This is a genomic window from Streptomyces sp. NPDC037288 (genome assembly GCF_055603265.1).
Genome location: NZ_JBVJVY010000038.1, coordinates 1 through 56839 on the forward strand (window position 1 = coordinate 1; position 56839 = coordinate 56839).

The 56839-nt window shown below is 70.8% G+C and carries 52 protein-coding genes and 1 pseudogene (1 of these 53 cut by a window edge); 16 read left to right on the forward strand and 37 right to left on the reverse strand.

Annotated features, from left to right (window positions below):
- Window positions 1-128 precede the first annotated feature (128 nt).
- Window positions 129-1391, forward strand: a complete 1263-nt coding sequence (locus tag ACZ7GZ_RS32480; protein ID WP_471029684.1) for a DUF7737 domain-containing protein — start codon at window positions 129-131, stop codon at window positions 1389-1391.
- A complete protein-coding gene (locus tag ACZ7GZ_RS32485; RefSeq protein WP_471029685.1) occupies window positions 1391-1783 on the forward strand; it encodes a hypothetical protein in 393 nt (130 codons plus the stop codon). The genes ACZ7GZ_RS32480 and ACZ7GZ_RS32485 overlap by 1 nt, the downstream gene beginning before the upstream one ends.
- Before the next feature lie 238 nt (window positions 1784-2021).
- Here the strand turns inward: ACZ7GZ_RS32485 and ACZ7GZ_RS32490 are convergent, their stop codons facing one another.
- Genes ACZ7GZ_RS32490 through ACZ7GZ_RS32500 form a run of 3 tightly spaced genes read right to left on the reverse strand, consistent with a single transcriptional unit; the run spans window position 2022 to window position 3190 of the window.
- Window positions 2022-2477 carry a hypothetical protein gene (locus ACZ7GZ_RS32490; RefSeq protein WP_471029686.1) on the reverse strand — a complete coding sequence of 152 codons (456 nt, stop codon included), beginning with the start codon at window positions 2475-2477 and terminating at the stop codon, window positions 2022-2024.
- On the reverse strand, window positions 2377-3000 hold the full coding sequence (locus ACZ7GZ_RS32495; protein WP_471029688.1) for an SbtR family transcriptional regulator: 624 nt from the start codon (window positions 2998-3000) through the stop codon (window positions 2377-2379). The genes ACZ7GZ_RS32490 and ACZ7GZ_RS32495 overlap by 101 nt, the downstream gene beginning before the upstream one ends.
- Window positions 2942-3190, reverse strand: a complete 249-nt coding sequence (locus ACZ7GZ_RS32500; protein ID WP_471029690.1) for a helix-turn-helix domain-containing protein — start codon at window positions 3188-3190, stop codon at window positions 2942-2944. The genes ACZ7GZ_RS32495 and ACZ7GZ_RS32500 overlap by 59 nt, the downstream gene beginning before the upstream one ends.
- Window positions 3191-3255: 65 nt before the next feature.
- On the opposite strand from ACZ7GZ_RS32500, the gene ACZ7GZ_RS32505 reads away from it, so the two are divergent.
- Window positions 3256-3426 (forward strand): hypothetical protein, encoded by a 171-nt coding sequence (locus ACZ7GZ_RS32505; RefSeq protein ID WP_471029692.1) that lies wholly within the window; start codon window positions 3256-3258, stop codon window positions 3424-3426.
- 221 nt (window positions 3427-3647) lie between these two features.
- Here the strand turns inward: ACZ7GZ_RS32505 and ACZ7GZ_RS32510 are convergent, their stop codons facing one another.
- The 3 genes from ACZ7GZ_RS32510 to ACZ7GZ_RS32520 form a co-directional block, all read right to left on the reverse strand.
- Window positions 3648-4466 carry a hypothetical protein gene (locus ACZ7GZ_RS32510; protein WP_471029694.1) on the reverse strand — a complete coding sequence of 273 codons (819 nt, stop codon included), beginning with the start codon at window positions 4464-4466 and terminating at the stop codon, window positions 3648-3650.
- 578 nt (window positions 4467-5044) lie between these two features.
- Complete coding sequence (locus ACZ7GZ_RS32515; RefSeq protein WP_471029696.1) at window positions 5045-5473, reverse strand: hypothetical protein; 429 nt, start codon at window positions 5471-5473, stop codon at window positions 5045-5047.
- A gap of 95 nt (window positions 5474-5568) precedes the next feature.
- Complete coding sequence (locus ACZ7GZ_RS32520) at window positions 5569-5997, reverse strand: VOC family protein (protein ID WP_471029697.1); 429 nt, start codon at window positions 5995-5997, stop codon at window positions 5569-5571.
- A gap of 367 nt (window positions 5998-6364) precedes the next feature.
- Between ACZ7GZ_RS32520 and ACZ7GZ_RS32525 the strand changes: the two genes are divergently transcribed.
- Window positions 6365-8749 carry a phosphoketolase family protein gene (locus ACZ7GZ_RS32525; RefSeq protein ID WP_471029698.1) on the forward strand — a complete coding sequence of 795 codons (2385 nt, stop codon included), beginning with the start codon at window positions 6365-6367 and terminating at the stop codon, window positions 8747-8749.
- Window positions 8750-9334: 585 nt separating this feature from the next.
- On the opposite strand, the gene ACZ7GZ_RS32530 is transcribed toward ACZ7GZ_RS32525, so the two are convergent.
- Window positions 9335-9955 (reverse strand): histidine phosphatase family protein, encoded by a 621-nt coding sequence (locus ACZ7GZ_RS32530; protein ID WP_471029777.1) that lies wholly within the window; start codon window positions 9953-9955, stop codon window positions 9335-9337.
- Between the two features lie 383 nt (window positions 9956-10338).
- On the opposite strand from ACZ7GZ_RS32530, the gene ACZ7GZ_RS32535 reads away from it, so the two are divergent.
- The 4 genes from ACZ7GZ_RS32535 (at window position 10339) to ACZ7GZ_RS32550 (ending at window position 14009) form a co-directional block, all read left to right on the forward strand.
- A complete protein-coding gene (locus ACZ7GZ_RS32535; protein ID WP_471029700.1) occupies window positions 10339-11571 on the forward strand; it encodes an ATP-grasp domain-containing protein in 1233 nt (410 codons plus the stop codon).
- Window positions 11572-11574: 3 nt separating this feature from the next.
- Window positions 11575-11865: a DUF1330 domain-containing protein gene (locus tag ACZ7GZ_RS32540; protein ID WP_471029702.1), complete on the forward strand. Its 291-nt coding sequence runs from the start codon at window positions 11575-11577 to the stop codon at window positions 11863-11865.
- A 418-nt stretch (window positions 11866-12283) separates the two neighbouring features.
- Window positions 12284-13084, forward strand: coding sequence for a thioesterase family protein (locus ACZ7GZ_RS32545; protein ID WP_471029704.1), 801 nt, complete (start codon window positions 12284-12286; stop codon window positions 13082-13084).
- A 388-nt stretch (window positions 13085-13472) separates the two neighbouring features.
- Window positions 13473-14009, forward strand: a complete 537-nt coding sequence (locus tag ACZ7GZ_RS32550) for a transglycosylase SLT domain-containing protein (protein WP_471029706.1) — start codon at window positions 13473-13475, stop codon at window positions 14007-14009.
- 217 nt (window positions 14010-14226) lie between these two features.
- Here ACZ7GZ_RS32550 and ACZ7GZ_RS32555 read toward each other — a convergent pair whose 3' ends face one another.
- Window positions 14227-14517, reverse strand: coding sequence for a hypothetical protein (locus ACZ7GZ_RS32555; RefSeq protein WP_471029707.1), 291 nt, complete (start codon window positions 14515-14517; stop codon window positions 14227-14229).
- A gap of 505 nt (window positions 14518-15022) precedes the next feature.
- On the opposite strand from ACZ7GZ_RS32555, the gene ACZ7GZ_RS32560 reads away from it, so the two are divergent.
- A complete protein-coding gene (locus ACZ7GZ_RS32560; RefSeq protein ID WP_471029709.1) occupies window positions 15023-15532 on the forward strand; it encodes a DinB family protein in 510 nt (169 codons plus the stop codon).
- 98 nt (window positions 15533-15630) lie between these two features.
- Here the strand turns inward: ACZ7GZ_RS32560 and ACZ7GZ_RS32565 are convergent, their stop codons facing one another.
- On the reverse strand, window positions 15631-16074 hold the full coding sequence (locus tag ACZ7GZ_RS32565; RefSeq protein ID WP_471029711.1) for a hypothetical protein: 444 nt from the start codon (window positions 16072-16074) through the stop codon (window positions 15631-15633).
- A gap of 126 nt (window positions 16075-16200) precedes the next feature.
- Window positions 16201-16878 (reverse strand): glycosyl hydrolase family 28-related protein, encoded by a 678-nt coding sequence (locus ACZ7GZ_RS32570; RefSeq protein WP_471029712.1) that lies wholly within the window; start codon window positions 16876-16878, stop codon window positions 16201-16203.
- A 192-nt stretch (window positions 16879-17070) separates the two neighbouring features.
- Between ACZ7GZ_RS32570 and ACZ7GZ_RS32575 the strand changes: the two genes are divergently transcribed.
- Window positions 17071-17838, forward strand: a complete 768-nt coding sequence (locus tag ACZ7GZ_RS32575; RefSeq protein WP_471029714.1) for an SGNH/GDSL hydrolase family protein — start codon at window positions 17071-17073, stop codon at window positions 17836-17838.
- Between the two features lie 313 nt (window positions 17839-18151).
- Window positions 18152-18715 (forward strand): helix-turn-helix domain-containing protein, encoded by a 564-nt coding sequence (locus ACZ7GZ_RS32580; protein WP_471029715.1) that lies wholly within the window; start codon window positions 18152-18154, stop codon window positions 18713-18715.
- 188 nt (window positions 18716-18903) lie between these two features.
- Here ACZ7GZ_RS32580 and ACZ7GZ_RS32585 read toward each other — a convergent pair whose 3' ends face one another.
- Window positions 18904-19842, reverse strand: a complete 939-nt coding sequence (locus tag ACZ7GZ_RS32585) for an oxidoreductase (RefSeq protein WP_471029716.1) — start codon at window positions 19840-19842, stop codon at window positions 18904-18906.
- A gap of 186 nt (window positions 19843-20028) precedes the next feature.
- Window positions 20029-21612, reverse strand: a complete 1584-nt coding sequence (locus ACZ7GZ_RS32590) for an oxidoreductase (RefSeq protein WP_471029717.1) — start codon at window positions 21610-21612, stop codon at window positions 20029-20031.
- A 389-nt stretch (window positions 21613-22001) separates the two neighbouring features.
- On the opposite strand from ACZ7GZ_RS32590, the gene ACZ7GZ_RS32595 reads away from it, so the two are divergent.
- Both ACZ7GZ_RS32595 and ACZ7GZ_RS32600 read left to right on the forward strand, forming a co-directional pair.
- Window positions 22002-22625, forward strand: coding sequence for a lasso peptide biosynthesis B2 protein (locus ACZ7GZ_RS32595; protein WP_471029718.1), 624 nt, complete (start codon window positions 22002-22004; stop codon window positions 22623-22625).
- A gap of 1 nt (window position 22626) precedes the next feature.
- A complete protein-coding gene (locus ACZ7GZ_RS32600) occupies window positions 22627-24444 on the forward strand; it encodes an asparagine synthase-related protein (RefSeq protein ID WP_471029719.1) in 1818 nt (605 codons plus the stop codon).
- Here ACZ7GZ_RS32600 and ACZ7GZ_RS32605 read toward each other — a convergent pair.
- From ACZ7GZ_RS32605 to ACZ7GZ_RS32625, 5 genes are all read right to left on the reverse strand, one after another.
- Window positions 24428-25648 carry a hypothetical protein gene (locus ACZ7GZ_RS32605; protein WP_471029720.1) on the reverse strand — a complete coding sequence of 407 codons (1221 nt, stop codon included), beginning with the start codon at window positions 25646-25648 and terminating at the stop codon, window positions 24428-24430. The two genes, ACZ7GZ_RS32600 and ACZ7GZ_RS32605, sit on opposite strands and share 17 nt — an antisense overlap.
- Window positions 25649-25967: 319 nt before the next feature.
- On the reverse strand, window positions 25968-26681 hold the full coding sequence (locus ACZ7GZ_RS32610; RefSeq protein WP_471029721.1) for a peptidoglycan-binding protein: 714 nt from the start codon (window positions 26679-26681) through the stop codon (window positions 25968-25970).
- A gap of 24 nt (window positions 26682-26705) precedes the next feature.
- Window positions 26706-28217, reverse strand: coding sequence for an esterase/lipase family protein (locus tag ACZ7GZ_RS32615; RefSeq protein WP_471029722.1), 1512 nt, complete (start codon window positions 28215-28217; stop codon window positions 26706-26708).
- A gap of 173 nt (window positions 28218-28390) precedes the next feature.
- Window positions 28391-29146: an AfsR/SARP family transcriptional regulator gene (locus ACZ7GZ_RS32620; protein WP_471029724.1), complete on the reverse strand. Its 756-nt coding sequence runs from the start codon at window positions 29144-29146 to the stop codon at window positions 28391-28393.
- 42 nt (window positions 29147-29188) lie between these two features.
- Window positions 29189-30274, reverse strand: a complete 1086-nt coding sequence (locus ACZ7GZ_RS32625; protein ID WP_471029780.1) for a DUF6424 family protein — start codon at window positions 30272-30274, stop codon at window positions 29189-29191.
- 929 nt (window positions 30275-31203) lie between these two features.
- Between ACZ7GZ_RS32625 and ACZ7GZ_RS32630 the strand changes: the two genes are divergently transcribed.
- The gene (locus tag ACZ7GZ_RS32630; RefSeq protein WP_471029725.1) at window positions 31204-33924 is read left to right on the forward strand and encodes an eCIS core domain-containing protein; all 2721 of its coding nucleotides are present in this window, start codon (window positions 31204-31206) and stop codon (window positions 33922-33924) included.
- A gap of 72 nt (window positions 33925-33996) precedes the next feature.
- Window positions 33997-34566: a YncE family protein gene (locus tag ACZ7GZ_RS32635; RefSeq protein WP_471029726.1), complete on the forward strand. Its 570-nt coding sequence runs from the start codon at window positions 33997-33999 to the stop codon at window positions 34564-34566.
- A gap of 18 nt (window positions 34567-34584) precedes the next feature.
- On the opposite strand, the gene ACZ7GZ_RS32640 is transcribed toward ACZ7GZ_RS32635, so the two are convergent.
- The 19 genes from ACZ7GZ_RS32640 to ACZ7GZ_RS32730 all read right to left on the reverse strand — a co-directional run bounded on the left by ACZ7GZ_RS32640 (window position 34585) and on the right by ACZ7GZ_RS32730 (window position 55784).
- Entirely contained in the window at window positions 34585-35688 is a 1104-nt protein-coding gene (locus ACZ7GZ_RS32640) for a hypothetical protein (RefSeq protein WP_471029727.1), read from the reverse strand.
- A 51-nt stretch (window positions 35689-35739) separates the two neighbouring features.
- Window positions 35740-37338 carry a phage tail protein gene (locus tag ACZ7GZ_RS32645; RefSeq protein ID WP_471029729.1) on the reverse strand — a complete coding sequence of 533 codons (1599 nt, stop codon included), beginning with the start codon at window positions 37336-37338 and terminating at the stop codon, window positions 35740-35742.
- Window positions 37339-37341: 3 nt separating this feature from the next.
- On the reverse strand, window positions 37342-39147 hold the full coding sequence (locus tag ACZ7GZ_RS32650) for a hypothetical protein (RefSeq protein WP_471029731.1): 1806 nt from the start codon (window positions 39145-39147) through the stop codon (window positions 37342-37344).
- Complete coding sequence (locus ACZ7GZ_RS32655; protein WP_471029733.1) at window positions 39144-41465, reverse strand: baseplate J/gp47 family protein; 2322 nt, start codon at window positions 41463-41465, stop codon at window positions 39144-39146. Before ACZ7GZ_RS32655 ends, ACZ7GZ_RS32650 begins: the two co-directional genes overlap by 4 nt.
- Before the next feature lies 1 nt (window position 41466).
- A complete protein-coding gene (locus ACZ7GZ_RS32660) occupies window positions 41467-44700 on the reverse strand; it encodes a hypothetical protein (protein ID WP_471029735.1) in 3234 nt (1077 codons plus the stop codon).
- Window positions 44697-45149, reverse strand: a complete 453-nt coding sequence (locus ACZ7GZ_RS32665) for a GPW/gp25 family protein (protein WP_471029737.1) — start codon at window positions 45147-45149, stop codon at window positions 44697-44699. The genes ACZ7GZ_RS32660 and ACZ7GZ_RS32665 overlap by 4 nt, the downstream gene beginning before the upstream one ends.
- A 1-nt stretch (window position 45150) precedes the next feature.
- The gene (locus ACZ7GZ_RS32670; RefSeq protein WP_471029738.1) at window positions 45151-45429 is read right to left on the reverse strand and encodes a PAAR domain-containing protein; all 279 of its coding nucleotides are present in this window, start codon (window positions 45427-45429) and stop codon (window positions 45151-45153) included.
- A gap of 45 nt (window positions 45430-45474) precedes the next feature.
- Window positions 45475-46128, reverse strand: a complete 654-nt coding sequence (locus ACZ7GZ_RS32675; protein ID WP_471029739.1) for a phage baseplate assembly protein V — start codon at window positions 46126-46128, stop codon at window positions 45475-45477.
- A gap of 29 nt (window positions 46129-46157) precedes the next feature.
- A complete protein-coding gene (locus ACZ7GZ_RS32680; protein ID WP_471029741.1) occupies window positions 46158-47387 on the reverse strand; it encodes a phage late control D family protein in 1230 nt (409 codons plus the stop codon).
- Entirely contained in the window at window positions 47384-48139 is a 756-nt protein-coding gene (locus ACZ7GZ_RS32685) for a CIS tube protein (protein WP_471029743.1), read from the reverse strand. The genes ACZ7GZ_RS32680 and ACZ7GZ_RS32685 overlap by 4 nt, the downstream gene beginning before the upstream one ends.
- Window positions 48139-49059 carry a hypothetical protein gene (locus ACZ7GZ_RS32690; protein WP_471029746.1) on the reverse strand — a complete coding sequence of 307 codons (921 nt, stop codon included), beginning with the start codon at window positions 49057-49059 and terminating at the stop codon, window positions 48139-48141. The genes ACZ7GZ_RS32685 and ACZ7GZ_RS32690 overlap by 1 nt, the downstream gene beginning before the upstream one ends.
- Before the next feature lies 1 nt (window position 49060).
- A complete protein-coding gene (locus ACZ7GZ_RS32695) occupies window positions 49061-49192 on the reverse strand; it encodes a DUF6760 family protein (protein WP_471029749.1) in 132 nt (43 codons plus the stop codon).
- Window positions 49189-49584 (reverse strand): hypothetical protein, encoded by a 396-nt coding sequence (locus ACZ7GZ_RS32700; protein ID WP_471029750.1) that lies wholly within the window; start codon window positions 49582-49584, stop codon window positions 49189-49191. Before ACZ7GZ_RS32700 ends, ACZ7GZ_RS32695 begins: the two co-directional genes overlap by 4 nt.
- 2 nt (window positions 49585-49586) lie before the next feature.
- On the reverse strand, window positions 49587-50024 hold the full coding sequence (locus tag ACZ7GZ_RS32705) for a phage tail protein (protein WP_471029751.1): 438 nt from the start codon (window positions 50022-50024) through the stop codon (window positions 49587-49589).
- A gap of 38 nt (window positions 50025-50062) precedes the next feature.
- Window positions 50063-52018, reverse strand: coding sequence for a phage tail sheath subtilisin-like domain-containing protein (locus ACZ7GZ_RS32710; RefSeq protein WP_471029753.1), 1956 nt, complete (start codon window positions 52016-52018; stop codon window positions 50063-50065).
- 61 nt (window positions 52019-52079) lie between these two features.
- Window positions 52080-52718 carry a Pvc16 family protein gene (locus ACZ7GZ_RS32715; protein ID WP_471029754.1) on the reverse strand — a complete coding sequence of 213 codons (639 nt, stop codon included), beginning with the start codon at window positions 52716-52718 and terminating at the stop codon, window positions 52080-52082.
- Window positions 52715-52957: a hypothetical protein gene (locus ACZ7GZ_RS32720; RefSeq protein ID WP_471029756.1), complete on the reverse strand. Its 243-nt coding sequence runs from the start codon at window positions 52955-52957 to the stop codon at window positions 52715-52717. The genes ACZ7GZ_RS32715 and ACZ7GZ_RS32720 overlap by 4 nt, the downstream gene beginning before the upstream one ends.
- Window positions 52957-55008: an ATP-binding protein gene (locus tag ACZ7GZ_RS32725; protein ID WP_471029757.1), complete on the reverse strand. Its 2052-nt coding sequence runs from the start codon at window positions 55006-55008 to the stop codon at window positions 52957-52959. Before ACZ7GZ_RS32725 ends, ACZ7GZ_RS32720 begins: the two co-directional genes overlap by 1 nt.
- Before the next feature lie 113 nt (window positions 55009-55121).
- Entirely contained in the window at window positions 55122-55784 is a 663-nt protein-coding gene (locus tag ACZ7GZ_RS32730) for a LuxR C-terminal-related transcriptional regulator (RefSeq protein WP_471029759.1), read from the reverse strand.
- A 273-nt stretch (window positions 55785-56057) separates the two neighbouring features.
- Between ACZ7GZ_RS32730 and ACZ7GZ_RS32735 the strand changes: the two are divergent.
- Window positions 56058-56507, forward strand: a pseudogene (locus ACZ7GZ_RS32735) (HAD family hydrolase); the annotation flags it as partial.
- Between the two features lie 55 nt (window positions 56508-56562).
- Here ACZ7GZ_RS32735 and ACZ7GZ_RS32740 read toward each other — a convergent pair.
- A protein-coding gene (locus ACZ7GZ_RS32740) for a GNAT family N-acetyltransferase (protein WP_471029761.1) crosses the window boundary here: on the reverse strand, window positions 56563-56839 show its 3' portion. The gene runs 236 nt beyond the window's last position; only the last 277 of its 513 coding nucleotides appear in the window; its start codon lies beyond the right edge, outside the window — the gene reads right to left on this strand; its stop codon occupies window positions 56563-56565.

A 56839-nucleotide genomic window follows, 5' to 3' on the forward strand; every position in this document is an offset into this window, starting at 1 on the left:
TCCGAATAGTCCTTCATCGCCATCGGCGGTCTTCTCGCTTCCTCCGGATCAAGCAGATCCAGTATCAGCGTGTCCACCACTCAGGGGGAGGCCCCCGCGTTGTCAGTGCCCCCTGTCATCATCCCGCCATGCTCTACGACGCCTTGATGGCAGAATCCCGCAGGAGCGACTCGCTCGACGGCGTGCGGTCCGCCGCGCTCGACCGCGTCGGCTGGCTCGTCGACCTCCTGGAACGCCAACGCGCCGAGTTCCGGCGAGCCATGGGGCATGAGCGCCGGCGATCCGGGGCGGAGGGCGCGGCGACCCGGGCCGAGATCGACCGCCGGCTCGCGGCCTGCACGGACGAGGAGGGCAGGGCCGCGGTCCTCTGCCTCATGCTGGCCGCCCGCTTCGGCGGCACGAGCCTGTGGCAGTACGACGCCGAGATCGAGTCACTGATCTCCCGGCTGCGCGGCTGGACGCCCGACGAGGTCGCGGTGATGCTGCTCCGCGCCACCGAGTACGACATGGGCTTCTGGTTCGCCGGCTCACTGCGGCTGGTGCTGAACGCCGTCGACCAGCTCGACGCCGACGGCCGCCGCGCCGTCATGCCCTGGCTGCGGCATGCGCACACGCAGCTGATGAAGACCGCTGTCGAGGCACGCGGGCGCGCGTCGCTCGGCCAGCGCCTGCGCGTGCTGCTCGCGAGCGTGGACCAGGCGCACATCCCCGACGGGCTGATCCCCGCCCACGCTCCCTGGGCAGCCCCGTTGCGGGACCGTGCCAAGACCTCTCCGACGCCGGAACTGGCGGACTTCGCAAGGCACCTGGCGAGCCTGTCGGGTCCGCGTCCCGGCCAGAGATGGCGGCGGACGTGCCTCGACCTCGTGGAAGCGGCGGCGGCACGGGACCTCGTGGCCGACGTCCTGCGGGCGCTGGCCGAGGGCGATGCGCTGTGCAGCAGGACAAGCGGGGCGCACACCGGCTGGCTCGGCGGCGGTTACCACTACCACTACCTCGTCCACCAGAACGACGGGAACCTGGCGCGCGGCGCCGTCTGGGCGGCCGCGTTCGGTGAGCTGACGGCGAGTGCCGAGGTCCGCCGGGAGGCGCTCGTACGGATCCTGCCGCGTCTGAGGATTTCCGACCGGTGTGCGCTCGACGGCCGTTTCCTGGTCGTCCGGGGCGATGTGCGCACGTACAAGATCCATCTGGGCTCGGCCAACGTCCTGATGGGGCCGGACGACAGCTATCTGTGCATCGTCCCGTCACGCGGCAAGGGCGACGGCAAGGTCTTCCTGCCGTTCGAGGACGAACGGCTCTCCCTGATCCTGAGCAAGGCGTTCCTGCTCGCCGCCGACACGAAGATCACCGACGAGTCCATTCTCCTGCAGATCAAGCGAGGTGCCTGATGGCCACCGTGACGTTCCGGGACGAGACCGCGACGGGCAAGCCGGTCACCGAGTGGGAGGTCGCCGGTCTGCCGGAACGGATGACCGTACGGGAGCTGATCAGGCTCCGGGTCCAGGAGGAGGTTGCCCGGTACAACGCCCGCCCGGGCAACCACTTCAACGGCCTCGTCCGCCCCGACGACGCCGAGACCGAGCTGAACGGCTACCGTCTTCGTGAGTCCCGCCGCATCGACTGGGAGCGTCAGGCCGCGATCGCCGAACGGGCCTTCCTGGCCAACGGGTTCTTCGTGCTGGCCGGTGATCGCCAGGTCGAGGACCTCGACGAGGTCGTGGATCTCGGCGCCGACCCCGACCTGGTCTTCATCAAGCTCGTGGCCCTCGTCGGCGGGTGAGGGCCCGGCACTTTTTCATCGGGTGGTGTACCGGCAGGACGATGCCCTCGATCTTGGCGCGGTCGCCGTCCACGGCCGAGGACTCGGGGTAGGCGAGGGCACGTCATCGTCCTCGGCCTTGGCGCGGGAGGAGTCGCTGTCGTGATGGACGGCCGCCCTCGCGCCCTCGGCACCCAGGGCGGTGCTGGTCAGACCTCCGGCGGCCTGGGCATTCGCACCGATTCGGCGGTACGCGAACTCACGGCAGGTCGTCGCGCCCCAGCCACGCCGGCTTGACCGGCACCCCGTCCGCGTACCGCTCGACCCGCTCCACCGGCACGACCTGCTTGATGTGCTCCACCGGCTCGACGTGCTCTACCGGGTCGTCCGGTGCAGCGATGGGCTCGGTCGGCGCCTCCGCGGGTTCCGGGGCGGCGGGCGCGGCGGAGTCCTCCAGCAGTTCCGCCACCGTGAACCGCGTGGCGAAGGACTGCCATGCCCCGTCCACGACGACGAGGAAACCGTCGCCGTCCCGAAGGAGCCGACGCCGCCTGGGACTTCTGGGATGCTCGGGTGAGTGGCTCCGGGCCCGCCGTTCCAACTCCGCGAGCGCCTCAGCACGAGTTCCGGCGAGGTGTGCCACCACGTGGGCTTCCATGTGCTTGTGCTCCCCGGACCCCAACGTCGTCTCGACAACCAGTGCCCACGTCGTCATGTCCTCCGCCCCCTTCAGGTTCGTACTGCTGTCTACAGTAGAAGGCGCGGCGAGAACCCGGTTGCTGCCCCCGCTGGACAAGGTCCCGGCCGTTGCCGGTCTCGTCGGCCGGCCCACGTGCCGCCTCACGTCCAACGCCTTGCCAGGACCTCTCAGCGCGTTTCCTTCGGATCGCACGGCTCCATGGCGACATGCCGACCGAGGCCCGCGGGTGAGGGCGCGGCCCGGGCAGCGGTGTGGCACCTTCGGGGCGCAGCCCGTGCAGGTAGACCGCCACGTGCCGGACGGCGAGCGCCGCGCTTACCTCGCCGGGCAGATGTGGCATGGGCCGGCAGGCCATGGCAGCCGCGGTGATCAGGTCCTCCGCGGTGACATCGTCGCGTACGACGCCGGCGGCTTGGCCGGCCGCGATGATCTCCTCGACGCTGCTGTGAATGGAGTGTTGGAGTTCCTGCACCCGTGGGTCACGTACGACCGGTCCGCCGATCAAGGGGAGCACGAGGCGTTCGCGCTGTTCCACCACGCGCCGGAACAGCCGCTCCAACGCGCCTGCGGTGATCGGCCAGTTCCTGACGGGCCGCCTGCACCGCGGCCAGGCGGACTTCGAAGCCGTCGACGATGACCTGCCGGATCAGCGCGTCGCGGTCGGGGAACCGGCGATACAGGGTGCCTGCGCCCACCCCGGCACGGCGTGCGATGTCGTCGAGGGCCACCGCGGTGCCCCGCTGACCGTTTTGTTCTGCTGCGGCCCGGAGAGACCCGGCAGACTCGGGTCCCCTTGCCGCCCGGCTTCGGTGTCAAGGTCGCCACCGCTGACAGCGGAGGCCGACTCGCCGTCCTGGAGAACCGCCTGGACGTCGATGTCCCGCCCCACGTTCACGAGCTCATGGACGAGTTCGTCTATGTACTGGAAGGCGAGATGGAGATCGACTTCCAGGGGCGGACGTAGGGAAGATCTCTTCGAGGCCGGCCGCGCAGTCAGGGCCGCCAGTGGCGCGATGGACCTGGAGGAGGTCAACGTGGTCGGCGAGAAATACGGCATGCGCTACACCCAGGGCACGATGACCTTGGACCAGTAGCAGTGCTCGGTCCATGGAGGCTCGGTCCGTGCCCCCTGGGCGCCAGTCAGATGACACCCAGGCGGGCGAGCCGATGGCGGCGGGAAACGGCCTAGACGCCCTTACGGCGGAACCACCCGCGTCGGGGTGCGGGCGGCGCGGACGGGCCCGGGTGTGGCAGAGGGGAGGGGGCGGGATGTGGCAGGGGGGAGGGGGCGGGATGTGGCGCAGGGGCGGGGCCGGGGTGTGCGGGCGGGACCGGGCCGCCGTAGGGGGCCGGAGTCGGGGTCGGAGCCGGGCCGGGGTGGTTGTGGGGTGGTGTCGGGCCGGGGAACGGCGGCAGGGCCTTGAACTGATCGTGGAGGGTGACGGTCGGCGTGATGCGGCGCAGGGCGGCGCGCACCAAGGTGAGCGGGTGGTCGGGGAACTGGGCATCCCACTGCTCCAGGTCGGCCACGTGGTACGGCAGACCGCCGAACTGCCCGCCGCCGGCGTACGGGTGGGGCTGGAAATAGCCGGCCGGCCCCACCTGGTTCATCACCATGGCCTCCCGCAGGCCGGTCGTGGCGCCCTCCGCGGCCTGCACCTTCACCACGGTGCTGCAGCGGTCCTTCGGCAGCGTCCAACTGCCGATGAAGGCCTGTCCCTGCCTGCTCTGCAGCGGCATCTTGATCAGCTGGCGCAGCGCCGGGACGCCGTCCACGCTTCCCACCACCGCCTCGATGAGGCCGCCCCCGGATCCGGCGGCGCCCTGGGCGCTCCCGAACCGCAGCCGCTCCTGCTCGTGCAGCGGGGCCGGCAGGTCTGGGATGAGGGGAAAGAAGTGGACCGACAGGACGAGCCCCGCCGCATCGGTCCACAGGCCGGGCTCACGCTCGGTGAAACCTGTGAGGTCCAGGCCGGTGATCGGGGTCTGGGCGATCGAAGTCATGCTGATCATCATGCCGGTTCGGTGGGCCGGCGCCGTGGCCGGGACCCATGCGACCAGCGGCCCCTCGCCCAGCGGTTCCTGGGCGAGGGCACTCAGGTCGGCCCCGGCCCGTCGGGCCGGATTCAGTACGGCGGTGGTCCCGTCGCAGGTGTGTGGATTTGGCCCCCGCTGGTCCGCCGCCCGGGACTGGCGGACCAGCGCCTGGAAGGCGCCGTCGCGGGGTAAGTGGAACCTACGCCTCCACTGGCGGCGGCGGAAGACCTGTAGATGTGTGGTCCAGGTCATATTGACCCGGTCGGGCTGGAGGTCCGCGCCCCCTCTGCCGCCGGCCCATGGTCTGGGCCGTCGGGGCAGACCGGCGTGGGGATGGGGGCGGCGGCGGGCCGCTCGGACGCGGCGTGGGTGGCTGCGGGCGACCCGAGAAGATCCCGCCCGTCTCCTGTGTCGTGGCTGGGGCGCCTGTCGGCATGTTCTTCCCGGCCAGGGCCAAGTCGGCCGCCGAACGCGGTGCGGCCAGCTGACAGTTGTACGGGTCAAGGCGACGGCGGTTCTCTGTCCGGGGTGGGTCCGGAACGTGGTCAGCCGATGAGCGAGCGGAACTGTTCGATCGTGCGGCGTCGCATGGTGAGGAAGGCCAGCCAGGAGCCGTCGGCGTAGTGCAGCCGGAAGCGGGCCATCAGCTGGGTCCGTGGCCGGCGTTCGACGCGGGCCACCCAGGACCGCGGCACCTCCCACACCGGGGAGCCGTCCAGGGGCTGGACGAGTCCGATGCGCTGGTCGGTCACGCGCAGCAGCAGCGCGCCGGAGGTGTTCGGCATCTGCGCGGCGATGCTTCCGGCTCCACCGGATTCGGCGCCGACCGTGTTGACCAGATCGTTCGCGAGGGAACGGGTGATGCTCGGACCGAGGCCTTTGGCACTCTTGGCGGGGACGACGGTGCCGTAGCCCAAGAGCCGCTCAGCGGGCGCCAGTTGACTGAGGGCGGAACGCTCGTGGAGGACGGACATGCTCGTGATCATATGCCGTGCAGGCGGAGGGCGCGGCACCGGCCGTACCCGGAGCCGCCGCCGCTCGGCGGCACGGCGCGGCTGAACCGCCCTTCTCAGCTGCCGTTACCGGCTGAGGCCGGCAGGCTCAGTTGCCAGGAGACGCCGAACCGGTCGTTGATCCAGCCGAACTTCCTGCTGAACCCGTAGTCTCCCAGCGGCATGAGCTCCGTGCCCCGGTCGGCCAGGGCCGCGTAGAGGCGGTCGATCTCATGTTCGCTCTCGCACTGCACGAAGAGCGAGACCGCGGGTGTGAAGGTGAAGCCGTGCTTCGCGGGGCTGTCGATGCACATGAACTGCTGGCCGGCGAGTGAGAACGTCGCGTGCTGCACGCTCCCCTCCCTGCCCTCGCCCTCGGCACCGTAGCGGGTGACGCCGATGACCTCGGCGTCGTCGAAGAGAGAGACGTAGAAGGTCATCGCTTCCTCGGCGTGGCCTTCGAACATCAAGAACGTGGTGATCTTCTGCGACGTCGTGATCTCCATACCGCTCACTCCTCCAGCGCCTCAGGCAGCCAGCACGTGGCTACGGTATCCGGACCGGGCCCCGCCGAGCGGGAGCCGCTCACTCGGATCGCCCCGCCCTTCCGGCCGCTGTCCCCCCGAGAGGGTGTTCCTGCGCGTCCATCCGGAGCCGGTCACCGAGCGTGAGCCGGTGCGGGGGCAGAGGCTCTACGGGGTGGACCCCGCGCCATGAGGGCGGCCCGAAGTACGGACGGTTCGGCCCGGCGACGGGGCCGAACGGACCCTGTCGCACACCGGTCGGTTCGCCGGAGGGTGACGTGCTGTGCCCCCAGCGCGAGGCCCGGCGTGCGTCACACCCCGACCGCGCCCGAACCGGGAAGGACCACAGATGTCCCTCGACACGCAGCAGGTGTCCGCCGGACTCACGGACGAGGAGCTCGCCACCCTGGACGCCCACTGGCGCGCCGCGAACTACCTCTCCGTGGGTCAGATCTATCTCTTGGCCAACCCCTTGCTGACCGAACCGCTGCGGCCGGAACACGTCAAACCGCGGCTGCTCGGCCACTGGGGCACCTCGCCGGGCCTCAACCTGGTCCACACCCATCTGAACCGCGTCATCAAGGCCCGCGGCCTGGACGCCGTGTGCATCTGGGGGCCCGGCCACGGCGGTCCGGCCGTTCTGGCGAACTCCTGGCTGGAGGGGTCGTACACCGAGACCTATCCGGACGTCACCCGGGACGCGGCCGGCATGGCCCGGCTCTTCAGGCAGTTCTCCTTCCCGGGCGGGGTGCCCAGCCACGTCGCGCCCGAGACCCCGGGCTCGATCCACGAGGGTGGGGAGCTCGGCTACTCCCTGTCCCATGCCTACGGCGCCGCCCTGGACAATCCCGGACTGCTGGTCGCCTGTGTGATCGGTGACGGAGAGGCGGAGACCGGCCCGCTGGCCGCCTCCTGGCACTCGAACAAGTTCCTCGACCCGGTCCACGACGGCGCCGTGCTGCCGATCCTGCATCTGAACGGCTACAAGATCGCCAACCCGACGGTGCTGGCCCGCCTGCCCGAGGCCGAACTCGACCAACTCCTCCGCGGCTACGGCCACGAGCCGGTCCATGTCACCGGCGACGACCCGGCCGCCGTCCACCGTGCGATGGCCGAGGCGATGGACACCGCCGTCGACCGCATCGCCGCCCTGCAGCGCGCCGCCCGCCAGGACGGGGTCACCGACCGGCCCCGCTGGCCGGTGATCGTCCTGCGCACACCCAAGGGCTGGACCGGCCCGGCAGAGGTCGACGGACTGCCGGTCGAGGGCACCTGGCGCGCCCACCAGGTGCCGCTCGCGGCCGTCCGTGACACCCCCGAACACCTGCGCCGACTGGAGCAGTGGATGCGCTCCTACCGGCCCGAGGAACTGTTCGACGAGCACGGCGCCCCGCGCGCCCACGTGCTGGCCTGCGTCCCGCGGGGCGCCCGTCGGCTCGGTGCGACCCCGCACGCCAACGGCGGGCTCCTGCTGCGCGAGCTGCCCCTGCCACCGCTGGAGCGCTACGCCGTGGCCGTCGACAAACCCGGTGCGACCCTGCACGAACCGACCCGCGTGCTCGGCGACATGCTGCAGGACGTCATGGCGGCCACCTCCGGCCGGCGCGACTTCCGCCTCGTGGGCCCCGACGAGACCGCCTCCAACCGGCTCCAGGCGGTCTATGCGGCCAGCGGCAAGGCCTGGCAGGCCGCCACCCTCCCGGTCGACGAGCACCTCGACCGGCACGGCCGGGTGATGGAGATCCTGTCCGAACACACCTGTCAGGGCTGGCTGGAGGGCTACCTCCTCACCGGCCGGCACGGGCTGTTCTCCTGCTACGAGGCGTTCGTGCACATCGTGGACTCGATGGTCAACCAGCACATCAAGTGGCTGCGCACCACCCGCCGCCTGCCCTGGCGCGCTCCTCTCGCCTCCCTCAACTACCTGCTGACCTCCCATGTGTGGCGCCAGGACCACAACGGCTTCTCCCACCAGGACCCCGGCTTCGTCGACCACGTGCTGAACAAGAGCCCGGAAGTCGTGCGGGTCTACCTGCCGCCGGACGCCAACACCCTGCTGTGCGTGGCCGACCATGTGCTCCGCAGCCGCGACTACGTCAACGTCGTCGTCGCCGGCAAACAGCCGTGCTTCGACTGGCTGTCGATGGAACAGGCGAAGGTCCACTGCGCCCGCGGCGCCGGTATCTGGGAGTGGGCCGGCACCGAGGACGGCACGCGTGAACCCGACGTGGTGCTGGCCTGCGCCGGGGACGTACCCACCCAGGAAGTGCTGGCAGCGGCCCAGTTGCTGCGCCGCCACCTGCCCGGGCTCGTGGTGCGGGTGGTGAACGTCGTCGACATCGCCCGGCTCCAGCCGAGCGAGGAACACCCGCACGGTCTGGGCGACTTCGAGTACGACGGGCTCTTCACCGCGGACAAACCGGTGATCTTCGCGTACCACGGCTATCCGTGGCTGATCCACCGCCTCGCCTACCGGCGCACCGGTCACCGCAACCTGCACGTGCGCGGCTACAAGGAGATCGGCACCACGACCACACCGTTCGACATGGTGGTCCGCAACGACCTGGACCGCTACCGCCTGGTGATGGACGTCATCGACCGCGTCCCTGGTCTGGCCGTGCGGGCGGCGGCCGTACGCCAGCGCATGGAGGACACCCGGCAGCGCCATCACGTCTGGATCCGCGAGAACGGGACGGACCTGCCCGAGGTGGCGGACTGGTCGTGGGAGAGCTGATCTCGGCGCGGTCCCCGGCACCGGTGTCTCACCGCTGGACGTCTGCACCCGGCTCGCACCCGGGCGCGGAGAGCCCGCGACGAAACCGCTCCGTCCCGGGTACGGCCGGAGCCGAGGGGGACAGCCGGTCGGACGACGTGAGGCCGGCCGCCCTGACGGCCTACTGGTGACAGGATCGGGAAAGCCACACGGGCCGGCATGGCCACGCCTCCCCGGCCTCCACCCCGGCCGGCCCGCACCGGCCGCGGCGCCTCCCCGGCCTCGTCCCCGGCCGGCCCGCACCGGCCGCGGCCACCCGCACCGTGACCGGTATCGCTGGCATGGGGCCGCGCTGCACCGAGTTGTTTCGCCACCGCTGTCGGCCTGCAGCTGGGGTTCGGTGACCGACCTGGCACCGACCCGGCGCCGGTTGCGCGCCGGGCCGGCGAGGACACGTTCCACCCGTTGGCGGGGCGGCTGCCGCACTGCACGGACCAGGCGGGGCCGGCCTCGCCGCACGGACTGCGGCTGGTCGTGGCGGCCGCCTCCACGGCGGCAGCGGCGGCGCGACGGTCAGCGCCCGGTCGCCCTCGGCCTGGCGCGCAGTCAGATGTGCAACCCGGGAAAGCCGGTCCAGCGCAGCTCGGCCGGCAGATGGCGCATGTCGTTGGAGGCGAGGACGGAGGCCGGCCGACCGGGCGCGTATCGGATGACCGTGAGCGCGGCGTTGGCGTGGTTGAGGCCGAGCCAACGCCACTTCGGCGCATGCATGGCGTCCCGGACGAGCCAGGCGACGAGGAAGTTGTGGGTGACGACCAGTTCGTGCCGCTCCTCTTCTCCCCCGACCGGCCCGGTGAACAGCTCCAGCGCCCGGCGGGCCAGCGCAGGCCCGTGATCCCGCTCCTCGTCAGTGGCGCCGGCGAGGAAGCGCAGGAAGAAGTCCGCTGATTCCTCCGGGAGTTCGTCCCTCGCCGGCACATAGGGGACGTAGTCCCCGGCAACTTCCGATCCGTGGAGAGGGACGTTCTTCAGCTGGTCGCCAATGAGACGTGCCGTCTGCTCTGCCCGGGGCAGCGGACCATGGTGGACAGCGGCGAGGGGGGTGTCCCGGAGACGCCGGCCGAGCAGCGTGGCTTGCCGACGGCCGTCCTCTGTCAGCCCGCTCTCGTCCGGCGACGCCTCGCCGTGCCGCACGAGATAGAGGTAACGGGTGGCCGTGCCGGTCATCTCGAACTCCTTTGTGCTCATGAGTGATCTTGCGCACCCATGGACGCTGCCTCCTTCCGTGCCGGTTCCGACGGGCTGCGCTTCAGAGGTCATCCGGTTCGGATGCGCCTTCACCATGGCGACGCTCGGCGGCGCCGGACCGGGAGGAGCACGCCGGTCCCGGCGCCCGTGCAGCGCCGAAGTGCGGCCGGCGAGCGGGGCGGGCACAGTCTGTCTCCACCCGGGTGCGCCCGGTCCCGTTGTCGCTTCCGCAAATCCACCCCGTGGGATCCGTGCCTTCGCCGGCGGCTGGAGCTTGCTACAACCGAGGTCGTGAAATCAACGTCCTGCTCTGGGGGTTACGTTCATGGCCCCGGCCCGGCGGGTGCGGTCTACTGCGCGGCGTGAAGAGGATTCTGCTGATCGAAGCGCTCGCAAACTCGGGACCCTGTGTACTGGATGCCGCCCGCGCACTCGGCGCCCACGTCTTCGTCGCGACCCAGGAGGACGTCTACGAGAGCTACCCCGCCGCTCTGCGTGACAAGATCCACGGCACGGTGTTCACCGACCTCACCGACCCCGACCGGGCGCTGGCGGACCTGGCCGCGTTCGCCGAGGCGACGGGCATCGACGCGATCGCCGGCTGCCGGGAGTTCTTCACCCCGCTCGTCGCTCACCTGGCAAACCACCTGGGCCTGCCCGGGAACGACCCCCGGCGCGCCCAGGCGTGCCGGAACAAGGCGGACATGGCCCGGGCCTTTCACGCGGGCCACGTGCCCGCGCCGAGAACGGTCAGCGTGCACACGGCCTGGCAGGCGGCCCATGCCCTCGGCCGCGCCGGCGTCGGATTCCCGGTCGTCGTCAAACCCGCCGAGCGGGGCGTCTCCCGGAGCACCAGCGTGGCTGAGAGCCCCGAACAGCTCGACACCGCCGTACAGCACGCCCAGTCCTGGCCGATCGCCACCCCGCACGGCCTGCCCATGGACCAGCGTGTCGTCGTCCAGGAGTACGTCCCCGGCCCGGCGTTCAGCCTCGACACCGTGGTCTGGCGCGAGGAGCACTTCCACCTGCCCCTGGTCGAGAAGCACACCACCGGCGGCACCTACGGAGCCGAGACCGGTCACACGTGCCCCGCCGCCCTGCCGCCCGCCGATCTCCACGCCGTGCAGACGGCCGTCGAACGGGCCCTTTCGGCGCTCGGTATCCGCAACGGCGTAGCCCACACCGAACTCAAGATCCCGCCCCACGAGGGCCCCGTCGTCATCGAGGTGGGTGCCCGCCTGCCGGGAGACCACCTCGTGGACGTCGTACGCCGTGCCTCGGGCATCGACGCGGCCCGGGCCTACCTCCAGGCCGTCCTCGACGAGAAGCCGGACGTACCCGCGCCCCGCGACGGCGCGTGCGCGATCCGGTTCCTCACCCCGCCGCGCGCCGGGACCTTCCGCGGGGTGACCATCCTCGGCCGACACGACGGCCTGGTCGACCAGGAGATCACCACCCCGCCCGGTGCCGCCGTCGGCAGTGCCCACGGCAACCCGGCCCGCATCGGCCACCTGCTCTTCGCCGCCCCCACCCCCGCACAGGTCAACGCCGACGCCGCCCACGCACTCGCCCACACCCGCGTAGAAGTGAGCTGACACATGCAGCGCATCGCCTTCCTCCGGTCCGTCGACATCCAGCGGGCCGACCCCTACATCCACGGCATCGCCCCCGCCCTGGCGCAACTCGGTGCAGAAGCCCGCCTCTTCCTGGCCACAGCGCGTGCCTGGTACGCGTCCCCCGCGTACCAGGAGATCCTGAGGCTTCGGATCGACCACATCGAGGGGGACGTACTGCTGATCGAAGGCGTCGGACCGGAGTACGACCCACGGGAACGCGCAGCGAAGCCCGGGACGGAGGCGGACCGTCCCGCCGATGACAGCGAGGCCTGACGCGGGTCGGCTCCGCCGCCCGCATCGGCTCCGCCGCCCGCATCGGCTCCGCCGCCCGCATCGGCTTCGTCGCCGCTGACGTGGGCTCTCCCCGCCGCGGTTGCGCGCACTCGTCCAGGCCTCGGTCGGCGTCCCGCTCACGCGGTTGCGGCCATGGGAGCGACTGCGGGCGGCCCTCGCCTTCCCGCACGTGACCTGCGTGGGGCCTGAGCTGCCGTCCGTGACGGGGCAGATGAGCACCAGGCGTTCGACCGCCTCAAGGAAGAGGTGCGCAGCGAACAGCGGCAGGAACTGGTCGCCTTGATGGTGGCCGCAGCTGCGGGGCCGGCGCGCATCCGCCTGCGGAAATTCCCGCAAAGTGAACAAGCGCTTAGTAATATGAGGGTGTCGGGAGTCCGCGCGGCAGGAAGGGGCAGTTGTGCCGACGTCGCAAGCCGAGGCCTTCTACGAGCGGGAGAGCGCCGGCCGGTTCCTGCCCACCGCCTACACACGCGGGCCCTGGGACGCCGATTCCCAGCACGCCGGCCCGCCCGCAGCCCTGCTCGCCCTCTCCGTAGAGCAGCGGCCGGGCGGCCGGCCGGACATGCGGGTCGCCCGGCTCACCTACGAGATCATGCGCCCAGTCCCGATACGGCCGCTGACCGTGGCCACACGCGTGCTGCGCGCCGGGCGCACCGTCGAGCTCGTGGAGGCGGTGCTCACACCCGACGGCGGCCAGGAAGTGATGCGGGCGACCGTGTTGCTGATGAAGACCGTGCCGGACTCGGTACCGCAGGTGTCGCCGGGCCGGCAGGTGCCCGGGCCTTCGACCGCACCCCTGAAATCGTTCTTCCCGGTCCCCTGGGAGCAGGGCTACCACACCGCCATGGACGTACGCTTCGCCGCCGGTTCGTTCCTCGGGTCCGGCCCGGCCACCGCGTGGATGCGGATGAGGGTCCCCCTGGTCGCGGGGGAGGAGATCACGCCGCTCAGCCGGGTGCTGACGGCTGCCGACTCGGGCAACGGCGTCAGTGCCGAGCTGGACTTCCGCCGCTACGTCTTCATCAACGCCGACCTCACTGTCAGCCTGCACCGCCATCCCGAGGGCGAGTGGGTCTGCCTGGACGCCCGGACGATGGTGGACGGCGCGGGCATCGGTCTGGCCGAGTCCGCCCTGCACGACGAGAAGGGGCCGCTCGGCCGCAGTACCCAGAGTCTGTACGTGGCCGCCCGCGGCTGAGGCGACGGGCGCGGCCACGGGTGTCCCCGGACCCTTCCGCCCTCGGCGACGGTGCAGAGGACGCGCTGTGGGGGGTGACGCCCCCCACGAGAGCCATGTCACGTCCTACCGTGAATAGTAGGACCGTCCCGCCCCGAGCAGGCGATAAAGCCCTCAGAATGGCTAATTTTGGACATTTCTCCGTAGTTGGGTAGTACGTCACATTCTTGCGCCCGTTTCGGCACGCCGCTAACCATGTCTGTCGTTGCCGGAGCCGCGGGACGCACCGGGCCTACATCCCAGGCCCGCCCGTCGTGCCGGCAGCACGGGGCCTCGCCCCGACGCCCTACAGGCCGCGACCGACATCCGGCCGGCGCCTTTACGACGTCCCCACAGGAGAGACCCCTTCATGACCGCGATCACCGCCCCCCGCCGCCTTGCCCGCCTCCGTACCCTCGCCCTGACCGGCATCGCCACCACCGGCGCCGCGACCGTCGCGCTCACCCTGATGCCGGCGTCCGCGCAGGCCGCCGAAGCGCCGCAGGCGAACGCCGCTCACAAGGTCGCAGCCCTCTCCAGTGGCAGCCACGCCGACCCCAAGGGCACCACTGGCACCACCGGCACCGCGGGCAATCTCGACGGCTGGATCAAGCAGTCCCTGGCGATCATGAAGGCCAAGGGCATCCCCGGCAGCTACGAAGGCCTCAAGCGCAACATCATGCGTGAGTCCGGCGGCAACCCCAACGCCCAGAACAACTGGGACGTCAACGCGAAGCAGGGCATCCCCTCCAAGGGCCTGCTGCAGGTGATCGACCCCACCTTCAACGCCTACCACGTCGACGGCACGGCCCACAGCGCCACCGACCCGGTCGCGAACATCACCGCCGCCGCCAACTACGCCGCGCACCGCTACGGTTCGATCGACAAGGTCAACTCCGCGTACTGAGCCGGCACACCCTCGTCCTTGGCTTCAAGGTGCTGCGCGCTGCCCGCTCGTCCGCGGCGCATGGGGCTGTTGCCCACACAGCCCGGATCGAGTGAGACCGGCTCGTGCCTCCGTAGCGCTGGGAATCCCGCGAGTTGACCGCTGAGATGTGCCCCAGCGCCGCCGTTTCGGGAAGCTGAACCGCGGCGCCCACGGGATGGGCGCCGCGGCCGTCGCCTCACGGCAGGAAGGCCACCTCCGGGAAGGCCGGGGACGGGCCGTCGAGCAGGCGTCCGCGTCGGTCGCGCAGGTGCAGGTCGAAGAAGGCGAGCGGGTACGCCTGCTGGATGGCATCGGTGGTCCACCCACAGCGCCGATGCGACCGCCGTAAAGGTTGCCTCGGCGCTGTGGCCGGGGCAACGCCCAACCGGCGCTTCCGCCCTTTCTCCGGGATGACCCACGCCCACGGCACCAGCCGCGAGGGAACCGGCACCGGCTGCAGCACCCGAGCCGTGAGCGAAGCCGTCACCGCGCCCGCCCGCAAAGCCCCCCCGCAGCCGTCCCGCCGCGTTCCCGGGGCCGGTCGAGCGCCCCCGCACCAGCTCCGCCGGAAGCACCCCCTCCGTATCGGCGAGCACGGCCCCGACCGTCCATGCGGCGGCCACCAGGTCCCGTCCCGGCACGACCCCGCAGTGCTGGCGCAGCCGGGTCTCGGGCGTGCGGTCGCGTCCGCACCCGAAGCAGTCCACAGCCCCCTGCGGCGGAGCCGCGCGGTACGCCTCGGCCGCCGCCGATGCCTCGTCCCAGGGAAGGCGGTTCGGGCGCATCGAGGGCCAGTTCGTCGGATGTGGCCACCGCGAGCACCCCCGGTGGTACCCGCCGCGAGCGCCACCCGGGGGTACCCCCGCAGACGGCCGGGCACCGTGATCGTCTCGATGGCGATCATGGTGCTCACTCCACCACCCCGGTTACAGGTGGCCGAAGGGGGGCGGTGTACGTTCGACGCCCCAACTCGCCACCGAGAGGAACCCACCGTGACCGTCGAACGCATTGGTCCGCCCCTTTTCGGTACGGAGCGCGAGACGCTGCGGGCGTTCCTGGACTTCCACCGGGCGACCCTGGCGATGAAGTGCGAGGGCCTGACGGAGGAGCAGCTCAAGGAGCGGTCGAGCCCGCCGTCGACCCTCTCCCTGCTCGCCCTGGTCCGCCACATGGCCGAGGTCGAACGCGCCTGGTTCCGCCGGGTGTTCGACGACAACGCCGCCCCGATGGTCTGGTCGGAGAAGGAGTTCGACTTCCAGGCCGCGTACGACACCACGGACGCGAGCGCCGAGGAGGCGTTCGAGGCGTGGGAGGCCGAGGTCGAGCACTCGCGCCGCATCGAGCGCGAGGCCGAGTCCCTGGACCTCGCCGGGCACCAACCGCGCTGGGGCGAGGACGTGTCCCTGCGGATGGTGATGCTCCACATGATCCTGGAGTACGGCCGCCACAACGGCCACGCGGACTTCCTCCGCGAGGGCGTGGACGGCACGGTCGGCGCCTGACACATCCCCTCACCCGGGGGCACGCTCACCCCTGTGACGAGATCGCCCCTCCGAGGCCTGCGTTCCAGGCCTCCGGCAGTGCGCTGCCGGCTACGTCCTCATGAGCGGCCCGCGTTCGGCGGCGGCACCTCGACACCGCTGCTGTCCGGCTCGTCGATGCAGGTGACGAACGTGACGAAGCCGGGCCGAACCGTGCCGTCGGTCACTACGAACGTGCTCGCCGGATGGCTGCGGAGCAGGCACGTGTCATAGCGGACGACGGAGGGGATTACCGTCTGCGGCTCCGCTCCGCGGTACTGGTGACGGCCCATCAACTGGCAGGAGTCGTATCGGATCAGGGGTCCACGTGGCCCGACGGTGTAGCGATGTGTCCGCATGGCGGCGGAGAAGTGCTCGCCGGCGTTGGCGGTATCGTCGCAGTCGTTGAAGTGGACCGTTCCGCTGTTCCACACGCAGTCGATGATGACCACGTCCGGGCTGCGCACCTCGAAGCGGATGTCCTCGGCGTGGAAGCGCTGGACGGCGTCGTAGTGCTGTGCCACAGGGAAGCGGAAGAACGTGCTGGTGGTGCCGTATTCGTGGGTGGCCTCGGGGCGTCGGCCCGTGATGACGTAGGAGCCGCCGCGGCAGGTGATCGAGCCGCCGTAGGGGAACTCCAGGAAGTTGCCTCATTCGTACGCGACCTTCATGTCGGTGAACCAGTAGTTCAGGAACTGGTCCTGATCGTTGAGGTTGGTCTGTCCGCGCCGTGAAAGGCCCGAGTAGAGAAAGGCCCGGCGATAGCTGCCCCCGATCTGGCACGCCTCCCAGCGCATCTCGGAGTTGTTGTTCGTGCCGTCCAGGGCGAGGCCGTACTCCCACGCTCCGGTCCACTCGCACTCCGAGAAGCGGTAGTCCTGCGCCAGCCCCGTGGAATAGGAGTTGAAGAAGGAGGCGCCCGGGGTGATCGAGCGGAATCGCATGCGCTCAAAGGACAGTTTGGACCAGCAGTCCTCATTGCGGCACAAGAAGGAGCCCGGGCCGGTCTTCGGGTGGAAGACGAGGGTGGTCATGCGCTTGCCCGCCCCGCAAAAACGCAGTCCGTTCGCAGGCCGCGGCGGCGCCACGCCGTTCATCAGCGCATGGGGCCGGGTGATGAGGAAGTCACCGGCCGGAATCTCGATCACCAGGCGGCCGACGCCGTCCCTGACCCGGGCGGCGGCGACAGCATAGGCGAGCTCGAAGGCTCTGGTGTCGTCGGTCCGCCCGTCACCCACGGCTCCCAGGTCGGCCACGTTGATGGTCGTCGGCCGTACGGGGGCGCGGCGGCTGACCTGGGAGGCGTCGTCGCCCGATTCTTCGAACATCCCGGTCGGCTCACTCCCAACGCCGCGCCCGATATCACCTGAAACAGTGCATAATCTGACCGTATCAAAAGAAGGTGCGCTTCAAGTGACCTGACGGGGTGTCATGGGCAAACAGCTGCCGGATCGCACGGTAGCGCCCCCAACGGATGAATTGCTTTGGTGACGTTTCCGGTCGCGTCTTAACCTCAGGCCATGGCGAGATCTTCGCGTTCGCAGCGTCCGGGTCGGCTGGTACGGCGGCCCGGACGCACGCTGGTCGTCGTCCTCATGGCCTGTCTGACATGTCTACCCAGTGCCCCCGCCAGAGCCGCCAGTGCCGCTGTCGACGCCACCACGCCGAGCCTGCGGCTGTTCGTCCTGGGTGACAGCATCGCCGGCGGCAGCGACCAGGGCGGTAACGGACCGCATGGCTGGCCCGCGCGGGTCGCCGCCCGGCTGCGGCTGACGCTCACTCTCGACGGGGAGGGCGGAACGGGCTATACCACCGCCGGAACGCAGCCGGGCCGGCGGTCCTACCCCCAACGGGTTGACCGTGCTGTGGCGACGGCACCCGACGTGGTGATCGTCGAAGGATCCCGCAACGACGTCGATCCGGCACGAAGCAGGGCCGCCGCGGTGGGCACCCTCCGCCGTCTGCGCACAGGCCTGCCCCACGCGCGGATCCTGGTCATCGGCCCCATCTACTCCGCCCCTCAGCCAGTCGGCTCGCGACCGGTCGACGACGCCGTCGCGGCTGCGGCGGACGAAGTGTCCCTGCCCTATCTGTCCGCGGTGCGGCGCGCGTGGTTCAGCGGATCCGCCCACCGGTTCATCGGCAGTGACGGCGTCCATCCCACAGACGCGGGACACGCCTACCTGGCCGACCTGATCAGCCCCGAACTGTCCCGGCTGTTGGCGTACCGGGACCGGGATTCATCGGGCCGTGCCTGTCGATCGGCGGGTACGGCCCCCAACCCCTAGCGGCTGCGGAAAGCGGTTCGAGGGCGTGATCCGGCGGTTCAAGAGCCCTGGAGCGCCCGAGAAGGGCGGCCCTCAGGCGGAGTCTGAGCCGGCGCCGGGTGCTTCGTCGCTCCTCCCGCTCGGGAAGGTCCACCTCGCAGCCGACCGCAAGTGCCGCCCGCTGGCGCTCTTCCTGACCGCAAGCCAGGCCGCGGACCCCGCAACTCGACAGCGCGCTGGTCGTCACTGTGCGGCGGGGTAGCGGTTCGGCCCATCCGTACCAGAGTTGCAAGGAGTCTTTGCAAATGCCCTTTGTAACTCGTACGCTTCTGGCATGGCCGAACAACCGCCTGCTCAGGAGATCACCGATGTCGATGCGCTGCGCGCCTTCGCGCACCCGATGCGGCAGAAGATCGAGCAACGCCTGCGCCGGGGACCGGCCAACTCCGCCGCGTTGGCACGCGAGTTGGGTGAGAGCACGGGGCTGGTCAGCTACCACCTGCGGCAGCTGGCCAAGCACGGCTTCGTCGAGGAGGTCCCGGAGTTGGCGAAGGGGCGGGAGCGCTGGTGGCGGGCGGTGCCGGGGGACCGGCGGTTCCCGCCGTACAGCCGGCAGACGCCGGAGATGCGCGAGGCGCTGACCGAGATGCACCGGCTCAACCTCGCCGAACTGATCGACTCCGCCCGGCGGTTCGAGGAGGCGCGCGACACCCTTGGGCCCTGGGCTGACGCGGCGCTCTTCTCGCGCGCCACGCTCCGCGTCGACCCCGCCCAACTCCGCGCGTTCTTCGAGGAGTACATCGCGCTCCTCTACCGGTACTCGGCCCCGGAACCAGGGGACGCGCCCGAGGCGCGGACCGTGCTCGTCCGGCTGCTCGGGATTCCCGATACCGACTGACCGCGCGCGGCCCAACCGACAACGAAGGGGGAACGCACGCCGTGCTGCTCTCGGCTACGTCCGCATCACCGACACGCGCCGTACTGGCCGTTATATCAGCGGCATTGGCCACCATCCTCCTCCTGCTGACCGCGCGTGACGGCCGACCTTCCCTCTACGACTCCAGCGTGCTCCTGAACTCCCATGGATCACGGCTGAAGACGGTCCCCTGTGCCGGTGTCGGTGTGCGATTCGGCGATTGAATCAAGTAGCCGATGTTCTTCCAGCGTCAGCCGGAGAGCGCCGGCCGCCACGTTGTCGACGAGGTGCTCCGGGTTGCCCGTCCCCGGGATGGCCAGCACATGGGTGCCTTGCTGCAGGGTCCAGGCCAGACGGACCTGCGCGGGTGAGGCGCCGTGTGCGCGGGCCACAGCGCGGACCTGGTCGTGCTCGGCCCGGACGGCTCCGGCCTCGCGTCCCTTGCCCGCGATCGAGAAGAAGGGCACGAACGCGACACCCCGCGCGGCGCATGCCCGGAGCATCTCGTGCCCGCCGGGAGCGTCGATGCCGTAGCGGTTCTGGACGCAGACCACTGGTGCGATCTCCTGAGCCTCCGTCAGATGTTCCGGACGGGCGCCGGCGATACCGAGGTGGCGGATGAGTCCTGCGTCGCGCAGCTCGGCGAGGGCTCCGAAGTGTTCGGAGACGGACCCCTGCCCCATGATGCGCAGATTGACCACGTCGAGGTGGTCACGGCCGAGTTGGCGTAGGTTCTCCTCGACCTGGCCTCGCAGTTGGTCCGGTCGCGCGGGGGTGGCCCACTCGCCGTCGGCATCCCTCGCCGGGCCGACCTTGGTGACGATGACGAGATCGTCTGCATAGGGTGCCAGAGCTGAGTTGATCAGCTCGTTGGCCGAACGCAGCCGGGAGAAGTAGAAGGCCGCGGTGTCGATGTGGTTGACACCGAGGCCGACTGCGCGTCGGAGGACGTCGATCGCCTGGCTGCGGTCCCTCGGGGTGCCCTGGTGGAAGGCGGCGCTGCCGGTCAAGCGCATCGCGCCGAAACCCATCCGGTTGACCTTCAGGTCACCGAGCATCCAGGTGCCGGCGGCTGCCGCAGAGACCATGTGTGATGTCGAATTCTCCATCTGCTTCTCCATCTGCTCCATCCCGATCGGCCATCGTCCGCGCACGGTTCAAGGTCCGGCGGTCTCGGAGTATGCGCAGGTGACGGGCGTGACGGGAAGGCGTGGAGCGTCGGGGGAATGTCACAGCGTGACCGGGAACCCTGGACGCTCATTCCCAGTTGTTACTGGTGACGCTTCCGTAAGCGCTCATTGCCGGCTGAGAGCTCGGGAGACTCCCGCCGTGACCGTGGTGGCGAGGATCCATCCAGCTGCGATCAGTGTGTAGGCGAGCCATTGCGCGGCACCGCGTGGCGCGAATGCGGCCTCCTGCCCGAAGCCGATGACCGGTACCAGCAGATCGAGTGTGTAGAACAGGGCGTTGAACACCGGCGCTTTCCCCGCTTCGAGCGGCGCGGGCGTGTGCAGGTGAAAGAACATCGTGCCCATCGCGAGCAGAGCCAGGAGCCACAGGCCGGCGCGCAGTGGCCGGTAGCCGTAGCCGACGGTCGCGTCCTGGATGTGACCCCACAAGCGGGCGGGCAGGGGAAGCGTGCTGCGGCGGTGCCGTTGCTTGGCGAGCAACACGGTGCGTGCTTCGTCCTCGTGCCCCAAACGCCGGTAGATCTCTGCGAGTTGCTCGTATGGTTGCGGCAGGTAGCCCTCGCTGCCGCGGCGAATCCATACGAGGCGCTCGGCAGCGGTGAGCGGGGAGGACAGTGAGTCGTACGTCGTCCCGGACAACCGCACATCGGCGGGCCAGGTGTCCGGGTGGTCGTGCAGAAGGCCGAGTTGGGCACCGCTCAAGTCGACGGTGCCTTCGGCTGGTACCGCGGTGCGCAGGTCGCTCTCCCGGGCCCGGGTCAGGTTCAGGCTGACGGCGCAACCAGCGGAGCCGGCCAGTCTGGCGTCGCGGAAGCTGAGGACCGTACCGACATGGCTGCCGTCGAGTTTGACACCCCCGTCCGTGGACAGACCCTGGCCGAGGTCGAAGTTCCGGGCGACCGTCACGTCGATCGCCTCCAAGGCGATGTCGCCGGGATTGCTCAGCCGGGCGCCGCAGAAGCCGATCGCCGACGAGGTGGAGGCACCGGACAAGATGATTCGGCCTTCGGCGCGGAAGCCCGGGTGAAAGGTGAAATCCCCGAGGCCTTGGACTCGGTAGGCGTCCAGGGCATGACCTCCGGGATTGCTCAGCCGGGCACCTTCCAGATCCAGTTCCCCGGCTATGGAGGCACCGGAGAGGCGGAACCCTCCCTCGACGGAGAGGTTCGTGCACAGCACGTCGCCGCCCAGGCCGGCACCCACTGCGGAGACGGCCTCGACGCCGGGCACCGTGATCGCGGTGTCGCACAGATCCAGGTCATGTTGGACTTGGGCCCGCGTGAGCACCAGCGGACCGGTGAGGCGGCACCCCGACAGAACGAACCGCCCGTCGATCCGGGCACCGTCTGCGGCGAGACCCGGCACGCTGCATCCCTTGAAGACCAGCTCGCGGGTCTGGGCGCCCCGCAAGAGGGGAGTTGCTTCAAAACGGCACTCGGTCAGGACGACCGGCACGCGAATCTCCGTGAAGGACAGGTCTAGCCGGCCCGTGATCAGCGCACCGGTCACGCGCAGCGCAGGCCGGTCGACCAGGGCGTACTCGCCGGCGTTCAGCAGCAACGCCGCGAGGACTGCCGCCCGGACCACCGGCTGCGACGATGGCGAGCCTTCCCGGAGGTCGAGGATGCGGCCGCTGGGGAACGCGTTCCATACCTGGGTTTCGCAAGGGGTGAGTTCGTCGAGATCCACGACAGGTGATCTTCTCGGTGGAGCAACAGCCCGCACAAGCCCACGGTCGGCTCGTCGAGGCCGTTCACGAGACTGCGGACAGAGCCGTGAAAATCCCCAGGCGGAGCGAGGAGCGTACTGCGCTTTCTGCGTTCACCGAGACGGGCCGTAGAGGCTGCGTTCGCGGCAGTCCGGTTGCGGGCCATTCGCGAAGGCGTAGCCTGTAGTTGATCAGTCCTGCCCGACTCTGGAGGTAGGCCATGTTTCTCCGATGGCTGCGGCGCCGTAAGCCGCATCAACTGGTCCTACTCGGCAACGGCCGCCTGATCCGGGGTTTCAGCGGCGGAGCCTACGACGGTCACGGATACCAGTCCTGACACCGTCCGTGGCGGAACTCTGGAGGATGTGCGGTGGCAGAGGACACCGATGCCCTGGAAGCCATGGCGAGGATCCTGTCACCGCATTGCCGTGTCACCCGGCTGTCCGGCGGAGCACTGATCGCCGACTGGAAACGGACGCGGTTTCTCGGGATGGCGGCGGCGGACGTCCGGAAGTTCGCCGAGGGAAGCCCTGAGGAACGCGCCGAGCTCCTCACCGTTCTCGTGCGTGCCGGGTGTGCGACGGGCCGGCGGAAGAAGCAGGCGGACACCGGCGTCGGGCTCTGGCTGCGTGGGGTGCACCTGCTGATCCGGATCGTGGGATTCGGGCGTGTCCTCCGTCTGCTGTCCTTGGCCGCGCCGGGCTACGCCCGTGCCGACCTGCCCTCCGCGGAGGAGGCCCGACGGTTGAAACGAGCGGTGCAGACACACAGCCGCTGCAGCTGGTTCGTCAACGGCGACTGCAAGTCCGAGGCCGTGACGGCCTTCCTCCTGCTACGGCGATGCGGTCTGAAGGCCGTACTCCACGTCGGTGTGCGGGAACACCCCTTCGCCCTGCACGCCTGGACCGCCTCGGGCGGTCTGTGCATCCCCGACGCCGATCCGTGCGGGTACGCCTTCACCCCGGTCCTCTCGATCGACTGCGGGGGACAGTGACATGCATGCCCTCCGCCTCGAGTGGGCCGACGGCACACCGAGGCTCAGGACCGCTGACGCCATGGCGCGTCAGGGACTCGTGACGACGGTCTCCTCACCGGCCGGCACCGCGGCCGTCGTCGGCTGGGTCGGCTCGGCCCGCGACCGGTCGGCGGGCGCACACGGCCTCCTCGACGCCTTCGGCCGGCACGGAGCCGCCCCGCCGCTGCCGGCGGGCGACTACGCGGCCGTTCTGGTGTGCCACGACCGCATCCTGCTGATCCGCGACGAGCAGGCACGCATCCCGCTGTTCTTCAGGGCGTCCGGTGGCCGCGTGCATGCCGTGAGCACCTCCGCCCGCAGCCTGGGCAGCGCCGCCGAGCTGGAACCCCGCTACTTCTGCCGGTACCTCACCGGGAACATGGCGCAACCGCACACGGACCTCACGCCGTTCGCCGGGGTGCACCGCGTCCTCGGCGGAGAGGTGGTGGAGCTCTCCCTCACCGGGCAACTGCGCAGTCGTACGCGGCGAAGCGTCCGTCGGGCCACCGACCCGCGCGCGTCGACGGCCGACGGGACCGGCCTCGCCGACGCCGCGCTGGAGCTGCGCGTGGCGCTCGAGAGCGCCGTCGGACGCCGTATGGGCACGATGACGGCATGCCATGTCTCGGGCGGCACCGACTCCACCAGCGTCGCGCTGCTTGCCGCACGTCTGCTGGCCGAGGGGCGCGGCGGCGCCGGGGGCCTCGTCCTGCTCGCCGGGCGTTTCTCCCGCGGGGAGCTGGCCGCGGAGCAGCCGTATCTCGACCTCGCCCTGCAGGAGATCAGGCGGCACACACCCGCAGTCCGCCCGGTCGTCGTCGATGCCGACGACGTGGCCGACTTCGACGACTTCCAGCACCACGCAGGAGACGCGGACGAGCCCCATGCGCACGCCTTCCGCGCCCCCTTCTGGAGCAGACTCCACCTCGAGGCCGCGGAACTGGGCTGTGACACCCTCCTGACCGGCTGCGGAGCCGATCCCCTCGCGGACGCCAACCCGTTTTACCTGCACAGGCTCGCCCGCACGGGCCGGCTACGCCAGCTGACCCAGCAGGCACGTGCCTGGGCCGCAGGGAGCGAGCGGGGCCTGCGGGACGTCGTGTACGCCTACGTCGTCCAGCCGGCTCTTCCCCTCGTGGCCGAACGGTTCACCGCAGTGGTCCGCGGCGGAACGGTCCTCGGCGGCCTCGGCACCTTCAACCGCCCCCGATGGCTGCGGCCCGGATTCGCGCGGGCTCACGGCTACCGGGACGCCGTGATCGCGGAGAGCCGCTTCGTGTTCGGGAACCGACCCGAACAGTCGCTGTACGACGCCGCCAACTACCTCGCCGCTCCCGACCTGCTGTCCTGGAACCGCGCGCGGCAGGACGGGTTCTTCCCCTCACACCCCTTCCTCGACCCGGAGGTCGTCACCACGATGAGCCGCCTCCCCGTCGCCGCCACCTTCCGGCCGGGCCGTCCGAAGGCTGTGCTCCGCGAGGCCATGGCGGACCTGCTCCCTGCCCCGATCCGCGGCAGGGTGGTCAAGGTGCCCTTCAACGACCTCTATGCCCGCGGCCTGCGGACACACGGCGACGAACTCATCGCCCTGTGCCGCTCCGCCCGGCATCCGCTGATCGCGGAGATGTTCGACGTCGACACGCTGTGCCGGGCCGTGCGGGAGGCGCAGCTCGGCATGGGGGACTCGCACTCCTGGGATCGTATGAACAGCTCGCTCGCCCTGGTGGCCTGGCTGGAGCGACTGGACCAGCCCTCCAGCGCGCTCGGCGCGGCGCTGCCCGTCAGCGCTGGCTCTTGATGTCCCACAGGTTCCGCACATAAGGGCCTGTGATGAGGTCGATGAGGCCGTAGCGGCTCGTCACCTCGCGTTGTTCCGTGGGGGTGGGGATCCGGCCCTCCTGGCCCTGGCGCGCGATGGACGTCACCACCGTCGCGCCGTGCGTGCCGAACCTCCAGTAGACGGTGACGAAACGCGGATCCCTCGTGTACTCGTCGATCGCGTTGTTCTCGTGCACCCTGGCACGGTAGACGAGGAAGTCGAAGTCCTTTCCCTGTTGCCTTTTCACCCATTCGGGGACGTCTTTCCCGCCCCAGGATTTCGCCAGGAACTGGAGCGGTGGCTGCAGCACGAGCCGGTCCTTGCGCGCGAGGCTCGCGGTGGCATAGAACGTCACCTGGTCGTACGGCGTGTCGATGGGCAGTTGTACCACCAGCCGCGTGGCGAAGGTGTCGCTCGACTCGATCCACTGCCCGTAGGGCATCCACGGTTGTGCCTCCAGCAAATCGCCGGGCTGGTGGATCTCCCTGCGGGAGAGCGGGTTCACTTCCGAGGGTTTGGTCCACTGGTCGGCATCGGCTCGCCACTGCTGGCGCAGCCGGTCCTTGGGGCTGAGCGCCACCCGTTGCGCCATCGCGTGGAATTCGGAGCCGAGCACATAGAAACTCCGCTCACCGTGGTTCTGGAGGGTGATGTCGACCGGTAGGGCGAGGGCCTTGTGGTCCTTGCTCAGCACCGCTTTCCCCATGGACAACGTGATGATCGGCCTGGTTTCCCGCTGGTAGGGCTGATAGAGACTCTGGTAACCGAAATTGGCGACCGCGAGGACCGAGGGAACGATGACCGCGACGGCCACCCGCTTGGGAGCGGGAACCACGACCGACGTCCGCCACACGGCGAAGGCAGCCCATGCCGAACCCGCGGTGAGCGCGCCGAACAGCGCCTGGTAGGCCGTGGAGTCGCCGTCCTTCCACGTCTCGACCAGAAGCATGGCGTTGGTCAGCAAGGCCGTGAACGCGCCGATCAGGGCGACCAGGCCGGAGTAGGGGAAGCAGTGCCGGACCCAGTGGTCCAGGACGGCGGCGGCGCCCAGCAGCGAGGTGAGGGAGACCGCGAGAAGAACGGCACCGGTGACCCGACCGGGGAAGGTCAGAGCATGGACGAAGTCCTCGAGGCCGAACCGAGCCTGCAGTACCGCCGTCGTGAGGAGGACCAGCTCGATCACCCCCAGGGCCACCCGCGACCGCCAGCTTCTCAGCGACGGCCGTACCACCTTCGGGCGCAAGCCGGAACGAGGCCTGGGGGGAGTCCGCACCCGATCACCTCCTCAGGCCGCCGGTCGTGCCTTGCATGTGTGCAGCGCGGCCGCAGGGAGATCTGCTGCCGCGCCGAGGGTTCGCACACCATCGTCCGCGGAGATCCACCGGGTCGCCATCCGGAGCCACCGGACGTGGGACCTGTCCGACAGGTCGCGCGGTTCGGCAGGCGGGCTTCACGACGTCGCCGTAGGACCGGCGCGAGCCCGTCGGTGCAGCGACGGGCGCCTAGTAGCCGTGTGGACGCCGGTGTGGATCGGCTTGCTGCACCCGAATGGCGAAGTTCGAACCCGAACGGTTCACGTGATAGCGGTCGCGGACATAGTTGATCGTGGCGCACATGTCCGCGACCACGTCGTACGGCGTGGTCGCGGTACCCGCCTGATGGTAGGCGGCGAAAGTGGAGGGAACGCACTGGGTGGCACCCCGCGAGCAGTTCTGCGGGTGGCCGTCGGGCGCCTTTGGGCCCCGCGCGTTGATGTCGTGGACGTTCACCCGGTTCTGGTTGTGGCTCGACTCGCGGTCGGTGATGGTGACCAGCGCCGGTACCCCGTACCGCGGGTCCATGCCGGTCAGTTCGCACGCCTTCCGTGCATAGCGCCGCATGGCCTCCAGCCCGACACCGTCGTGCGGATCACGGTAGGTGACCTGGCTGAGACTGAGCGGTCCGTTCCGCGTCGCGGGCGCGGCCTTCGCGCAGTCGACGGTGAAGCCGGCGTGTCGGCCGAGCGTGGTGAGGGAGGCGCAGCCGGGTATGCCGTCGGCGTCGGCTCCGGTGAAGCCCTGGGCGAGCTGTTCGGCGCGGTAGGCGGCCTTGGTCTGCTCGCCGAAGAGGCCTGTGGGGCCGTCCGGGATGTTGTGGCCCCGCGCGATCAGGGCCTTCTGCACGGTGCGGACGTCTTCGTTGCTCTTTCCGAAGCGGACGTTCGACAGTGCGACCATGACGGCTCGTTTCCTTTCGTGTCGTCAGCCCCAGGGGGCCACGGTGAGCCGGATGAGCGCGTCCTCCCCGAGGATCGGGGCAGCGGTGGCGGGGAGTCGGATGTGGCAGACCCAGACGTCGGGGGTGGGGTCCTCGTCGGCGATGACGTGGCTCTCGGGCCGGTAAGCGCTGATCGGGCCGGTGATGGCCGAGTTCCAGGTGGCGGAGAGCGCGGGCACGGGGGCAGCGGGGTCGGCACGGACGTCGATGATCAGGATGTCGTCGAAGTCGGCGGTCTGCTCCAGATGGTCGTTGAAGCTCAGCAGTCCGTCACGCCGCTGCAGCGACAGGATCCGCAGGTGCAGCGCGTACCGCATGGTGCCGGAGTCGTCCGCCCGGAGCGTGCTGCAGAGGAAGGTGTTCACCAGGGGGACCGTCGCCCCGTCGCCCGCACTGCCGTCCGGCAGCTGGATGGGGCACCAGTGGGCGCTCGTCTGCTCGTGCGTGACGATCTGGAGGCCGCGGACCGACAGCTGGACCTCGGCCTGCCAGACCGTGTCCGCTCGCTGCGGCAGCCGGACACCGACAAGCGCCGCCTCCGCCCTGCAGTCCCCGAACAGGAAGCGCCGAAGGTTCTGGTACCCCTCCTCGGAGTTCACGAGTCCGTAGCGTCCGCTGTGGCTGCGGTGCACATACGCCTGGTACGCGTCCGGGACGTACGCGTTGTCGATCTGCACCAGGCCGTCGCTGCGTGGCCCGACCGTGGCGGCTGACAGGCCGTGCGCCACGTCGTAGTCGGTCGGGTCGGTACCGATCAGGCAGAAGACCCGGTCCGGGGGGAACGGGAACCGCCCTTGCCGGGGCATCGCCCGGGGGTCCCATCCCGGCGGCGGACCGTCCGCGTCGGTCTCCTTGTCCGGCGTCAGGTACGCGTACATACGCTCCCGCCCGAAGATCTCCGCACCGTTGATGCCGGTGAGGTCACGCAGCCTCTCCAGGACGCCGAGGCCGACGTCGAACGCGATGCCGCCGTGCGGGGTGCCGTAGGTGAAGAGCCTGCCCACGCAGTCCGTCGGGTCGCGGTCCAGATCCGGGAGGGTCTTCTGGATCAGACAGCGGCACACCAGACCGCCCATGGAGTGGGCGACCAGGTGGACGCGCGGTGCTCCGGACTTGGTCCTGATCGTGTCGATCAACTTCAGCAGGTCCTCCGCGGCCGTCTCCAGCCGGAACTCGTGGGAAGTTCCGCCCCAGGTGGTCGCGGACGTGTCGTAGAAGCGGTGGATCCAGATGGTGTCCGGCGGGATCCTGTCGTGGGTGGCGAGGTAGAGAGCCTGGCCGCCGTCGACGAGGATCCGGTAGCCCTCGTCCAGGTGAAGGCGCAGCAGAGGGCTTTCGAACTCGTAGAAGCACGGCGCGTCGTCCGGTCCGACACGGATGTGCGTGGAGCCCTCGTTGAAACCGTAGAAGGGGTCCGTCACCACCTTGTCGATGCCGGCGGTGCCGCCGGCGTATCCCCGGACGTAGACGATCGGCAGTTTCGAGGCCGGTGCCATGGGTTCCTCCAGGTTCGGCGTTCACCGACGCAGCCGTACGGCAGGCGTGCGCCGCACCGCGGAGCCGCCCCGGCGCAGGGCGATGCGTCCGTTGCTTCGGGCCATGCGTCTTCGGCCTCGAATGCACGCGACCGAGGGTACGAACGTGCCGTCAGCCCGGCGTCAATCCGGCGTCACCCGCCTGGAAAGCGCCACCCGTGGCGGGTCAGCATGCGCGCGAACCGGGGGGAGGGCTCGACCCCCAGCTCATCCCACAGCAACCGCCGGAACGAGCGATAGTGACGGACCGCTTCGACGAGGTTGCCTTCCGCGAGGTGCGCGGAGACGGCGGCCCGGTGCGCGCTCTCCCGGAGCGGCTCCGCGCGCACGCTCTCCCAAGCCGCCTCGAGGGCGAGTCCCGGCTTTCCCTCTCGTACGAGCGTCTCGGCCAGCGCGTCCAGGGCGTGCAGCCGCAGCTGCCGCAGGCGTTCGCGCTCCAGCAGGACCCATTCCTCGTCCCAGCCCGGCAACAGGTCTTCCCCCCTCAGCAGCGCCTGCGGGAGCCGGTTGGTGAGCGGCGGGCCGCAGCCCTGGACGACACCGAGGGCCGTTTCGGTGAAGGCGTGCACGTCGACGTGCAGGGTCTCGGCGGTCGTGAGCGAGTCGCCGGAGCACCGGATCACCGGCTGGTCACCCCGCGGAAGCTTCCACAGGGTGGTGCGCAGGCTGCCCCGGGCGTGATCTTCCGTGACCTCGGGCCACAGCGTCCCGGCGAGGACCGTGCGGGACACGTGTGTGCGCAGCGCGACGAACGCCAGCAGGCGCTGACCGTTGCGGCACAGATCGATGGGCTCGGCATCGCATTCCAGCCGGAAATGGCCGAGCAACCGCAATTCAGGAGGGGAAACCACCTTGATCGCCTCGCTCGACGGCGTACGGCCGTCCGTCAATGCGGGTCGAGCGTGTCACAGGCTCCGGGCAAGCCCGTGTCATCACCCTGCGTGGGTCAACGGTCCGGAGGCGGTGCGCCGGCCGGCAGGGACCTGCTGGGCGAAAGCCTGCAGGGCCACCGTGCTGTTCGCCGGCAGAACGGCCATCAGCCCCCGGTCCTGCGCCTGTGCGACCGTGGCCGCGGCCTCGCTGCCTTCGGGGACGAAGGTCAGGCGGACGTGCCCGTCGCCGGAGCCGCGGCGGTCCACCGGCGCGACGGCGCCGTGGGTGCCGTCGGGCAGGGTCACCCACAGCTGGAAGTCGTCGTATCGGACGAAGTCCGCGCCCTTCACCGGCCAGGGGTAGTGGTGTTCGCCAGGCACGCTGGGAAGGATCCCCTGGTGGTTCCCGTGGCTCAGCGGCACGCATGAGTTGAACAGGGAGTCGGTCCACGCCTCGACGCCGTCGGCGTCCCTGACCGGCGTGCGCAGCAGGTCCTCGGCGCGCTCGTAGCCCAGTTCCGCCAGGGCGGGCAGGGTGAGCGGGAAGGCGTCGACCAGCTCGGCCGCCTCCTGCCGGAGCCGGTCCACCTTCTTGGGGTCGGCGCAGAACTGCATGCTCCACTCGATGCCGACCCGGGCGCGGTACATCCGCCAGCCGCCGGATCCCTTGACCCAGAGGCTGCCGCCGTGGTGCATCTCCCAGTGCTCGGAACCGTTCGGTCCAGGATCGACGGGCCTGGGCCCGTAGGGCAGGTCCGGGTCCTCCATCTCGCGGAGGATCTTGTGTGCCGTCTCCTTGGCGGCGCGGAACTGTGCGGACTCAAATCGCTTCGGGTGCTCGACGAGGCGGATCTTCCACGGATGATTCTCCGATTCGATGCCGCCCGGCTGGAGCTCGGTGTGGGCCATGACTGACCTCCTCGGCCCGGCCCCACGGGCTGACGCCCGCTCGCGGGGCGGAGTCTTCCCCTGGTTCATATCGTCCGCCTCGGATCGATCGGTCGCGACTCGAACACGGGCTCCGCCAGGTACGGGACGCGGGGCGGGGACCGTGCTTGCCGGAGGTGACGGGTTGTCGTCCACGTTGAGCTGAGCGGCCGTCCAAAGGACCACCGCCGCAGGCTTGTTGCTGTTGGGAACGGCCATCTTGAGGGCCGCGTCGACCACGTGACGCGGATCGGCGGTGACGTCATGTCTCACGACCGGGGTGGAGGGACGGCGATCGCTGCACGCACCGGCGCTCTTTCCACGAAGCAGTCAGTGGCCCGTTGTTGTCGCTCCCGGCTCAAGTCACACATGCTCAGCCCGGCAGGGGAGCGCCCGAGTGCGTGATCGCCGGGTCCGGGGCGGCCGGTGCCCCCGTTTTCTGGCTCCGGCGGCGTGCCGGTGAGCCGTGATTCGACGAACAGGGCCGGACCACGGGCGACGAAAGGCGATAGTCGGCGAATGGGCTGGTCGTCGTCGGGTCTCCACCCCGTCAGCCGCTGAATATCCTCCCCCGCGGTTGAGAAGGGGAGCTACTGCCGCGGGAAAGTCTGTTCCATGCCTGCGTCAGCCACAGGAGGTGGTCCTCCCGAGCCCTTCCTGCCGTCACCGGAGCACGTTTCCGTAGCACTTTCGGATCCGTCGCCGCTGGTCAGGGAGGCGAGGACGCCGCCTCTTCCGGAACATGCCACCGAGCCGCCGCTCCATCAGGGGTCCAGAGCCCCTGCCTGGCTGCGGCACGAACCGGAATCCCCGTGTCGGACGGTCCGTGGCGCCCGCCTGAACCAGTGCGCGGAGTTCGACCGGACCGTCATCGCCCGACGGCTCCGTTCACCCTCGGCGACCGGTCATGTACCCCGTCACGCAGCGGCGGGAAGGAAGCACATCCGGGCAGCGGCGGGAAGGAAGCACACCCGGCAGGCACACAGCGTCCTCGGCACCGCGCAGCCGGTCGCCACCGGGACCGGCTGCGTGCACCATGAGACCGTGTTGCGGGCCGTTGAGCCGGAGCACGGCGAACCGGGCCACCCCGGCCCTGAACCAGGGGGACTGTGATGTCCCAGGCGTCGCACGCCGGTACGGGATCCCTGATGGCCGTTCTCGAAGCCCGCGCCCAGGACCATGCCCGCCCGCTCGAGGCTCATGTGCGTGCCCCGCTGGAGCGGGCCTTCGGCACTTCGCTGAGCGACGTGATGGTCCACACCGACCTCGCCGCGGCCACCACCGCCACCCGCATGGACGCACAGGCCTACGCGCTGGGCCCACACGTGGTCTTCGCGCCGGGCCGTTTCGACCCGTACTCAGTGATCGGCCGAGCGCTGCTGGCCCACGAAGTGGCTCACGTGCTTCAGCAGCGGCACGCCGGCGGCCGAAACGGTACGGCGGTTCCGCTCGGTCCGCAGGCGGAAACAGCGGCGGAAGCCGACGCCGACCACGCGGGCGCCCTCGCAGCCGCCGGGCTGCCCGCTGCCGTGTCCGCCACCTCACCGGTCGGCGTCGCCCGCAAGGCGACGAAGGAACCGGTCGTCGTCGCGACCGTTCCCATGCACGAGCACCGTGACGAGCACGGCGCCTTGGTCCGCCTGACGGAGCAGGAGTACCGGGAGAGACGGGACGCGGCCGTCCGCCGGGTACGCCAGGCCATCACTCGGTTGGAGGGTATCGGGGACGTCGGACGTGCGACGCACGCCCGGCATCTGAACGAGTGGCACGCCGAGTCCTTCGGCGACATCGCGAGCAGACCGCAGAGACTGATCGGTGTTGCCGCCAATGTCTGGGGTGGCATCGTGCCGCCTCCGCTGCACATCTGGGATCCACCCCACACCCAGGCCGCCGAGGCGCGCAAGGCACTGGATGCCGGAAACCTCGCCGAGGCGGGGCGGCTGCTGACGTCGGCCGATGCCGCGCTGAGAGCGGCTCAAAGGCAGTGGAACGACTTCCTTACGGCCACCGTCGGAGGCGCCGGCAAGCTCAAGGGTGACCTGGAGATCGTCCGAGACGCCGCCTTCGCCGTCGAGATCGGACTGGCGGCCGTCGTCGCGGCGCCGGTCATCGGCGCGGCCGCGGCCACGGGGGCGGCGTCCTCGGTGGTCGTCGGAGGCGCCGTCCGCGGCGGGACACACGGGGTGGCGTCGTGGCAAGCCTCACGCCGGGCGGGTGGCCGGGGCGAGGTTGACGTACGGGGTGCCCTCAAGGCGGCTGTCGACCCACGCAGCGTGGTGGTCGACGCGGCTACGGGGGCGGTGGCTCCAGGGGTGGGCAAGACCCTCGGCGTTGGGGCCAAGGGGCTGACGCTGGGCCAGGCCACGCTGCGGCAGGGGGCCGCCGCGGCGACGACAGCAGCGGCTGTGGGCGTCGGAGAGACCGCCGTCGACACGACGGCCGCCTTGGCCGTCGAGGGCAAGACGCTGGAGCAGGCGACGGAGGAAGTCCTGCTGCCCGGACTGGAACGAACCGGGAGGTCGGCCGCCGCCGGTGGCGTGGGAGGTGCGGCGGGCGCGCTCGCCGGCGCTGCGACGGCCAAGGTGGCGCCCGCCGTCGGCCCCGTACTGGGCAAGGCGGTCGGACACGCCGGCCAGGCGACCGTCGCCGCCGGTACGGCCCTGGCGTTCGGTGGTGACACCACGGCGGCGGCCGCCGCCGTGCTTGCCTCTCTCGCCGGCGCCGCGGCCCCCCAGCCCAAGGCGAGCAGGGGTCCCCGGCCGGCGCCGCGCCCCGCCAAGCGGCGGGTGGCCAAGGCCGAAGGGACACTGGGAGCTGCCGAGAAGGCCAGGAGCGATCGTCTGAACAGGCTGACGAAGGCACGCGGCAAGGCGCAGGACGCGGCCGTACGGCAGGAGCAGGCCGCCGGGGAGGTCAGGGAGGCTCGGGCAGCGCTCGCCATGGCCAGAGCCGAAGCACGCAACGCCCGGCAGAACGCCAGGAGAGCCGGCAAGGCTGCCGCCGCGGAGGCCGCACGGACACAGCCGCAAAAGGCGGCGGGGCGCCGGCCGCCGAAGCCGGCGGGCAGGGCCCGGGCGGAGCGGGCTGTCGCATCGGCGGAGAAAGGGGAGAGGGCCCTGACCAGGGCGAGACAGAAGCTGGACCGTTCCCGCAAGAAACTCGAAATGGCCGCGCGCGCGGTGCGCCACTGGAACAGGACCGCGACGGGGCATCAGTCGAAACTCGCCGAGGTTGACACCCGCATCAGACGTGCCCGGACCAGACTTCGCATGGCGGGTCAGCCGCACAGCCTGGCGAAGGAGACTCGCAAGGACTGGGCGGAACAGATCCGCCCGGGGCAGGCTCAAAGACTCGGCGCCCGATCGGGCGAGGAACTCCACCATGCCGTCGAGTTGCAGGTGCTCGACAGGTATCCCGAAGCCTTCGCTCCGGGCGAGCTGGTTCAGGACAAGAACATCCGCCTCATCCCTGCGGAGATCACCCCACAGGAAGCACATCTGCTGCAGGAAGCACATCTGCTGGCCCAGGGAAAGCAGACGCCACGGGAGCAGTGGACCAAGGAGATGACCGATCTGCTCGAGGCGCACACTCCCGCGGGCGGTGCAGAGGAGATCGTGCTCCTGAAAGAGCGTCCGAGGAAGGGCCGTCCCGCCCAACTGCACCAGGGTGCCATTCGCCGTGCATGGGACAGGATCTACGACCGACTCGACGCCGACCTGGAAGCCGGCGCCCGCGACGGTTCCCTGCCCGAAGGTTCCCCACGACGGCTGCAGTTCATCCGCAACCGCATCTTCGAAGGCCGCGCCCTCGTCGACTGGTATTTCGGCTGGGCGTTCGGCGAGGCGCGGAGGAAGTTGAAGCTGCGCTGACCGATTTACCGGACCACCTGACCTGCGGGTGCTGGCCGCGGGTCTCCGGTCGTCCATGAGGCCGGCGTCAGTGTGTGGGCGCCGGCACCGGCACACACCAACGCTGCTGATGTCCCGCGACGGCCGTCTGCTCTAAAGGCCGTTGTCGGCGCCCCGTTCACCGTCGGCGGCGAGCCCGCCGGCGTCGCCGTGGGCCCCGGCGGCAGACCGCTCTACGTGGCCGACGGCTTGAACGGCGGCATCGCCGTGGTCGACGTGGATGACGGCACCGTCGTCAAGACCTTGGAGAACATCGGCCTTCTGCTGCGTGACCTTGCCGTTTCCCCTGACGGCAAACTGCTCTACGTGACCGACGCGCAGGCGCAGAAGGTGCTTGTGGTCGACATCGCGCAGCGGAATGTGACAGGAGCCGTGGACCTCCCGAACCCCTTCGGGCTCGCCATGTCCCCCGACGGACGAAGGCTGTTCGTCACGCTGCCCGGAGAGCGCAGCCTGGCCGTCGTGGATCCGCGCACACTGGCGGAGACCGGCGAGCGGATTCGGCTCGGATCTGCCGCCAGCGGTGTCTGCCTCGCTCCGGACGGCAGACGGCTCTATGTGACCGACCCCTCCACCGGCCTGGTGTCCGTCGTGGAGGTGTGACCGGTCGTCGGAGCCAGGTCATGGCGTATAGACGATGCGGAAATCGTTGATGAAGGCCTTTCCGGTGAGAGCGGTGCCGGCGTCCGTCGTCTTGGCCGCCTCGGCGACGATGTAGTAGCGGTACTTGGTGTTGTCGACCTGCGCGCGGGCGGGTGTGGCCGGGGCCGGCATGTCGAAGAACGCCTGATTGGGGTCCCTGTTCACCTGCAACACGGCGATTGGTTCGGTTGAGCCGTCAGCGCCGTTGACCGCGATCTGCTTGCGGGAGAGCGTGACGGTCAGTTTGCGGTCGGAGGCCTTGTTGCCCGAGACCCTGAGCAGGGAGATCACGCTGTTCTGAGGGAGAGCCACACTCATCATCCCCGAACTGGTGGTGTCACCCAGGGTGGGTGGTGAGGAGAAGACGTCCGGCGCGCGGGTCGTGGCCCGACCGTCCTCGTGCGTCCAGGCGCGCAGGAAGTCGTCCTTCATCCACGTCAGATTGGGGGTGAGGGCGAGGGTGACCGGCTGCGACGGGCCGGGAGCGCCAGCGGGCCGCAGCTGCGGGACGAAGCGCCGGACGCTCGGGTCCAGGGCCACCGCGTCGGCCACCGGGATGCGGACTCCGGCCAGCACCACCCATGGCTCGGAGGTCTCCGCAGGCGCGGGTTGCGTGCCCGGCACGGGTTCCGGAACCGCAGCCGTGTAGATCTCCGGCAGGAAATCGAGCAGTCCGAGTCTGAACCCCTCCGCCATGCGCGTCTGCTCAGCGGCGCTGCTCGGGCTCTCGTCGTACCGCACGGCGACGAAGAACTGGTGCGCCGGATCCAGGGCGCCGGACGGGCCGACCGGCGGCAGCGTTCGTACGTCCACGCGCAGCGGGCTCTCGATCGCGATCTCGTCCCCCTGCGGGGACAGGACGAAGCCGGGTGAGATGTCCACGGTGCCGGGGACGGGGGTCTTCTGCGGCGTCTGCGCAGGCTTCACGTCCGCCCCGAACACCAGGCCCCAGCCGTGCAGCAGCCGGTTGTGCCGGCGTTTGCGTGCCAGGGCCCAGGTGTTCCACTGACCCAGGTCCTCCGGACCGACAAGCTGCCCGGTGAACCAGAGCGGACGTTGGGATTCCTCTGCAGGTGCGGCCATCGGGTTCCTTACTCTCTGTGCTCTGACTTGCGGTGACGAGGCCGAAGGGGCCTACTGCGCCGGTTTCAGCCGGACCTCGACGATCACGTGGGCCGGCCGCTCGCGTTCGACGACTCGCCGCACCGCGGCGAGCGCGGGTGCGTGCTCGGCCGGGACCAGCACCTGAACCCGGTGCGCGGTCTCCGCGTACAGGGGGAGTCCGCGGTCCTCCGCGTCGATCAGCCAGGAGTTGTCCAGGACGGCCGTGCTGCCGAGCGCAGGCGGTTCCGGCCGCGCGGCGAGCCGGGTGGTGGATCCGAGAAGTGAACCCCCGGGATCCCCCAGCTTCCAGAGTCCGGCATCGAGCAGCGGCTCACGGACCTCCACCTCGACGCCGCCCACCTCGCGGCGGACCGCCTCCACGAGTCCGGCCGGAGTACCCCGTCGGGCGTGGGCGGCGACCGCCTGTGCCACTCGCTCACGCCGCTGGCGCACCTTCGACGACGGTGCGTCCGGGTCGAGGGCGTCCAGGCCGGCGTCCACCCACGCGGCGAGGCGCGACAACCACGGTGCGTCCGCCCGGTCCGGAGCCATCGCCGGGTCCAGCAGCTCGGGCAGCCGGTCCAGCTGCTCCGTCACGTCCGAGTACACCGAGGAGAAGAGGCCCAGCAGGCGCCCCAGAGGGCCGCTGCCGTCGTCGTCTCCGGTGTACGCGGTGGGCAGCTGGTCCAGCAGGCCACGTCCGGAGCGCATGACGCGGACATCGCTCAACCTGGGCGTCATCCGGCCGTCTCCGATCAACTCGACGGCCACCCACAAGGCGGGTGCGATGTCCTGGGGCACCGCGAGCACCCGTACATCGGGGCAGTCGAGTGGGCCCGCGCGCCATCGCTCGGCGGCCGTGGGCACCGGGGCATGGTCCGGATCCACGGTGCCGCGAGCCGTGGGGCTGGGCGGGCCGGGTACGGGGGCGTTCGGGCCGTGCGGGGTGCGGGAGACGAGCGTCCAGACGCGTACATGCGTGCCCGGCGGTGCCGGTTCGGCGAGTTCGATCTGCAACCGGCACCAGCGGGTGTGGCCGCGCGGCTGCGGGGCGGGCACGACGATCACACCCCGGGTCGCACGCAGCGGTGCGGGAGGCCGGTACAGCCCCTCCGGACCGGCCAGCAGCAGCCGCCCGCGGTGGTCGAGGGCGACACCCGCCAGGCCCGCGGTCACCTCGGCCAGCCGCTGTGCGGGCTCCGCCGCGTCCTCGGGCACCAGGAAGACGCTGCCCGAGGACGTGACGGCCACGAAACCCGACCCCCAGCCGTCGGGAGCCGGCGCGGCGGCCACTGCGTCCACCCGGGTACGCGCGGCGAGCTGAGCCGAGTCCTCCGGAACCGGAGGAGGCACCGGCGCACCTTCGGCCACCACTGCCCGGCCGTCCTCGGTCACCCGGACGACGCGCTGACGCCCCGTGTCGATCACGGCCACACCGCCGTCGGCCTCCGCTCGCACTTCGAGGGCGCCGCCGGCCGGCCGGAAGGCGAATGCCGCCCACGGATCCCCGACAGGAAGCCCGATGACGGGCAGCAGCTGCGTATCGCCTTCACGGCGCAGCACGGTGACCGACGCGCCGGGCCAGCGGCCTTCCCGGTTCAGCCAGCGGTAGGGCGTTTCCTGGGGCATGGGTCAGCTCTCCACGCCGACCCATGCCACGCTCCATTTGAGCGAGACCCCGACGAGCGCCGGGAGTTCGTGGTTGAGCAGTGATGCCGGGTTGAGCGGTACCTTGGTGGGTTGGTTGTCGGGAGCGGTCGCGGTCACTCCCGTATGCAGCGGGACGACGACCACCAGGCTGGTCCTGTCGGAACTCTCGACGTAGGGGGTGCCGTCGAGGATGGCAGCGCCCTCCGCTGCCTCCTGCGGCATCGGCGTGGTCGTCTCGCGTTGGCCCTCCAGACGCACCAGGTAGGTCGGGGAGCCGGTGAACCCGCCGGAGGTGGTGTCGATCTCCGTCCTCACACCTGTCACCGACCCACCGGCCGTCGTGACCAGAGTCCACTCCGTGCGGCCGCCTGTGGTGGCACCGGCCGCCACATGAGGGGAGACCTTCAAAGGACGGCGCGACAACCCGTCGGGCGATGCCGCCAACTGGCACTCACGCACCCGGACGGTGGCCAGCACCAGGTCGAAGCCGTTGCGGACAGCCGCCTCGGGCAGCCATTGCAGGGTTGGTTCGTTGTCCAACCGGACGGCTCCGGAGGATGCGCCGGCACCCTCGCGGGTGTGGACGGCGGCCTCGTCGTCCTCCGTCCAGCGAATGACCAGGCGGAACTCCTCGGGAGCGAGCTTTGTTTCGCGATCCGGCGCCGCGTCGTCCGCGGGTTTTCCGGCCGTCGCGGGCACGCTGAGTTCCACCGGCCGGGTCAGCAGCAGTTCCCGGCCGACGGCGTCCAGCGCGTATCCGGGCGACACCACCACCGTGGGGCTGCCGATCTCGCCGGTCACCTCGATCCCGCGGCTGATGCCCCAGCCGTGCAGCGTCCGGTGGTGGAGTTCGCGCAGCGTCCGTTCGGTGTGGACCAGTTCCATCAGATCGGAGGCCGCCAGCACCTGTTGCTCGAAGAACGCCGGTCGCGACACCGAGGGCAGCGGGGAGGTCGGCTCGTCCATGGTCATGGTCTCCGTTCTCTCGTCGGGGACGGCCACGGCCCCGGTGGCACCCGTCCCGGGGGGAGCGGGGCCGATCCCGACCGGAGGCACGTCGACGACGGCCGTCCAGACGATCTCGACCGAAGGATCGGTCACCGGGGCCCTGGGCACCTCCTCGTCCGCCCGCCGCCCGTGGCGGACCAGCAGCGTGAAGCTGCCTCGGTCATCGGCGGCCGAGGCGGTGACGGTGGTGGTGATCACGGTCACCGGCGGTGGCCCGTCCAGGGAGGCGAACACCCTGGGTACGGCCGCCAGATCGCGCGGCAGGGACACGGTCGCCGACCAGCACAGTTCCGTACCGGCCAGCCGGGCCGTCGCCTGGGACAGCCGGCCGGTCAGCAACTGTGTGCTGCCAGGGCGCCGGGCGAGCAACCGCAGGCCACTGGTCTCCACGGTGACGGGGTCCGGTGTGAAGCGGCCCAGAACGACATCCGTACCGGGATCGGCCGGTGTACGGGGGCTGAGGAGCCACGGCCGGGCACGCGGGCCCGTGCCGATCGCGCGCAGCACCACGGTGGCGGAGCCGTTGCCCGGCACGAGAGTGTGCGGATCCGGCAGGACCAGTAGCTCTCCGTCGGCGGTGGCCGCGATGCCCGGCGTGACGGTGAGGGTCGCCGGGGGGCTCGACAGCTGGACTTCCAGACCGATCAGAACACCCTGGCACCGGTGGGCGGACCGGACATGCTCGGCGAGGCCGAGGTCCAGCGGGCGGAAGAGGTCGGTGAGATCGGCGGAACGCAGCGGCCGGCCCCGTTCGAAGGCGAGGCGATCCACGTCGGTCATGTACCGGCCCCCTCGGCGATGTCGAACGTGTGGCGGCCTGCCACCACGAGGGCGTCGGCCGGCACGGACACGCCGGAGTGACGGCGGGCGCCGGCGGGCGTGTCGCCGGAAACGTCGTCGAGCGCCGGCACGTCGAACGACAGCGCGGTGATGTGATCCACACCGGGAACGTCACCGAGCACCTGCATCACCTCGCTGCGGTGGACATCACGGCCGAAGGGCCAGCCGTCGGCCTTCGGACCGCCTGTGACGGGATGGAGGAACCGGTCCAGAGCGGCGACGGCCGCGCCCGTGGTCGCCGCCCGGTCGGCACCGGGCCGGAGAACCGCCGTCACCTCCGCCGTGACCCGGACGTAGCGCGGGCCGGTGACGAAGACGCGGGTGCCCATGGTCCGGCGTGCGTCCAGCCAGGAGCGGACGGCGCCCAGCAACCCCGCCGAGGGCTCGGGCCGTGCCCGCGGCAGTTCCGGAACGACCACCACGGTGACGCATCCCGTGGCGCGGAGGCCCGGCACCCGCGGGTCCGTCTCCGCGAAGGCCCGGGCCCGTGCGATGGATGTTCCCGGAGTGGCGAGTGCGCACCGTTCGAAATCGGCGAGTGTCACGGCCCGTTCGGGAACGTCCAGACCGAGGACCAGATCGCGGTCGAGGTCGTCCAGGGAAGAGGCTCCGGCTCCGGCCAGGGCTTCGTACAGCCGCTCGTGGACCCACATCGCACGCTCGGCACGGGCCGCCGCGGCGGCGACGTCCTCCGGCCCGGCGCCGCCGGTGGGCGCGGCGGCCGGCACGGCCGTCACCTCGTGCGGTGCCGGAGCCCGGCCGAGCAGCGCTCGGTTGCGCGGACTCGATTCCAGGATCCACCGAAGGCCGGGCGCGGGCACACCGTCGCCGCTTCCGCCGCCGACCGAGCAGCTCATCAGGACCGTCTCACCCTCGTCGGGCACGGCCCCGCGGCGCCCGTCGCCGAAGGTGAGCACACCGGTGGACGGGTCGAGCACCGCGTGACGATCGGATCGTCCCGATGCGTCGAGATCGGACACCAGCGTCACCCGTCGCGCGGTCAGGCCGCGTGAGCACAGCCATACCTCGGCACGATCGGCAGGCACGGTCCCGTCCACAGGCAGGGCGAAACACTGCTCGGGAGTGCCGTCGCCCACGCCGGCGACGACGGCCTCGACCACCAGGCCGCCCTCCGCACCGCCCTCGGGCCGCTGCCAGTCCAGCACCCGGACCGAGGGCCCTTCCTCGGTCTCCGCTCCCAGACGCAGCCCATCGACCCGCCCCTGCTCGTCCACGGACAGGACGAGCTTGCCGGACGCCGGCGGCTGGGGCATGGGACCGCCGGACGGGGTGACGCCGACGGCGACGGTGAAGGATCCGACGGCGGGTACGGCCAGCTCGGCGCGCACGGCGTCGACCGTGATCCCGGTCAGGAGCGGCGCCGCGTCGAGCCGCCCGCGATCCAGACGACAGCGGATCCAGGCCCGCTCGGAAAGGACCCCGAGTGCCTCTCGTGGCAGCGGATCCGCGAAGTGGAGCAGCACGCCCGCGCTACGGGTGAGGGCACGGGTGCCGTCGACCACGTCGGCCGCGTCGAGGCGCTGCCACTCACCTGCGCGGCGGACTTCCCACACGGTCACGGCATCATGGTGGGCGGTTTCGGAAGTCTCGTCCCGACCGCCCGCGGGCCCTGCGTCCTCTCGGTACCGGCCCTGGTCGACGCCGAGGTACAGGGACAGTCGTGTTCCGGCGGGCAGTTCCCCGTCGAAGCCCAGCACCAGGGCGGCGCCCGCGCCCGGGTCAGGGCCCAGGGCGGGACAGGGGACGCCGGCGGTGAGCGCCGCGGTGTGGTCGTTCCACCCGGTTGTGTACCCGGACTGCTGGGCGGTCCCGTCGTCGACGCCCGCCACGGTGAGGGCGGCGCCAGTAGGACGGACCGGGTGCAGCGTCGTCATCCTGAAGGGCGGCCCTGCCCGCCCGTCGGAGGCCGGGCGGTCGGCGCAAAGAACCAGCCCGGCGGGGAGTTCCACGGCGTGCGCGGAGTCTCCGGTGACGGCGAGGACGGCTGCCGCGTGCCGCGGTTCGCGAAGCGGATGACCGGTCAGGGCGAGGAGTTTGCGCAGATGGCGATCAGTGGTCCGGCCCGCCCGGTACATGTCCGCATCCACGTGCCAAGCCAACAGCTCCAGCAGGGCGATGCCGGGGTCGGAGACGTTCTGATCGGTCCAGCGTGGAGCGACCAGGGGGATCAGGGCCCTGGCCTCGGCCACCAGATCGGACCACCGGCGCGTGTCGAGCACGGGCGGGTGCAGTGGCACCTCACGCCTCTCTTCCGGAGAGCTGTACGGTCACCGGCCCGGCACACACCACCGCGTCGGGCGCGACCTCCACACGGTCGCCGGCCGGGCTGCCGTCAACGGCGAGACCGAGTCGCGCGACCACGTCCACGCCGGGGACGGCCTCAAGCCGACGGGCCACGTCGGAGACGTGCACCGCCCGGCCGAACGGCCAGCCCCGGCCGTCCGGCCCGCCCCCCACCGGGTCGAGGAAGCGGTCGAGTTCGGCCCGCACCGCCGAGCGGACCACACCCGGTTCCGCCGTGTGCGCCGGACGCACCCACACCATCACCCCCACCGGCCGGTAGCGCGGCCCCTCGACCACCAGTCCGGGCACCGCGGTGGCGGGCATCCGGGCCGCGATCGCGTTGTACACCAGTCGCCGCAGCTCACCTGAGGGTGTCGGCCTGCGCGACCCGTCGCGCGGGATCACCACCAGGCGGACCGCCCCGGCACGTGCCCCACCGTGCCCGTCGACGGCTCCCAGTGCCCTGGCGTACGCCACCCCGGGACATGTCTCCGTCACGAGCGACTCGATGTCCCGCTGGGTCAGCGCCAGCCGGCGGTGCCTCAGGAGCGCGGGCCCGCGGGCGAGGACGGCGGCGTACGGCTCCGCGTCGGCGCCGCCCGCGGCCACGCACGGGTTGCTCACCCCGGAGACCCCGGCCGCACCCACCACCTGTGTGATCGCATCCGCCGCGACGTTACCGGCCCCGCCCCCGCCCGTGTGGTACGAACGCAGCACCACGTTGGCGTCGCCCCGGGGAACGGGCATGCCATGCCCGTCTCCGCCGAACAAGACGCGTCCGGAGGCGTGATCGCAGGCGAACACGCGGTCCGCCGGTCCCGCCGCGCTCAGGCTGGACACTTCGGTCCACCGCACCCAGGCCTCGACGACCCGCCCGCTGCGCGGGTCGGCCACGGTGCGCACCCGGTCCCGCCCGGAGGGCCCCAGTTCCTTCAGGAACAGCGGCAGATCGACGTCAGCACGGACACCGTCGCGCTCCCGGACCTCCAGTACGACGCCTTCGAGTACCGGCACATGCCGGCTACGGAACACCTGGCCTGCGGTCCCGTCACCGGATCCGAGCAACTCGTCGGTGACCGTGAGGGACTGACGGGCGGTGACGGCGTTGGGAGCAAGTACGGCGACAGTGGCCCGTGCCGGGTCGGCATCCGCGGGTAGCCGAGCCCGCAGCCAGGTCCGGGGGGTGCCGAACCGGGCGGGAGGCGCCATGCGCAACTCACCGCCCACGTACACCCGGGAAAGGGGACCACGCAGGGTCACCCGCTCGTCCTCCACGGCGTCCACCACCACGGCCTCGCTGCCCCGCAGATCCGACAGCACCAGCCGGTCCCCCGGGGAGAAACGGGTGGCGGCACCACGCCCCAGGAGGGTGACAGTGCGATCCTGGGCTTCGGCGACGGGCGCGCCCACCGGGCCGCCGGTACCCGGCCACTGGAGGTACACGACCCCCGAGCGGGCGAGGCCCGCCGTCATGTCCTCGTGGGCGAGCGGCACCCAGTCCGTGCCGTCGTGCCCCTCCCAGGTCAGCCGTCCCGGCGCCGGGAGCGCCCCGCTCTCGTCGAGCTGCACGTACAGACCGATCCGGTCCGCGGGCAGGTCGCCGTCGAAACCCAGGTAGATCGCCGGGGCTTCGTCCGGCAGGAGCCGGAAGAGCGGAGCGACGATCCCGCGGCTTCCGGCGGCACCCTCCCGCCAGACGTGGTCGTCGAGGACCAGGACGTGCTGTGGCGGCCCGGGAGGAGGCGTGTAGAGGTAGGAGATGTCAACGGGCTCGAGGACGGGAGGCCTGGGCTCGACGATCGGGAGCTGTCGGCTCTGCTCTCCGCTGCCCACGGTGAGGATCCGCAGGTTCGCGTAGGCGCCGGCGAACAACCGGGCCCGGAGCCAGCGACGCTCCTCGCCGGCGACGGCGACCGGGACCCAGCCCGGGGGAACGGTGAAGGTGATCGGACCCTTGCCGCCCAGGTTCTGCGGCTGCGCGCCGGTCGGCTCGGCCCCCTTCGCCAAGGGAAGCTCGCTCCAGCCGGATCCGTCGAAGAACTCCCATGCCACCTGGGGCAGACCCAATGGCGCGTTGCGGCGCTCCTCAGGCACATCGGGAGGGAGTTCGACGCCGGGTGGTGGGGCGAACAGGTCGGCCGACTCGGCGGCGGTCTCGGCGCGCTCGAGTCCGAGGGTCACCACAGCGCCCGGCCTGGCGAAGGCAGCGTCGCAGGCCAGGTGGAACACGCTGCCCAACTCGGGTGCGGGGCCGAACGGGGCGAACGCCTTGGTGGCGTCGACCGGCAGTCCCTCGACGACAGCTCGGTCGGGACGCAGTCCGCCAGGCACGCTCTGGGTACTGCCGATGAGCGTGATGTCCGCGAGTTCAGGCAGCACCAGCCCGGGCGCGGGCCGCACGGATGAGGTCAGGCGGGCACGCAACCAGTAGCAGGTGATGCCCCGCACCTCGGTGGGGCGGGCGTGGGCGGACGGGACGACCAGCGTGACCGTTCCCGACCCGGTCAGTCCGCGTGTGCCGTCACGGGAGCGCCCCGCGTCCTCGCCCCACGGGGCGAAAGCGCGCCAGGAACTCCCGTCCCACCAGCTCCACTCCAGCCGCAGCGGTACGGAAGAAGGGGTGACCAGAGTGATCCGGACGTCGACGGCGGAAGGCCCGGCGAAGGCCAGCAGGCTGTCGTGCCCCAGGTAGAACTCCCGCCGTGTACGGCGCAGCCCGCTGAAGAGGGTGAACGGTCGGCGTGCCAGCGCGTCCGCCGAGTGGTCGGCGGCGCTGTCGGAGCCCGGCAGGACGCTCCAGACCTCGGTCAGTGGCGCCGCCACCAGCCCGATGCCGGTCTCCGTCTCGAACGGCAGGGGTTCGGTCGTGCCTTCTACCGAGGCAGCACCGAGTCTCGTACCCGCGGAGACCCGGCCGCCGACGGCGCCTGGCAAGGGCTCCAGGAGTACGGGCACGGACGCCGCGCGCGGGGGAAGCGGTGCGATGCCGATCCGGTCGAGCAGCGAGGCGAGCTGCCGGTCGGGAACCGCGGTGAGCCGTTCGGCCAGCGAGGACAGCAGCGTGGCCAGCGCGTGACCGGCACCCGCCGACACCCCGTCGGCGGTCGGCTGCCACTCAGGTACCCATCCCGTCCGGCGCTGCAGGAGGGCGTCCAGGATCTCGGCACGCCCGGGTGGGGACACCGTCACCGCTGCGCCTCCTCACGCAGGAAGAAGGGATGGACGACGTTGTAGAAGGTGTTCGTCGAGCGGATCCGGTACGCCACCTCGATGTCGAGCCGGCCGGTGGCCGGGTCTGCCAGGCTCACCGTCACCTCCTGGAGGTCGATCCGGGGCTCCCAGGCGATCAGCGCCTCCTCGACCCGGTGCCGCACCAGTGCCGCCGTCGTGGCGGACACAGGCTCGAACTGCAACTCCTCCAGACCCGCGCCGAAGTCCGGCCTCATGACGCGTTCGCCGCGCCGGGTGCCGAGGATCAGGCGGATCGACTGCCGGACCTTTTCAGGTCCGGCGGCCTGTACCACGTCGCCCAGTGGATCGAACCCGACGGGAGTCCCCCAGCCGTGGCCGAGCACCGAGCCGGCCGAGCCCGCATCGGCTCCCCGGGCCGGAACGCTGTTCACCGGGTGGGCGCCCATGTCACCCGCCGATCAGCACGGTGGGACACCCGCCGGCGATCGGTGCCCCGCAGCCGGCCGTGTCGCCCTGGCGGAGGGCGGCACGGCCACCGATCAGCACGGTTGCGGAGCCCTTCGGGAAGGGGCTCGGGGGATGGGCGGCCGGCGGTGGAAAGGCACACGTGTGGACATCGCCCTGCACAGCGGCCGGGCTGCCGCCGATCAGCACCGTCGGCACGCCGGGGCCGGAGACTACTCCGGGGTGGGCGGTCTGCTCGTTCACTCGGGCTGCGAGTGGCACGTGCGGCTCCTGTCTGCTCGGGAATCGGTGCAGCGCCAGGACGGGTCAGTTGATCTTCACCATCTTTCCCTGGACGGTGCAGGTGGCCTGGGCCTTGAGCGTGACCCGGGCCGCGTCGGCGGTCACCGAGTCACGCGCGTTCACGGTGATGTCGAGGCTCTGCGCCTCCACGGACCGTTTCGCGGACAGGGTGATGGTCCCCGTGGCGCCGAGCTTGATGGACGCGGCCCCGCCGGCCACGGAGATCGTGATCCCGTCCACACCCAACTCGACGGAGTGACCCTTCTGGTGGCGCAGCACAACCTTGCCCAGAAGGTCGTCGAAGGACAGTTCGTGGCCCAGCGGCGAGCGCAGAACGCGCTTGAACCGCGCGTCGGTCGGCAGGTCCACCGGGGGCTGCGAGGCCATGCTCCACAGCCCGCCCAGCACGTAAGGCTCCCGCACATCGCCGTTGCGGAAGGCGACTAGGACCTCGTCGCCCACCTGCGGCAGACACCACACGCCGGAGCCGTCGCCGGCCACCGGAGCGCACACCCGCGCCCATGGCTCCAGACCGGGCAGCCACGCGTAGCGCACCTGGACGCGTCCCGCATGGGTCAGGTCGAGATTCTCGACCACGATCGCCGGCGCGACCCCGGTCACCCGGGGATCGGCGGACGTCGTGAGATCGTCCATGGCATCGAAGAACGGCTCGAACACGCGGGGCACCTCCAGGGCTGCGGGGCAGGTCAGGGATGGGGCGAAGGCAGGGACAATATGCCGCCCTGGACCCGGGTCGCCCCCTGGGCCGCGCGGGGAATCCCGTCGAACCAGATCTCCTTGCGCAGTTCGAAGTCCGTCCGGTAGCCGCCGGAGTCCAGGATGTGCCGGGCGGAGACCACCCGCCAGAGACCACCGAACGTCTCACCGACGCCTTCGACGCGCAGCACCCGGCCGGCCCGGATCCGTGGGTCTCCGACGCAGGAGCCCTTCGCCGTGGTCCTGCGGTTGAGCAGGGGCAGCAGCTTCCCCAGGATGACCCGGGGCGCGCCGGCGAGCGTGACCGGCTCGTCCACCAGCACCACCTCCTTGCCCTGGAGCCCCGCCGGAAGGCCGAATCCGGGCGTGATCTCGATGGCGAGTCTCTGCCGATCCCAGTCGTAGCCGACACTGACCGTCAGTTCGAGCCGCACCTCCGGGCGCCAGACACGTACCGAGATCCTCGCCACCTGCCCGACGGCGGAGACGCGCGGGGAGAACTCCCGCAGTGAACTGCCGTACCGCAGGGCGGCATCCGGGGTCAGGTACGCGCCGGGCGACATCAGCCGCAGCACGAAACCACGCGGCTCCAGATCGTGCTCCATCAGCAGCTCCCAGCCGTTCTCGGTGGCGATGCGCTGAAGGAAGTGCAGGGTGGTCTGCGAGTGCTGGTGGCGCACGACACGCTGACGCATGGTGGGGTCCTCGATCGAGCCGGCGATGTCGGCGGCGCCCAGGACGGCGGCCAGCACGGCACCGAGCCGGTCCACTGCCGGGACCAGGCCGTGCTCCAGGGCCAGGTAAGGCGCGACCAGCAGGTCGGGGACCGGCAGAACGCCGATTCGTGGCAGGGGCGCGGCGAACCAGCGGGCAGGTGAAGCACCCGCCAGCCGGGTCCGCCGGTCCTGTGCCACCACGCGGAGCGCGGGCATGCCCTCGGCGGGGAAGTCCGCCTCGGAACCGACCACTTGCCCGTGGAAGAGGGTCTGCGATTCATGGGGGGCGTACCCCAGGGCGAGACTGACCGGGGTGTCGAGGTCGAACAGCCGGTGGTCCAGCCAGCGCAACCCCTCGTTGGCGAGAGTGATCTCCAGGCGGTCGGCGCTGCTGCCCAGCCCCGTCACGCAGGAGACCTCGGTCACCGACCCGCGCAGCGTGGCGGGCGCCGGCCTCCCGCCGAAGGCCAAGCGCATCTCGGGCGCGTAGCAGGGGCCGTTCACGCGGACTCCGTGCCCGGCAGGTCGAAGACCTCACCCGTGGATCGGTCCGCATACGGAAGGCGGGGCAGGACCAGTGGCATGCCCAGGGGCAGTTGCCGGGGGTCGTCGATGTCGTTGCGCAACGCGATCGGCCGCCAGCAGGCGGCCGAACCGTACTCCCGCCAGGCGATCAGGGGCAGCGAGTCCCCCTCGGCGGTGACATACACCTTGGTGAAGTCGCTGGTCTGCCGCTTGAGTTCCTTCGCCTCCAGGTCGGTGTTGCGGTACTCGCTGAAGGTGACGGCGAGCCTGGCCCGGACCGGCACCCCACTCGGCAGGAACATCACGAACCGCTGGGTCACCCTGCTGAGCACGCTGGTGAAGGTGAGGCTGCCCCAGGTGAACAGTACGGGCGGCGGAGCGTGCAGAGTGGGGTCGATGTCCATCAGGTCGGTGACCTTCCGGACGAGCAGACGTACGTCGCTGTGGGCTTCGGCCTGGCGGTTCGCGGTGAGGGAGTCCAGGAACAGCTCCATCTCCAGGGTCTGCGCCTGGCCGTGGACGAACTGCACGACCGGCGCGCTCAGTCCCGGAACGGCCAGCTGCGCGAAGTTCGTCTCCCGGGTGACGGTGTACTCCTCCGGGTTGCACAACACATGGATCCGGTCACCGGTGACCAGGTTCGTCAGGCTGGCCCGTTCCAGCCCGGCGTGGATCCGTTTGAGTCGCGTGCGCGCCTGCGCCAGAACACCGCTGTCATCCGGCACGGCCATCACAGCCTCCCCCGGCGTTCGAACTGTGCCTGCATCCGACGGTCGATCTCCCGGGTCACCCGCTCGACGAGCCGCGGTACATCAGCCGTGGTCAGTGCGGGCGCGAAGGTCGCGGACCGGCCGGCGGCCGGGTCGAAGAACCCGGCTGGGGCGCGGGACTCCGCAGGGGCCCCGTCTCCGGCCGACCGGTGGCCTTCCGGTCCGGCCCTGCCGTCGGCGGCGGGCCGCGACCGCGTGAACACCAGCTGCAGGCGCCCCGGCGGGTGGCCGCCACACTCCACGAGACGGGTCCGGACGTCCGTGGTGGTATGCGTCGCGGCCGGGGCGCCGGCAGCGGGCCGCACCCCGGAGTGCACGACGGGTGCCGGCGGCAGCGGCTCCGCGGAGCCCGCGGCGCCGGCCGCGGAGCTCACCTGGCCGCGCCAGGCGTGCACGATGAGCGTCCGCAGCAGCGGCTCTACGGGACCCTCGGCGCCGGCCGACGGACCGGCGAGCGCCGGCCGGCCACCGGTTCGTCGCCTATCCGGCCGGGTCGCCGGGGCGGAGACCAGCCGGAGGGCGAACGGCTCGGGGGCCCCGACCGCCACCCGGGTGCGGTCCGTGGTCATGCGGCTCAGCCTGGGCGACACAGCGAACGTCCGCCCGGACGGCAGACGTTCGCAGCGGTGGCCCGGGCACACCGATGCTCCTGCGGCCTCGACGACCTCGATCCGCACCACGCCGAGGCCGGTGGCGGGACGGTCGGTCGCCATCGCACGCCGCAGGCGTGGTCGGCCGCGGTGCAACAGGGGGACGCCGGGGAACCGGGCAGCCGGACGGCGCCGGTACGGCCCGTGACCGTGCGCGGCATGCGTGTGCGCCCGGCGCAGCAGGGCGCACACCGCGGGCCTCGTCGGCAGCCCGGCTCGGTGAAGCGTCACGTCAGCATCCTTCCTGCTCGTTGATCCGCTGGTTGATCACCGACACCTGTTTCACCCATTCCCGCCGTTCCGGGTGCGGGAGGTGCATCAACTCCGCGTGCGACCAGTGGAGGTAGTAGGCGAGGAAACTCATCTCGTCCCGAAGGCGGTCGATGGGATAGCCCCGGATCCCCCCAGGCGCTCCTGGCCCGTACGGACCTCCTCCCCGCAGTGCGCGCACGCGGCGCCCGCTGCTCCGTCGACGGCGTTGACCTCGTTGTAGAGCGCCTGGAGATGGGCCAGATCCGCGGCGAAGAGGCCCTCGATGGTTTTCGGGGTGATCGTCTCCAGCCCGCCGAGCCGGATCACGACGCGGCTGAGCAGAACCACGGAGAGATACGCCGGATTGCGCTGCACTCTGGGGTCCGCCAGCGGAAGGATCTCGTCCGCGGCTGTGGCCAGCCGCATGGTGCCGTCCCGGTGCAGTGTGCCGTCCTCGCCGAGCAGCCCGACCGGGAGGGTGAAGTCGTGTTCGATCTGCAGCACTGTCAGCTCACCCTCGTCAGGCCTTCGTGCACGAGTTCAAGGGTCTCGATCGCGATGTCGCTGGATTCGGCGCTGAGGCCCGGCCCGGTGTACTTGGACGGCCAGGCGCGGACGAAGTTCCAGCGGGCGACCTCCTTGCCGCCTCTGTCGAGCAGCACCACCGAGCCGTTGCGGCGGCTGAGCTTGCCCTGGGTCACCTCGCGGTGCCAGTCGTACAGCTCGGTGTCCGTGGCCATGCCCCACTTGAGCACCAGGTTGGCGTGCTTGGTCTGACCCGGGTACTTGCGCGGCGTGGTGTTCCACCCGCCCTCCCGGTGTTCGATCACGTCGACTGTTGAGTCCATGCCCGAGACCTCGTGGAAGGAGGCCCTGGCGATGTTGTCCAGCTCGACGAGGAAGTTGAAGTTGACGTACGGATCCTGAATCTCTGCGGTGGCCACAGTCCTCTGCCTCCTCTTTCTCCGTGCTGCGCCGGCTGCTACTCGCTGACCTGTGAGCCGCCGTCCCAGATCCCGATCCGGACGACGATGAACTCAGCCGGGTACACCGGCTGAACCCCGATCTCGACGTTCAGCACGCCCTGTTTGCGAGTGGCGGGCGGATTGAGGACTTCGTCGATCCTCACGAAGAAGGCCTCCTCCTCCGTGGCTCCGAACAGGGCCCCGTCTCGCCAGACGCGGCCGAGGAACTCGGTGAGCGTGCGCTTGAGCCGATGCCACAGGCTCAGGTCGTTGGGCTCGAACACCGCGCCGCGCAGCGACTCCTGGACCGACTCCTCCAGGAAGAGGAACAGCCGGCGCACGTTGACGTACTGCCATGTGACGTCGCTGGACGTCGTACGGGCTCCCCAGACGAACGGCAGCCCCTGGCCGGGCATGATCCGAAGTGCGTTGACCCCTTGCGGGTTGAGCAGTTCCTGCTCGCTGTCCCGCAACCGCCGGTCCAGGCCCAGGGCGCCCGCGATACCGGAGTTGGCCGGTGCCTTGTGCACACCGCGCAGCTTGTCGGTGCTGGCGTAGATGCCGGCGATGTGTCCGGACGGGGGCTGCGCGACGACGCGGCCTCGCGCCGGATCCCGCACCTGGAGCCAGGGGTAGTAGAGCGCCGCGAAGCCCTTGTCCAGCTTGCCCGTCAGGCGCTCGCGCTGCTTCGTGGCCGCCGTCGGCTCGATCCCCTGCGCGCAGTCCAGAATCGCGAACCTGTCGTGCAGCGCCTCGCAGTGCAGCACGACCGCCTGCTGGGCCTCGAGCCCGCAGCCCGGGGCGATGACCAGGCTGATCTCGTCGATCGGTTCGAGGAGTGTCAGCTGTTTCTGCATGCCCTCGGGGGTGTTGAGTTCGCTCCATGTCGTGGCCGGATCGTCCGGTGCGTCGCCGCCCAGCGTGAACGCTCCCGCCCGCGGCCGCGGGTCGACGGCCGCCGGCGCCGGTACCTCGGCCGGCTCGATCCGCAGGTATCCGCTGTCCACCGTGGGGCCGCCCCACCAGCGTGGGTGGGTGGGGGAGGTGGACAGCCTCCGGAAGGTGACCGGATCGCCACCATCCGGTGCGGCCACGGTCAGGTCGAACTCGGCGGTACTCAGCTGCGCCTCGGGTCTGAAGTCCTGTGTCAGGGGCTTGGTGAGCCGCACGCCGTCGCCGCTCGTCTCGGCGACGACCGCCCACTCGTGAACCGTGCCGTCGTCCAGCAGCACCACCGATCCTCGGGGCACCAACGCCCGCAGCGCGAGGCCGACGGGTACGTTCAGCCGTACGACGCTGTCGCCCGTCTTCGGTGCGGCCGTCGTCACGGTGCCGCCCGCGAAGTCGGTCGAGCCGGGCAGGGCGGCAGCCAGCTCGATGACGTTCGGTGCCTCGATCCGGCGTACCACAGCGGCAAGAGTCTCCGCGTCCTTCGTCACCTCGACGTTGTCGCCTTGCGTGAATGAGCCGGGGTTGTCGACGGTGATCCTGCGGCGGGTGGGGTCGATCTGGGTGATGGCCGCGGCGTCGCGGAGAAGCCCGAGTCCCGTCTGCTCCTTCGGCAGCGCTTCCTTGAGCGCACTCACGTCCGTGATCTCCACCGACCCGCCGCGCCCTTCGGTGCCGGTGTTCAGGGCCACTGCCCGCCCGGCGGGGGAGCCGCCCTGCTCGCGGCCCGGGAGGTCGGCGAACGCGGGAGTCGCCTTGCCCGCGCGCAGTACGAAGCACTGCGTGCCGCCGTTGCGGAAGAAGCCCTCCACGGCGAGCGGAAGGTAGAAGGGGGTTCCGGCGCCGTCCACCGGCCCGCCGAAGGTCTGTGTGAAGGCATCCAGGCTGCCGACGAACGTGGGCCGTCCGGTCGGGCCGTCCGCACACAGCCCGACGAAGGCGGCGATGCTCGTGGACACACCCCGGATGGGTGAGGGGGGTTCGGTCTCCACGACGGTGACCCCGGGGGCAGTGGGGGTGGGCATGCGCATGTCCTTTCAGGGGGTGTTTCCGACGTGTGGATCCCCGCTCCACTCCACAGGCACGTCACAGCCTCCGTGTCTCGACGAGGCCGTTGGGCAGCAGGCCGTAGGCGGCATTGACCGTCCGGACCATGCCGCCGGCGGCGACGTCCGGCTCGGGCACAGGGACCGTCACGGTCACTGGCACCACCGGTTTCCAGGCCGCGGGGCGGCCTATGGTGCCCCAGAACTCGGCGAGCTTCGTGAAGCCGTCGACCGGAAGGACGTCGACGGGCAACGAGCGCTCCCGCAGGGACGCCGGTACACCGTCCAGTTGCTGTGGTGTCAGCACCGCTGCCGGCACGAGTGGCCTGGCCGCAATCAGGGCGCTCACCACCGCTCCAAGCATCGAGTGCTCCTGCTCGGTGGCGGCCACCTGAGGCGAATCCCGTGCCGCGTTCCAGGCGGATACGAGATAAAGGCAGCGTACGTGGACGGGCGCGCCGGAGTGGGTGCCCGAGGCGGTGCTCGCGTGGGTGCTCTGCCGAACTCGACGGTCTTCTCGCAGATCGACGAGGTAGCAGTTCACGAACACCCCCTGAGCCGCACCGACCTGCCGCCGCCAGTCTTCGTCGGGCGGCTGGAAGCCGATCTGCACGCTGCCCAGCCCAGGGACGCGCGTCAGCAGCGTCTGTCGGATGACGAGGTCGAGGACGTCGATCATCCGTCCCCCTCACGGGTTTCGCTGCCGACCGGCCAGTGGTGGGTGATCGCGGCCGTCCGGTCGGCCGTTGTCCTCACCTCGGGCTCGGAGGGGACCTCGACGTCGGCCGGTGATGCCCCCAAGGCCTGCCGGAACGGCCCCCGTACGCCGACGGGCACGGGCAGCGCGTGTTCGTCGTGCAGGCGCTGATCGACCAGCGCTCGGAAGGTCCCGTCTCGTGGAGGTGTGTCGCCTGGCATCAGACGTCACCTCGCGGCGCGAGGTCCTTCCTCGTCTGGCCGAACTTGTCGTACTCGCGCTCCACGGCCCGCAGCATGGTCTCGTGGTCGACGACGCCGCTGCCGGCCACTGCCAGATGCGCGGCGGTGACGACCACGTTGCAGATGTGACCTCCGGAGAGCGGATAGCGCTCAGCGAGCACGGCGAAGTCGAGATCGGGTGCGTGCGGCAGGCCATCGGGCCACACCGCCCGCCAGATCCTTTCCCGCTCGGCAGGTTCAGGGAAGGGAAAGTGGACGACGAACGACAGCCGCCTGCTGAAGGCCTCGTCCAGGTGGTGCTGCAGGTTCGTGGCCAGCACTGCCAAGCCGTCGTAGTTCTCCATCCGCTGCAGCAGGTAGGCCACCTCAAGGTTCGCGTACCGGTCCCGCGCGTCCTGTACCTCGCTGCGCTTGCCGAAGAGGGCGTCGGCCTCATCGAAGAGGAGGACCGCGTTCGCGCGTTCGGCGGCGGTGAAGACCGCGTCGAGATTGCGTTCCGTCTCGCCGATGTACTTGGAGACCACCGATGCCAGGTCGACACGGTACAGGGGGTGACCGATGTCCCCCGCGAGGAGCCGTGCGGCAAGGGTCTTGCCGGTACCGCTCGGCCCCGCGAAGAGAACGGAGATGCCCCGGCCGACGGAGTCGGGAAGCCGAAACCCCTCGAGTACCCGTCTCCGCGACGCCACATGAGAGCGTACGTCGTGCAGGCGCTCGATCACAGCCGGAGGCAGCACCAGGGAAGTCCACTCGGCCGTGGCCGGCAGCCGCGTCGCCAGTCGGTCCAGGGGACCGGCGGTCACCAAGGTCGCCACCTCGCACACGTCCGCGGCGGTCACCGTCAGAGCAGCACCCCTGTGGTGGGAGGCGTTCGCGCGGGCGGCCAGCACCTCGACCAGCCGACGCTGTTCGAGCCCGGACAACCGCGCCCACTCGCCGAGCGGTGTGGAACCGGCCCCGGCGTCGAGAAGAACTCCCTGACGGAGGAGCGCCGCCGCGAGCCCCGGACCGGCCGGATCGACGGGGGAAGGGCGGACGCCGATCGAGGCGACGCCTACCGGGCTGGCAGGCGGCACCACCGGAGGCAGCGACCGCGCCCTGCCGATGACCACGGCGTGCGGGAACAGATCCCACGCAGGGGCGGGAGGAGCGGCGTCGGCTGAGGCGTCGACCACCAGGACCGCTTCGCGCAGCAGCGCCTGCGCCGCCAGCCGGCGGGTGGTAGCGGGGTCGTTCAGCGCCTCGGCCTCCACCCGCAGCACCGGACGCCCGGCGCGTGAGGCACTCCACCAAGCCACGTCCAGGCAGGCGCCGGGATGAGGGCCGTACAGGTGGGCGAGCGCCGGAGTCCGCCCGCCGAGCAGACGCTGCAACGCCTCGACAGCCCCCTGGTCAACCGGTTCCGGCGGGACGTACCTCTCCGCTGCCGCGATGGTGGCGAGATCATCAGGTAGTTCCCAGACTCCGAACATCCAGCGCAGCAAGTCGCTCGACGCACGGATGGACGCGCGGTGGGAGCAGGCGTCGGCGGCGCCGTCGACGAGCATGTCCAGCAGCCCTGCCCGCACCAGCCGGGAACCGGGGCCCAACCGCACCGCTACGACATCTCCCTCGGCGTCGCTGCCGCAGCACAGGCGAGCCACCAGATTCACCGTCGGGTAGGGGAACCCGGGATTCCCGCTGCCGCCGTCGCGTAGCCAGGCGATGCTCCGGCCGAACACGGGGTCCAGGTCCGGCGCGACCGCCAGGGAGAGTGTGCAGAGGTCGAAGTCGTCGAACCCCTGGTGCCGGAGAGGCGCGGCCACATGGTCGGGCACAGGGGACGGAGAGGTGATGCCGACCGGCGCACGCGGGGTGGTGAGCGCGGCGACGACATGGCTGTGCGACGGGTACAGCCGATCCAGCGGTCCGGACTCGGAACCGTCCCCGCTCGGTGGGCCCGCGCTCTCGACGGCGCGCCGAAGCACGTCGGTGACCCATTGCCGGAGTGCCGAGAGATCCGGCAGGGGCCGGGTGTCTGGGAAGGTCACAGAGGCATGGCTACCGTGCGGCACGCAGGCCGCCACCCACCTGCGTGGTGGAAATCCGCCGAGCGGAGGGGGGAGACGGAGTCCATCCCTCTCCGCCTTCTCTCCTCCTCCACTCAGCCTGGCGGCCCATCGCGGCCCGACCGGCGCAGGACTCGCACGGCGGCCTCCCGGTGGGTGACTCCCAGCTTGTGCAACACCGCGTGGACGTGGGACTTGACCGTCGCCTTCCCGATGACCAGCCGTTCACCGATCTGCTGGTTGGACAGTCCCTCGGCGATGAGGAACAGCACCTCGCGCTCACGGGCGGTCAACGAGCCCGGGAGGTCCTCACGCAGTCGGCTGACAGCCGGATGGGGATCCCGTATGCGCTGGAGCAGCCATGCCGCGATCCGTGGCGGACAGGGCGCTTCCCCGCGCACCACCGCGGAGATGGCGCCCACCACATCCTGGAGAGAGTGCTCTGTGTCGATGAACCCAGCCACTCCTGCCTCGGCAGCGGCGATGACATTCTCGCGCATGATCCGGGTGTCCTCTACACCGAGCGCGATGATGCGAGTGGCAGGCGTGTGGTGCGTGATCGCCTGAACGGCAGCGAGGCCGTTCTGTACGGCTAGGTCAAGGAGCAGGACCGAGGGCTGGAGGCGGGCCGCGGCCGAGACGGCTTCCGCCGCGGTGCCACCGCTGCCGACGAGCGAAAGTGTGGGGTCGGACCTGAGGGCCTGGAGGGTTGCCTCGCGGTACACCCTGACAGGGGCGATGAGGAGTACATCGATCACACCGACTTGAGGGTAGCTGTGCTGCAGCCTGTGAGAGAACAACCCGCCCAGGCGTGTTGCCACCTCCGAACGGGCGCAGGACCGGCTGTACTCGATGCACATGTCCGCAGTGGTTCGTCACCCGATTGCCGGCGTGGATCGCCCGGCGGGCGCCGCGGCCGGAGATGCCGGACGCGCCGCTGGTCAGGTCCTCGCGGAGGGCGGTGAGGGTTTCCACGGTGGTGCAGGCGGTTTCGCCGTCGTACCTCATCGGCAGCGTCTCCCGGCTTCCGGCCGTCCGTGTGGGCGGAGCGGTTCGAGCAGCTGCATCGTGAGGCCGTGGATGCCGGCCTTGCTCCGGTCGACGGACTGGTCGAAGCGCTTGACGAGGTCACGTTGCCGACGTGTGTGGCTTCCAGTGGCTCCCACGAGAAGATGCGGCACACCTTGGGCCGCGTGGGCCTGTACGCGCGTTTCCAGGGCCGTATCCACAGTGCCGCGGAAGTGGCGCGGGGCAAGCCCGCTCCTGACTTGTTCCTCTACGCCGCCGAGCGCATGGGCGTCGCTCCGGCCGCGTGTGTGGTGGTCGAGGACGGCCGCCCCGGGGTCCAGGCCGCCCGCGCAGCCGGCATGCGAGCCCTCGGCTACGCCGGCGGGCTCACTCCGGCCGAACACCTCGAGGGTCCCGGCACTGTCGTCTTCCACGACATGCGCCAGTTGCCTGCCCTGCTGCGCGCGATGTGACGCAGGACTCCTGTCGTGTCCCTCCGGCAGGAGAACCGTCTGCTGCCCGGCTGCTTCACCTCACGGGTTTTTCGAGCAGCGTGAAGGACTTGGTGGCGCCGCCCGGCTGGGGTTTGTCTTCCGTGTGGCCGACGACCTGGTAGCCGGCGTCAACGTAGTACGCGGTCAGACGGTCGTTGCCGGCCAGGCAGTCGAGGCGGGTCAGCGTACGGCCCACCTCGGCCACGCGCCGCTCGGCGGCCCGCAGAAGCAGCCGTCCCGTTCCCGGCGGGGCGGCGGCATGGTCCACCATCAGGCGATGCACATAGCCGGCCGTCGGGGGCTGCGGGCCC

Bases quoted from the DNA above. Each gene is read 5' to 3' on its own strand.
- ACZ7GZ_RS32510 (WP_471029694.1), bottom strand. From the start codon at position 4,466: ATGACTTCGATCGCCCAGACCCCGATCACCGGCCTGGACCTCACAGGT.
- ACZ7GZ_RS32645 (WP_471029729.1), bottom strand. From the start codon at position 37,338: ATGCCCCAGGAAACGCCCTACCGCTGGCTGAACCGGGAAGGCCGCTGG.
- ACZ7GZ_RS32580 (WP_471029715.1), top strand. From the start codon at position 18,152: ATGGCCGAACAACCGCCTGCTCAGGAGATCACCGATGTCGATGCGCTG.
- ACZ7GZ_RS32665 (WP_471029737.1), bottom strand. From the start codon at position 45,149: ATGGGCGCCCACCCGGTGAACAGCGTTCCGGCCCGGGGAGCCGATGCG.
- ACZ7GZ_RS32710 (WP_471029753.1), bottom strand. From the start codon at position 52,018: ATGCCCACCCCCACTGCCCCCGGGGTCACCGTCGTGGAGACCGAACCC.
- ACZ7GZ_RS32720 (WP_471029756.1), bottom strand. From the start codon at position 52,957: ATGCCAGGCGACACACCTCCACGAGACGGGACCTTCCGAGCGCTGGTC.
- ACZ7GZ_RS32650 (WP_471029731.1), bottom strand. From the start codon at position 39,147: ATGACCGACGTGGATCGCCTCGCCTTCGAACGGGGCCGGCCGCTGCGT.
- ACZ7GZ_RS32525 (WP_471029698.1), top strand. From the start codon at position 6,365: ATGTCCCTCGACACGCAGCAGGTGTCCGCCGGACTCACGGACGAGGAG.
- ACZ7GZ_RS32515 (WP_471029696.1), bottom strand. From the start codon at position 5,473: ATGTCCGTCCTCCACGAGCGTTCCGCCCTCAGTCAACTGGCGCCCGCT.
- ACZ7GZ_RS32615 (WP_471029722.1), bottom strand. From the start codon at position 28,217: ATGGCACCGGCCTCGAAACTGCCGATCGTCTACGTCCGGGGATACGCC.
- ACZ7GZ_RS32485 (WP_471029685.1), top strand. From the start codon at position 1,391: ATGGCCACCGTGACGTTCCGGGACGAGACCGCGACGGGCAAGCCGGTC.
- ACZ7GZ_RS32520 (WP_471029697.1), bottom strand. From the start codon at position 5,997: ATGGAGATCACGACGTCGCAGAAGATCACCACGTTCTTGATGTTCGAA.
- ACZ7GZ_RS32640 (WP_471029727.1), bottom strand. From the start codon at position 35,688: ATGGCCGCACCTGCAGAGGAATCCCAACGTCCGCTCTGGTTCACCGGG.
- ACZ7GZ_RS32685 (WP_471029743.1), bottom strand. From the start codon at position 48,139: ATGGCCGTGCCGGATGACAGCGGTGTTCTGGCGCAGGCGCGCACGCGA.
- ACZ7GZ_RS32600 (WP_471029719.1), top strand. From the start codon at position 22,627: ATGCATGCCCTCCGCCTCGAGTGGGCCGACGGCACACCGAGGCTCAGG.
- ACZ7GZ_RS32540 (WP_471029702.1), top strand. From the start codon at position 11,575: ATGCAGCGCATCGCCTTCCTCCGGTCCGTCGACATCCAGCGGGCCGAC.
- ACZ7GZ_RS32715 (WP_471029754.1), bottom strand. From the start codon at position 52,718: ATGATCGACGTCCTCGACCTCGTCATCCGACAGACGCTGCTGACGCGC.
- ACZ7GZ_RS32480 (WP_471029684.1), top strand. From the start codon at position 129: ATGCTCTACGACGCCTTGATGGCAGAATCCCGCAGGAGCGACTCGCTC.
- ACZ7GZ_RS32695 (WP_471029749.1), bottom strand. From the start codon at position 49,192: ATGAGTTTCCTCGCCTACTACCTCCACTGGTCGCACGCGGAGTTGATG.
- ACZ7GZ_RS32530 (WP_471029777.1), bottom strand. From the start codon at position 9,955: ATGACCGGCACGGCCACCCGTTACCTCTATCTCGTGCGGCACGGCGAG.
- ACZ7GZ_RS32575 (WP_471029714.1), top strand. From the start codon at position 17,071: ATGGCGAGATCTTCGCGTTCGCAGCGTCCGGGTCGGCTGGTACGGCGG.
- ACZ7GZ_RS32630 (WP_471029725.1), top strand. From the start codon at position 31,204: ATGGCCGTTCTCGAAGCCCGCGCCCAGGACCATGCCCGCCCGCTCGAG.
- ACZ7GZ_RS32570 (WP_471029712.1), bottom strand. From the start codon at position 16,878: ATGTTCGAAGAATCGGGCGACGACGCCTCCCAGGTCAGCCGCCGCGCC.
- ACZ7GZ_RS32585 (WP_471029716.1), bottom strand. From the start codon at position 19,842: ATGGAGAATTCGACATCACACATGGTCTCTGCGGCAGCCGCCGGCACC.
- ACZ7GZ_RS32610 (WP_471029721.1), bottom strand. From the start codon at position 26,681: ATGGTCGCACTGTCGAACGTCCGCTTCGGAAAGAGCAACGAAGACGTC.
- ACZ7GZ_RS32550 (WP_471029706.1), top strand. From the start codon at position 13,473: ATGACCGCGATCACCGCCCCCCGCCGCCTTGCCCGCCTCCGTACCCTC.
- ACZ7GZ_RS32625 (WP_471029780.1), bottom strand. From the start codon at position 30,274: ATGGCCGTTCCCAACAGCAACAAGCCTGCGGCGGTGGTCCTTTGGACG.
- ACZ7GZ_RS32490 (WP_471029686.1), bottom strand. From the start codon at position 2,477: ATGACGACGTGGGCACTGGTTGTCGAGACGACGTTGGGGTCCGGGGAG.